General features: G+C 70.6%; 49 protein-coding genes and 2 riboswitches (2 of these 51 running past the window's edge). Of the genes, 27 read left to right on the top strand and 22 right to left on the bottom strand.

The annotated features are described in order from the left end of the window. From JKJ07_RS24265 to JKJ07_RS24235, 7 genes are all read left to right on the top strand, one after another. Positions 1-1323 carry the 3' portion of a DUF5941 domain-containing protein gene (locus JKJ07_RS24265; RefSeq protein WP_202993981.1) on the top strand. The gene continues 504 nt to the left of window position 1, outside the view, so the window shows 1323 of its 1827 coding nt (coding positions 505-1827); the start codon falls outside the window, past its left edge; its stop codon occupies positions 1321-1323. Further along, the gene (locus JKJ07_RS24260; protein ID WP_202993980.1) at positions 1320-3473 is read left to right on the top strand and encodes a bifunctional glycosyltransferase/CDP-glycerol:glycerophosphate glycerophosphotransferase; all 2154 of its coding nucleotides are present in this window, start codon (positions 1320-1322) and stop codon (positions 3471-3473) included. The genes JKJ07_RS24265 and JKJ07_RS24260 overlap by 4 nt, the downstream gene beginning before the upstream one ends. Before the next feature lie 133 nt (positions 3474-3606). Continuing rightward, entirely contained in the window at positions 3607-4908 is a 1302-nt protein-coding gene (locus JKJ07_RS24255; RefSeq protein WP_202993979.1) for an ABC transporter ATP-binding protein, read from the top strand. A 134-nt stretch (positions 4909-5042) separates the two neighbouring features. Further along, a complete protein-coding gene (locus tag JKJ07_RS24250; RefSeq protein WP_202993978.1) occupies positions 5043-5909 on the top strand; it encodes a hypothetical protein in 867 nt (288 codons plus the stop codon). Positions 5910-5977: 68 nt separating this feature from the next. Then, entirely contained in the window at positions 5978-6475 is a 498-nt protein-coding gene (locus tag JKJ07_RS50050) for an ATP-binding protein (protein WP_202993977.1), read from the top strand. A 103-nt stretch (positions 6476-6578) separates the two neighbouring features. Then, positions 6579-7319, top strand: a complete 741-nt coding sequence (locus JKJ07_RS24240) for an HAD family hydrolase (RefSeq protein WP_202993976.1) — start codon at positions 6579-6581, stop codon at positions 7317-7319. A 61-nt stretch (positions 7320-7380) separates the two neighbouring features. Then, complete coding sequence (locus JKJ07_RS24235; RefSeq protein WP_202993975.1) at positions 7381-9744, top strand: glycoside hydrolase family 65 protein; 2364 nt, start codon at positions 7381-7383, stop codon at positions 9742-9744. A gap of 58 nt (positions 9745-9802) precedes the next feature. Here JKJ07_RS24235 and JKJ07_RS24230 read toward each other — a convergent pair whose 3' ends face one another. Next, positions 9803-10831: a coiled-coil domain-containing protein gene (locus tag JKJ07_RS24230; protein WP_202993974.1), complete on the bottom strand. Its 1029-nt coding sequence runs from the start codon at positions 10829-10831 to the stop codon at positions 9803-9805. Positions 10832-10834: 3 nt separating this feature from the next. Further along, positions 10835-10967, bottom strand: a riboswitch (cyclic di-AMP (ydaO/yuaA leader). A gap of 211 nt (positions 10968-11178) precedes the next feature. Next, a riboswitch (cyclic di-AMP (ydaO/yuaA leader) is annotated at positions 11179-11315 on the top strand. Positions 11316-11318: 3 nt separating this feature from the next. Between JKJ07_RS24230 and JKJ07_RS24225 the strand changes: the two genes are divergently transcribed. Continuing rightward, a complete protein-coding gene (locus JKJ07_RS24225; RefSeq protein ID WP_202993973.1) occupies positions 11319-12371 on the top strand; it encodes a coiled-coil domain-containing protein in 1053 nt (350 codons plus the stop codon). 24 nt (positions 12372-12395) lie between these two features. Here the strand turns inward: JKJ07_RS24225 and JKJ07_RS24220 are convergent, their stop codons facing one another. Together JKJ07_RS24220 and JKJ07_RS24215 are read right to left on the bottom strand one after the other, a co-directional pair. Further along, positions 12396-13172, bottom strand: coding sequence for an ABC transporter ATP-binding protein (locus JKJ07_RS24220; protein ID WP_202993972.1), 777 nt, complete (start codon positions 13170-13172; stop codon positions 12396-12398). Continuing rightward, complete coding sequence (locus JKJ07_RS24215) at positions 13165-14061, bottom strand: ABC transporter permease (RefSeq protein ID WP_202993971.1); 897 nt, start codon at positions 14059-14061, stop codon at positions 13165-13167. Before JKJ07_RS24215 ends, JKJ07_RS24220 begins: the two co-directional genes overlap by 8 nt. Before the next feature lie 179 nt (positions 14062-14240). Between JKJ07_RS24215 and JKJ07_RS24210 the strand changes: the two genes are divergently transcribed. Then, positions 14241-14843 (top strand): TetR/AcrR family transcriptional regulator, encoded by a 603-nt coding sequence (locus tag JKJ07_RS24210; RefSeq protein ID WP_307834380.1) that lies wholly within the window; start codon positions 14241-14243, stop codon positions 14841-14843. A gap of 90 nt (positions 14844-14933) precedes the next feature. Further along, positions 14934-15245, top strand: coding sequence for an Atu4866 domain-containing protein (locus JKJ07_RS24205; RefSeq protein WP_202993969.1), 312 nt, complete (start codon positions 14934-14936; stop codon positions 15243-15245). Between the two features lie 6 nt (positions 15246-15251). Here the strand turns inward: JKJ07_RS24205 and JKJ07_RS24200 are convergent, their stop codons facing one another. Then, positions 15252-16490: an MFS transporter gene (locus JKJ07_RS24200; protein WP_202993968.1), complete on the bottom strand. Its 1239-nt coding sequence runs from the start codon at positions 16488-16490 to the stop codon at positions 15252-15254. A 73-nt stretch (positions 16491-16563) separates the two neighbouring features. Here JKJ07_RS24200 and JKJ07_RS24195 point away from each other — a divergent pair, with 73 nt between their 5' ends. Further along, positions 16564-17565, top strand: coding sequence for a LacI family DNA-binding transcriptional regulator (locus tag JKJ07_RS24195; protein WP_202993967.1), 1002 nt, complete (start codon positions 16564-16566; stop codon positions 17563-17565). Positions 17566-17596: 31 nt separating this feature from the next. After that, on the top strand, positions 17597-18145 hold the full coding sequence (locus JKJ07_RS24190) for a hypothetical protein (RefSeq protein WP_202993966.1): 549 nt from the start codon (positions 17597-17599) through the stop codon (positions 18143-18145). On the opposite strand, the gene JKJ07_RS24185 is transcribed toward JKJ07_RS24190, so the two are convergent. Both JKJ07_RS24185 and JKJ07_RS24180 read right to left on the bottom strand, forming a co-directional pair. Further along, on the bottom strand, positions 18142-19698 hold the full coding sequence (locus JKJ07_RS24185) for a GGDEF domain-containing protein (protein ID WP_202993965.1): 1557 nt from the start codon (positions 19696-19698) through the stop codon (positions 18142-18144). The genes JKJ07_RS24190 and JKJ07_RS24185 overlap by 4 nt on opposite strands. A 54-nt stretch (positions 19699-19752) precedes the next feature. Further along, positions 19753-20439, bottom strand: coding sequence for a TetR/AcrR family transcriptional regulator (locus JKJ07_RS24180; RefSeq protein ID WP_202993964.1), 687 nt, complete (start codon positions 20437-20439; stop codon positions 19753-19755). A 94-nt stretch (positions 20440-20533) separates the two neighbouring features. Between JKJ07_RS24180 and JKJ07_RS24175 the strand changes: the two genes are divergently transcribed. After that, complete coding sequence (locus tag JKJ07_RS24175) at positions 20534-22195, top strand: MFS transporter (RefSeq protein ID WP_202993963.1); 1662 nt, start codon at positions 20534-20536, stop codon at positions 22193-22195. Here the strand turns inward: JKJ07_RS24175 and JKJ07_RS24170 are convergent. From JKJ07_RS24170 to JKJ07_RS24160, 3 genes are all read right to left on the bottom strand, one after another. Further along, positions 22192-22602, bottom strand: coding sequence for a rhodanese-like domain-containing protein (locus tag JKJ07_RS24170; protein ID WP_202993962.1), 411 nt, complete (start codon positions 22600-22602; stop codon positions 22192-22194). The genes JKJ07_RS24175 and JKJ07_RS24170 overlap by 4 nt on opposite strands. After that, positions 22596-23069, bottom strand: a complete 474-nt coding sequence (locus tag JKJ07_RS24165) for a cysteine dioxygenase (protein WP_307834379.1) — start codon at positions 23067-23069, stop codon at positions 22596-22598. Before JKJ07_RS24165 ends, JKJ07_RS24170 begins: the two co-directional genes overlap by 7 nt. A 389-nt stretch (positions 23070-23458) precedes the next feature. After that, positions 23459-24037, bottom strand: coding sequence for a CorA family divalent cation transporter (locus JKJ07_RS24160; protein WP_202993960.1), 579 nt, complete (start codon positions 24035-24037; stop codon positions 23459-23461). Positions 24038-24312: 275 nt separating this feature from the next. Between JKJ07_RS24160 and JKJ07_RS24155 the strand changes: the two genes are divergently transcribed. From JKJ07_RS24155 to JKJ07_RS24145, 3 genes are all read left to right on the top strand, one after another. Then, positions 24313-25416, top strand: a complete 1104-nt coding sequence (locus tag JKJ07_RS24155; RefSeq protein WP_307834378.1) for a neprosin family prolyl endopeptidase — start codon at positions 24313-24315, stop codon at positions 25414-25416. A 186-nt stretch (positions 25417-25602) separates the two neighbouring features. Then, positions 25603-26124 (top strand): sigma-70 family RNA polymerase sigma factor, encoded by a 522-nt coding sequence (locus JKJ07_RS24150; RefSeq protein ID WP_202993959.1) that lies wholly within the window; start codon positions 25603-25605, stop codon positions 26122-26124. After that, complete coding sequence (locus JKJ07_RS24145) at positions 26121-26831, top strand: anti-sigma factor family protein (RefSeq protein WP_202993958.1); 711 nt, start codon at positions 26121-26123, stop codon at positions 26829-26831. The genes JKJ07_RS24150 and JKJ07_RS24145 overlap by 4 nt, the downstream gene beginning before the upstream one ends. Here JKJ07_RS24145 and JKJ07_RS24140 read toward each other — a convergent pair whose 3' ends face one another. The 6 genes from JKJ07_RS24140 to JKJ07_RS24115 all read right to left on the bottom strand — a co-directional run bounded on the left by JKJ07_RS24140 (position 26832) and on the right by JKJ07_RS24115 (position 37805). Then, complete coding sequence (locus JKJ07_RS24140; RefSeq protein ID WP_202994049.1) at positions 26832-27845, bottom strand: ABC transporter permease; 1014 nt, start codon at positions 27843-27845, stop codon at positions 26832-26834. A gap of 2 nt (positions 27846-27847) precedes the next feature. After that, positions 27848-28816, bottom strand: coding sequence for an ABC transporter permease (locus JKJ07_RS24135; protein ID WP_202993957.1), 969 nt, complete (start codon positions 28814-28816; stop codon positions 27848-27850). Continuing rightward, the gene (locus JKJ07_RS24130) at positions 28806-30329 is read right to left on the bottom strand and encodes a sugar ABC transporter ATP-binding protein (protein WP_202993956.1); all 1524 of its coding nucleotides are present in this window, start codon (positions 30327-30329) and stop codon (positions 28806-28808) included. The genes JKJ07_RS24135 and JKJ07_RS24130 overlap by 11 nt, the downstream gene beginning before the upstream one ends. Before the next feature lie 64 nt (positions 30330-30393). Continuing rightward, positions 30394-33135 (bottom strand): AbfB domain-containing protein, encoded by a 2742-nt coding sequence (locus tag JKJ07_RS24125; protein ID WP_202993955.1) that lies wholly within the window; start codon positions 33133-33135, stop codon positions 30394-30396. A 154-nt stretch (positions 33136-33289) separates the two neighbouring features. Continuing rightward, positions 33290-34378, bottom strand: a complete 1089-nt coding sequence (locus tag JKJ07_RS24120; RefSeq protein ID WP_202993954.1) for an ABC transporter substrate-binding protein — start codon at positions 34376-34378, stop codon at positions 33290-33292. Between the two features lie 160 nt (positions 34379-34538). Then, positions 34539-37805 (bottom strand): ATP-binding protein, encoded by a 3267-nt coding sequence (locus JKJ07_RS24115; RefSeq protein WP_202993953.1) that lies wholly within the window; start codon positions 37803-37805, stop codon positions 34539-34541. Positions 37806-38029: 224 nt separating this feature from the next. Between JKJ07_RS24115 and JKJ07_RS24110 the strand changes: the two genes are divergently transcribed. Both JKJ07_RS24110 and JKJ07_RS24105 read left to right on the top strand, forming a co-directional pair. After that, a complete protein-coding gene (locus tag JKJ07_RS24110; protein ID WP_202993952.1) occupies positions 38030-38653 on the top strand; it encodes a helix-turn-helix transcriptional regulator in 624 nt (207 codons plus the stop codon). 16 nt (positions 38654-38669) lie between these two features. Continuing rightward, positions 38670-39698 carry a S66 peptidase family protein gene (locus JKJ07_RS24105; RefSeq protein ID WP_202993951.1) on the top strand — a complete coding sequence of 343 codons (1029 nt, stop codon included), beginning with the start codon at positions 38670-38672 and terminating at the stop codon, positions 39696-39698. Here the strand turns inward: JKJ07_RS24105 and JKJ07_RS24100 are convergent. Continuing rightward, positions 39682-41166 (bottom strand): DHA2 family efflux MFS transporter permease subunit, encoded by a 1485-nt coding sequence (locus JKJ07_RS24100; RefSeq protein WP_202993950.1) that lies wholly within the window; start codon positions 41164-41166, stop codon positions 39682-39684. The two genes, JKJ07_RS24105 and JKJ07_RS24100, sit on opposite strands and share 17 nt — an antisense overlap. Before the next feature lie 450 nt (positions 41167-41616). Here JKJ07_RS24100 and JKJ07_RS24095 point away from each other — a divergent pair, with 450 nt between their 5' ends. Further along, positions 41617-42630, top strand: a complete 1014-nt coding sequence (locus tag JKJ07_RS24095; protein WP_202994048.1) for an NADPH:quinone reductase — start codon at positions 41617-41619, stop codon at positions 42628-42630. Here JKJ07_RS24095 and JKJ07_RS24090 read toward each other — a convergent pair. From JKJ07_RS24090 to pseB, 6 genes are read right to left on the bottom strand one after another with little or no spacing between them, the layout of a single operon-like run. Continuing rightward, the gene (locus tag JKJ07_RS24090; protein WP_202993949.1) at positions 42608-43615 is read right to left on the bottom strand and encodes a PseG/SpsG family protein; all 1008 of its coding nucleotides are present in this window, start codon (positions 43613-43615) and stop codon (positions 42608-42610) included. The genes JKJ07_RS24095 and JKJ07_RS24090 overlap by 23 nt on opposite strands. Before the next feature lie 2 nt (positions 43616-43617). Continuing rightward, on the bottom strand, positions 43618-44343 hold the full coding sequence (locus tag JKJ07_RS24085; RefSeq protein ID WP_202993948.1) for a cytidylyltransferase domain-containing protein: 726 nt from the start codon (positions 44341-44343) through the stop codon (positions 43618-43620). Next, positions 44340-45830: a class I SAM-dependent methyltransferase gene (locus tag JKJ07_RS24080; protein WP_202993947.1), complete on the bottom strand. Its 1491-nt coding sequence runs from the start codon at positions 45828-45830 to the stop codon at positions 44340-44342. The genes JKJ07_RS24085 and JKJ07_RS24080 overlap by 4 nt, the downstream gene beginning before the upstream one ends. Continuing rightward, a complete protein-coding gene (locus JKJ07_RS24075) occupies positions 45827-46678 on the bottom strand; it encodes a hypothetical protein (RefSeq protein WP_202993946.1) in 852 nt (283 codons plus the stop codon). The genes JKJ07_RS24080 and JKJ07_RS24075 overlap by 4 nt, the downstream gene beginning before the upstream one ends. 3 nt (positions 46679-46681) lie before the next feature. Then, positions 46682-47806: a DegT/DnrJ/EryC1/StrS family aminotransferase gene (locus tag JKJ07_RS24070; protein WP_202993945.1), complete on the bottom strand. Its 1125-nt coding sequence runs from the start codon at positions 47804-47806 to the stop codon at positions 46682-46684. Beyond that, positions 47806-48837, bottom strand: a complete 1032-nt coding sequence (pseB, locus tag JKJ07_RS24065; RefSeq protein ID WP_202993944.1) for a UDP-N-acetylglucosamine 4,6-dehydratase (inverting) — start codon at positions 48835-48837, stop codon at positions 47806-47808. The genes JKJ07_RS24070 and pseB overlap by 1 nt, the downstream gene beginning before the upstream one ends. A 142-nt stretch (positions 48838-48979) precedes the next feature. Between pseB and JKJ07_RS24060 the strand changes: the two genes are divergently transcribed. From JKJ07_RS24060 to JKJ07_RS24025, 8 genes are all read left to right on the top strand, one after another. Continuing rightward, positions 48980-49225, top strand: coding sequence for an acyl carrier protein (locus tag JKJ07_RS24060; protein ID WP_202993943.1), 246 nt, complete (start codon positions 48980-48982; stop codon positions 49223-49225). Next, positions 49218-49955: an SDR family NAD(P)-dependent oxidoreductase gene (locus JKJ07_RS24055; RefSeq protein ID WP_202993942.1), complete on the top strand. Its 738-nt coding sequence runs from the start codon at positions 49218-49220 to the stop codon at positions 49953-49955. Before JKJ07_RS24060 ends, JKJ07_RS24055 begins: the two co-directional genes overlap by 8 nt. After that, positions 49952-51181 (top strand): AMP-binding protein, encoded by a 1230-nt coding sequence (locus JKJ07_RS24050; protein ID WP_307834377.1) that lies wholly within the window; start codon positions 49952-49954, stop codon positions 51179-51181. Before JKJ07_RS24055 ends, JKJ07_RS24050 begins: the two co-directional genes overlap by 4 nt. Next, positions 51178-52215: a LuxE/PaaK family acyltransferase gene (locus JKJ07_RS24045; RefSeq protein ID WP_202993941.1), complete on the top strand. Its 1038-nt coding sequence runs from the start codon at positions 51178-51180 to the stop codon at positions 52213-52215. Before JKJ07_RS24050 ends, JKJ07_RS24045 begins: the two co-directional genes overlap by 4 nt. Continuing rightward, complete coding sequence (locus JKJ07_RS24040) at positions 52212-53399, top strand: acyl-CoA reductase (RefSeq protein ID WP_202993940.1); 1188 nt, start codon at positions 52212-52214, stop codon at positions 53397-53399. Before JKJ07_RS24045 ends, JKJ07_RS24040 begins: the two co-directional genes overlap by 4 nt. Positions 53400-53404: 5 nt before the next feature. Beyond that, on the top strand, positions 53405-55747 hold the full coding sequence (locus tag JKJ07_RS24035; protein ID WP_202993939.1) for a hypothetical protein: 2343 nt from the start codon (positions 53405-53407) through the stop codon (positions 55745-55747). A gap of 65 nt (positions 55748-55812) precedes the next feature. Next, complete coding sequence (locus tag JKJ07_RS24030) at positions 55813-57132, top strand: sensor histidine kinase (protein WP_202993938.1); 1320 nt, start codon at positions 55813-55815, stop codon at positions 57130-57132. A gap of 27 nt (positions 57133-57159) precedes the next feature. After that, positions 57160-57671 carry the 5' portion of a response regulator gene (locus tag JKJ07_RS24025; RefSeq protein ID WP_184953986.1) on the top strand. The gene runs 133 nt beyond the window's last position, so the window shows 512 of its 645 coding nt (coding positions 1-512); its start codon is at positions 57160-57162; the stop codon falls past the right edge of the window.

The following is a 57671-nucleotide window of genomic DNA, read 5'->3' as shown; positions in this document are numbered from 1 at the left end:
GAGCAGGTTGCCGCGGTCGACGAGGACAAGGCGCGGCTGCGCATGGCCGTCAAGGAGAAGGACGACTTCTTCACCACGTACGCCGTGAGCACCTGGTCGCCGCTGGTCACGAAGGCCTCGGCCCGGCTCGGCCTGACCCCGAGCGGCGTCACGGCGATCTCGGTGCTGTTCGCGGTGGCCGCCGCGCTCGCGTTCTGGCAGGCCTCGCGGCCCGCGATGATCGCCGGCGGCATCCTGCTCTACCTGGGGTTCGTGCTCGACTGCGTGGACGGTCAGCTGGCCCGATACACCCGGCGGTTCGGGGCGTTCGGCGGCTGGCTCGACACGATGGCCGACCGCGCGAAGGAGTACGCGGCGTACGCCGGGCTGGCCGCGGGCGCCGAGCGGATCGGGCTGCCCTACGCGTGGCCGCTGGCCATCACCGCGATCGTGCTGCAGACCGTGCGGCACATGACCGACGCCTGGTACGGCGCGCTGCACGACGAGGCCGCCGCCCGTCCCCGCCCGCAGGCCGCCGGGGGAGTGGGCGCCCGGCTGAGCGCGGCGTCGACGCGGGTGCAGGGCGACACCGGCTCGGTGGCGTACTGGCTCAAGCGGATCGTGGTGTTCCCGATCGGCGAGCGCTGGGCGCTGATGGCGGTGCTGGCGATCTTCACGAACGGGCGGATCGCGCTGGCCGCCATGGTCGTCTGCGGCCTGTTCGCGATGGCCTACACGCTGGCCCTGCGCTCGCTGCGGGCGATCAGCATGCGGGTCGGCGTGCTCGACAAGGTGGACACCATGCGGTTCCGCGACGACGGGCTGCTCGTCCGGGCCGCCCTGCCCGCCCCGCTGGCCTTCGCCGCGCTCGCCGCCGTCGCCTCGTTGGCGCTCGTGATCGCGCTGCTCGCCGGGTGGATCGATCCGCCCGCCAAGGTCGCGCTGGTCGTGACCACGCTGATCGTGCTGGCCGCGGGGCTGTCCGCCCGGTCTCGGCACGGCGGCCCGCTCGACTGGCTGATCCCGGCCGCCCTGCGCGCCGCCGAGTTCCTGATCATCGCGGCGGCCGGGCTGTCCGGCTCGGTGCCGCCGCCCGTGGTCTACGCCCTGATCTTCGCGCTCACCCTGCACCACTACGACCTGGTCGCCCGCATGGAGAAGGCTGCGCCCGAGGGCCGTCCCCGGCGGGCCGTGCTCGGCTGGGAGGGCCGGGTGCTCGTGGTGGCGGCCGGGGCCGTGGCCGGCGTGCCGACCTGGGTGATGGCGGGTCTGGCGGTGTTCGTCGCGGGCACGTTCCTGGTCAACGCGATCGCCGACTGGCGGACAGGTGGCTCCCGCTCGTGACGTTCCTGAGCATCGTTCTGCCGGTCTACAAGGTGCAGGGCTACCTGCGGCAGTGTCTCGACTCGCTGCTGAGCCAGTCGTTCACCGACTTCGAGGTGGTCGCCGTCGACGACCGCTCGCCCGACTACAGCGGCGCGATCCTCGCCGAGTACGCCGCGCGCGACCCCCGCGTACGGGTGGTCACCGCCCCCGAAAACCTCGGCCTGGGCCGCGCCCGCAACCTCGGCCTCGAGCACGCCACCGGCGAGTACGTCTGGTTCGTGGACTCCGACGACTGGCTCTCGCCCGGTTCCCTGGCCGCGGTGGCCGCCCGGCTCCGCTCGACCGCGGCCGACCTGCTGATCGTCGGCTGGGACAGGGTGCACTGGGACGGCCGGGTGCAGGCCGGCACGGCGCGCAAGGCGCTGGCCGAGGCGCCCGAGGTGTTCTCGGTCGAGCAGTGGCCACGGGTGCTCAACATCCTGCACGTGGCCTGGAACAAGGTCGTCCGGCGCGAGTTCCTGCTGCGTCTCGGGTTCGTCTTCGAGGCCGGGTGGTACGAGGACGTCTCGTTCTCCTTCCCCGTCATGCTGGCCGCCCCCAAGATCAGCACCCTCTCGCGTACGTGTGTGCACTATCGGCAGCGCCGCACCGGCGCGATCACCCGGACCGTGGGCGACCGGCACTTCGAGGTCTTCGACCACTGGGACCACGCGATGGCCCTCGCCGCGAAGTACGCCTCGCCCGGCGACGAGGTGCGTGGCCTGCTCTTCCGCCGGATGATCTGGCACTTCCTGCGGGTGCTGCGGCACGACGCCCGGGTGCCCCGCGATTCCCGGGCGCGCTTCTTCGGGCGGATGCACGAGATGTACGGGAAGTATCTGCCGCCCGCGGGTTATCCGGCGCCCGGCGGCGGCGAGGGCGTGCGCTACCGGATGGTGGCCCGCGGCTCGTACGGCTCGATGCGGATGTTCGACTTCGCCATCGGCAGGGCGCGCCGGGCCAAGCGGCTCGTCCGGCGGGTCGGCGGCTTTGTCAAGCGCCGGGCCCGTCAGGCCGTGGGTCACCTCTACTACCGCGCCCAGCTGCGCCTGCCGGTCGACCAGTCGCTCGCGCTCTACGCCGCGTACTGGTATCGCGGGGTCGGCTGCAACCCGGCCGCGATCGCCGAGAAGGCCGCCGAGCTGGTCCCCGGCGTGCGCCACGTGTGGGTGGTCGGCCCGGCCCGCGCCCGGTCGCTGCCGCCCGGAACGGATCACGTCGTGGCGGGCACCCTGCCCTACTACCGCGCGCTGGCCCGGGCCCGCTATCTGATCAACAACGTCAACTGGCCGAACCGGATGGTCAAGCGGCGCGGCACCACGCACGTCATGACCCACCACGGCACCCCGCTCAAGAAGATGGGCGCCGACCAGGTCGACCACCCCGCGGGCGTACGGGATCAGGATTTTCCGGGCCAGATGCGGCGCGCCGACCGCTGGGACTTCAGCCTGACGGCCAACGCGCACACCACGATCGCCTGGGAGTCGGCCTATCCCACCTCGTACGAGACGCTCGAGGTGGGCTATCCGCGCAACGACCGGATGGCCCGGGCGACCGCCGCCGACACCGCCGCGGCCCGCGAGCAGCTCGGCATCCCGGCCGGGCGACGGGTCGTGCTCTACATGCCGACCCATCGCGAGTGGCTGCCCGCCGGGCACCAGGTGCTCGACGTCGAGCGGCTGGCCCAGGCGCTCGGGCCGGAGACGACGCTGCTGGTCCGCAAGCACTACTTCTCGGCCGACACCGAGCTGCCCAGCGGCGGCACCGTCGTCGACGTCTCCGAGCATCCGGTCGTCGAGGACCTCTATCTGGCCGCCGACGTGCTGCTGACCGACTACTCATCGGCGATGTTCGATTTTGCGGTGCTTGATCGCCCGATCGTCGTGTTCGCGCCGGATTGGCCGGTCTATCGCGATGTGAGAGGCACGTACTTCGATCTGCTGGCCGAGCCGCCGGGCGCGGTGGCAACAGATTTCGTCACGCTGGCCGACGTGTTGCGCAGTGGTGCGTACGCCGGCGGGGCGGCTCAGGTCGCCCGTGCGGCGTTCCGGGAGCGCTTCTGCTATCTCGACGACGGTCGGGCCGCCGAGCGCGTCGTGCGGCGAATCTTCCTCGACGAAAAGGCGTAACCAAGCGCTTACACAGCGCAAATGGCCTGTTCACCCGATGGCGTGACATCGATACTCCTCGTCAAATTAGGCCGATCGCCGGCCGTCGTGGGACCGGGATCACATTGATGTTGCCCGGCAGGGGAGGTAGGCGGTGTCGACCGTCTCGCTCAAGGACGTTACGAAGGTGTGGCCCGACGGCACGATCGCCGTCAACAACGTCAGCCTCGACGTCGACGACGGTGAGTTCCTGGTCCTGCTCGGGCCGTCCGGCTGCGGGAAGTCCACGATCCTCCGCATGATCGCCGGGCTCGAGGATCCGACCGAGGGCGACATCCTCCTCAACGGCGACCCGGTTCTCGAGCTCGCGCCCCGCGACCGCAGCATCGCCATGGTCTTCCAGGACTTCGCGCTCTACCCGCACATGACGGTCGGCGACAACATCGGCTTCCCGCTCAAGCTGTCCGGGGTCGAGCCGGCGCCGCGGGGCGAGCGGGTCGGCGACGTGGCGGCCGCGCTGGGAATAGGGGATGTGCTCCGGCGCAAGCCGAGTCAGCTCTCCGGCGGCCAGCGGCAGCGGGTGGCGATGGGCCGCGCGATCGTGCGGCGGCCCGGCCTGTTCCTGATGGACGAGCCGCTCTCCAACCTGGACAGCGGGCTGCGGGCCGAGCTGCGGGCCGAGATCTCCAGCCTGACCCGCGAGCTGGGCGTGACCACGATGTACGTCACGCACGACCAGGCCGAGGCGCTGACCATGGCCGACCGGGTCGCGATCATGCGCAAGGGCGTCCTGCAGGACGTGGGCACCCCGACCGAGGTGTACGGGCGGCCGGCCACCCTCTATGTCGCGGCGTTCCTGGGCGCGCCCCGGATGAACCTGCTCGAGGCGGCCGTCTACGTGCACCTCGAGCGCTACATCGAGCTCAACTTCGGCGAGCAGTCGCTCTATCTGCCCTGGAACGACATCCGGGCCCGCGCGGTGGCGCACTATCACGGCGAGCGGATCGTGGTCGGGATGCGGGCCGAGGCGCTCACGCCGGTCGCGCCCGACCAGCCGGGCGACATCCTGCGCGGCCGCATCCGCTATCTCGAGCACCACGGTCACGAGTCGCTGGCCTATCTCGACATCGGCGCCACGGCGATCGTCGTCGACGAGATGGGGGCCCGCGCGAGGGACGACGAGGAGCCCACCGGCGGCGCGCTCAAGAAGTTCGGCGGGGCCCTGCAGCGCCTGACCGGCCGCGGCCCCAGCACCGCGGTCAAGACGCGTGAACCCGACCAGCAGAGCGTGCTCAACGACCCGGGGCGCCACCACCGCCGCCCGGCCGAGCTGGGCGTACGGCTGGCGCCGTACCCGCCGGTGTCGCCCGGGCACCCGCTCTCGGTCGCGGTCAAGATGGACGCCCTGCACTTCTTCGACGAGCGCGGCGACCGGATCGACGTCGGCTGGCGCTGACCCGCGGTTCACTCTCGGAAGGCCCGGGCGAAAGCGCGGGCCTTTCCCCGTTTGCGTCCATGGCGTAGCGTTCCGCCCACACGTCGGTGCGATGGCGTATCGACGATACGGACCCGACCTCTGGGGGTAGGAACGTGGCGAACGCGTCCGGGCTTCTGGTAATCGAGCGCATCCTGCGCGACAGACAGGGCATCTGGCAGCAGATCGTGGAGGATCGCGAGCTGCCCAAGCTCACCGGTCAGATGCTGGTCAGCTCGGTGGTGGCGCTGGCCGTCTACGGCGCGGTGCTGGGTTCCTTTCACAGCGTGCTGATGGCGCTGACCTCGGCGGGCAAGCTGCCGCTGCTGTTCCTGGCCACGCTGACCATCTGCCTGCCCACCCTCTACCTGTTCAACCTGGTCTTCGGCGCCCGGTTGTCGATCCGGCAGTCGTTGTCGCTCGTGATGGTCGCGCTGACCGTGACCTCCATGCTGGCGCTGGCGTTCGCCCCGATCAGCCTGTTCTTCCTGATCACGGCGCCCGACTACGCGTTCTTCAAGCTGCTCAACGTGGTCATCCTGGCCCTCTCGGCGCTGGTCGGCCTGCGGTTCCTGACCGGCGGCATGCGGGTGCTCAACGAGCACGGCCTGCTCGCCCCGAAGGTCGCCACCCCCGCCGCCGCGCCGGCCGCCGTTCCCGCTGCCGAGCCGGTCAAGGCCCTGGTCACCGCCGGAGCGCCGGCTGAGGCCAACGGTGCCGCCCCCGCCCCCGCGCCGGCGCAGATCCCGCCCGCGTACGGGCCGCACCCGATGCGGCCGCAGCCGCGCCCGCCGGCCCAGCCGACGCCGCCCAGCATGACCCTGCTCTACATCTGGATCCTGCTCTTCGGCTTTGTGGGCACCCAGCTGGCCTGGACGCTGCGCCCGTTCTTCGGCAGCCCGAACATGGAATTCAGCCTGTATCGGGAGATCGACGGCAACTTCTACGCGGAGATCTTCCGGACGATCGCCGACCTCTTCTGACGGCCGGCCGACCTTTATCGTGGACGCGTGGTGCCACTGAGGTGGCACACCGCGTAGGCTGCACCACGGTGGAGGACAGAGTGCGACAGGGTGTGCGACCGGCTCCGGGCGCGGAGCCGGTGGAGGCTGGCGTCTCCCCGACGGTCCTTGCCGAGCCGGTGCCCACGGCCGCCGGGCGCCTGCTCGACCGCCGTTTCGGGCGCGACGACATCACCCTGGTGCGGCACGAGGTGTCGGCCCGGCTCACCGCGGCCGGCCTGGGCGGCGACCGGCTGGCCGGCTTCATCCTCGCGGTCAACGAGGTCGTCACCAACGTCGTGCTGCACGCCGGTGGCGGCGGGCGGGTGCTGCTCTGGCTCGCCGGCGGCTCGGCCTGGTGCTCGGTGACCGACTCCGGCCCCGGCATCCCCGCGCGTTACCTGACAACTCCAGAGATTCCCGAGGCGTACGAGGTGGGTGGCCGCGGCATCTGGCTCGCCCACCAGCTCTGCGACGAGGTCACCGTGGCCACGGGCCCGATCGGTACCACGATCGGGTTGCGGATCTTGATCGCCACGCCGGTCTGACACAGGCCCGCAACAGCACATTGAACTGCTGGTAAACGCGCCGTCGAAATGTGAAGCTGCCCTTCCGGACTCATGGGTGTCCGGGTGCGGCTACATTGGGCCCGTGCTCGGACTACCTCCTCAAGTAACCGCATGCCTCTTCGATCTTGACGGCGTGCTCACGCAGACCGCCCTTGTGCACAATGCTGCGTGGAAGCAGACGTTCGACACCTTCCTCCAGGCGTGGTCGGCGCAGCACGGGCAAGCGTTCGTGCCGTTCGACTCCGGCGCCGACTATCACGATTACGTCGACGGCCGCCCACGCGCCGATGGTGTTCGCACCTTCCTGGCCTCTCGGCAGATCACCCTCCCCGAGGGCACCCCGGACGACGGTCCCGACCAGCAGACCGTGAACGGCATCGGCAACCGCAAGAACCTCCTCGTCCTGCAGAAGATCAAAGAGGGCGCCGTCCAGGTCTACGACGGATCGGTCGACTACCTCAAGGCCGCCAAGGAGGCCGGCCTGCGCCGGGCCGTCGTGTCGGCCAGCGCCAACTGCAAGGACGTGCTGGAGGCGGCGGGCATCGCCGACCTCATCGAGGTGCGCGTGGACGGTGTGACCGCCCGCGAGCAGAATCTGCCGGGCAAGCCCGCCCCCGACACCTTCCTCTACGCCGCCGCGCAGCTCGGGCTCCCGCCGGAGAGCTGCGCCGTCTATGAGGACGCCCAGGCCGGGGTGGCCGCGGGCCGGGCCGGCAAGTTCGGCATCGTCGTCGGGGTCGACCGTGTGGGTCAGACTCAAGCACTTCTCGACAACGGTGCCGATATCGTCGTGCAGGACTTGGCCGAACTCCTGACGCGCTGAGCACGTATCAGCGTTTATATCTTCAAGACTTTTCCCTTGCTCATTTTCGAGAGGCACCACCGTGATCCGTGAACGGGCTTATCCCGTCGACCCGTGGCACATCCGGGAGACCCGGCTCGACCTGGACCTGCTGGCCCAGTCCGAGTCGGTCTTCGCGCTGGCCAACGGACACATCGGGATACGCGGAAACCTGGACGAGGGCGAGCCGCACGGCCTGCCGGGCACCTACCTGAACTCGTTCTACGAGCTCCGCCCGCTGCCGTACGCGGAGGCCGGCTACGGCTTCCCCGAGTCCGGCCAGACCATGGTCAACGTGACCAACGCCAAGCTCATGCGGCTGCTGGTCGACGACGAGCCGTTCGACGTGCGCTACGGCGAGCTGCGGTCCCACGAGCGGGTCCTCGACCTGCGGGCCGGCACGCTCGAGCGGACGGTCGAATGGGTCTCCCCGTCGGGGCAGGCGATTCGTGTCCGCACCGTGCGGATGGTCTCGTTCACCCAGCGCTCCGTCGTGGCTTTCCTGTACGAGGTCGAGCCGCTCGACGGCCCGTCCCGGCTGATCCTGCAGTCCGAGCTGGTCGCCAACGAGCAGCTCCCGCCGATGAGCAAGGATCCGCGGGTCGCCGCCGTGCTCGACCACCCGCTGCAGTCCGAGGAGGTGCTCGAGCAGCGCACCGGTGGCCTGCTGGTGCACCGCACCAAGGCCAGCGACCTGCGCATGGCCGCGGCCATGGAGCACCTGATCGACGCGCCCGGCAAGCACGCGGTGACCACCGAGGGCCACCCCGACTGGCTGCGCACCACCGTGGCCTGCAAGCTCGAGCCGGGTCAGAAGCTGCGCGTGGTCAAGCTGGCGGCCTACGGCTGGTCCAGCCACCGCTCGCTGCCCGCCGTGCGCGACCAGGTCGGCGCGGCGCTGGCCAGCGCCCGGCTCGACGGCTGGGAGGGCCTGATCGAGGCCCAGCGCGAATATCTGGACGCCTTCTGGGACCACTCCGACGTCAGGGTCGAGGGCGACCCCGAGGTGCAGCAGGCCGTGCGCTTCGGCCTCTTCCACACGCTCCAGGCCGGCGCCCGGGCCGAGCAGCGGCCGATCGGTTCCAAGGGCCTCAGCGGCCCCGGCTACGACGGCCACACGTTCTGGGACGCCGAGACTTTCGTGCTGCCGGCGCTGACCTACACCCAGCCCTCCGCGGCGGCCGACGTGCTGCGCTGGCGCCACTCGACGCTGGACCTGGCGCGGGAGCGGGCTCAGACGCTCGGCCTGCAGGGGGCGGCGTTCCCGTGGCGCACGATCCGCGGGCAGGAGTGCTCGGCGTACTGGCCGGCCGGCACCGCGGGCTTCCACATCGGCGCCGACATCGCCGACGCCGTCCGCCGCTACGTGCAGGCCACCGGCGACTACGACTTCGAGCGCGAGGTCGGCCTGGAGCTGCTGGTCGAGACCGCGCGGCTGTGGCGCTCGCTGGGCCACCACGACCGGCACGGCCGCTTCCACATCGACGGCGTCACCGGCCCCGACGAGTACACCGCCGTGGTCAACGACAACATCTACACCAACCTGCTGGCCCAGCAGAACTTCCTGGCCGCCGCCGACGCGGCCAAGCGCCACCCCGACCTGGCCCGCAAGCTGGGCGTGGACGACGAGGAGACGGCGGGCTGGCGGGACGCGGCGGCCGCGGTGCACATCCCGTACGACCGGGAGCTCGGCGTGCACCAGCAGTCCGAGGGCTTCACCCGGCTGCAGGAGTGGGACTTCGAGAACACCCCGCCCGAGGCCTACCCGCTGCTGCTCAACTACCCGTATTTCGACCTGTACCGCAAGCAGGTGGTCAAGCAGGCCGACCTGGTCATGGCGATGTACATCCGCGGTGACGCGTTCACGCCGGAGGAGAAGGCGCGCAACTTCGCCTACTACGACGCCCGTACGGTCCGCGACTCGTCGCTCTCGGCCTGCGTCCAGGCGGTGCTGGCGGCCGAGGTGGGTCATCTCGAGCTGGCCCACGACTATCTGGGCGAGGCCGCCCTGATGGACCTGCACGACCTGCACCAGAACTCGCGGGACGGCCTGCACATCGCCTCGCTGGCCGGCACGTGGATCTCGCTGGTGGCCGGTCTGGGCGGCATGCGCGACTTCAACGGCCAGCTGTCGTTCGCGCCGCGCCTGCCCAGCCGCATCAACAACCTGGAGTTCTCGCTGCTCTGGCGCGGGCTGCGGCTGCGGGTCAACGTGACCGCCGACGAGGTGACCTACTCGCTGCGCAACGGTGGCGGCTCGGCCCGTCTGGTCGTCAACCACCACGGCAAGGACGTCGAGGTCACCCAGGTCAAGCCGGTGACCGTGCCGATCCCGCCGGCGCACCCGGTCGGCCCGGCCCCGAGCCAGCCCGAGGGCCGCGCCCCGGTGCGGCGCATGACCAGCTGACCCAGTGCACAAAGAAGGGCCCCGGGGTTCGCCCCGGGGCCCTTCTTCATGTCTGTCGTCAGAGCATCGACACGTGCACGTGGTCGGTGTGGTCGCTCGGACCGCTGTACGACTTCCAGCCGCTGGCCGGGAACCAGATCTGCTTATACCAAATGACGTAATAGATGCCGAGCTTGTCGGCATTACGCACGAGGAACGCCATCAGGTTGTTGCCGTACGTGCGGGTGTCGGCATTGTGGGCCGGTGCGAAGCCGCTTTTCTGCAGCGACCAGTCGCAGGCCCGGCCCTTCGGGTGCTCGAACGGCCCACCGTTGCGGTGACAGCCGACGAAACGATTGAAGCCGGCCTTCTTCACCTCTTTGTACATGTGCATTGTGCGGGCGGTCACACAGCCGCTCGTGGTCTCGTCCTGCACGTTGCAGCCCTCGGGCGAGAAACCGCCGTCGGAATTGCGCGGCGCGGGCGCGGCGGGCGGCGACTTGGCCAGGACGATGCCGTGCGTGAGGCTCTGACCGCCGACCAGCGCGAGCGCGTCGTTGGCCGCCTTCTTCTGCTTGGTCATCGCCACCAGGTTGGTCTTGCGCTTCTTGACCTCGGCGTCGAGCGCGGCCTTCTTGGTGTTGACCTCGTTGATGGCCTTGTTGAGCTCGGCCAGCTTGCGGTCCTGCATGGCGTTGATCTCTTCGAGCGAGACCGCCTTGGCCAGGAAGTCGTCCGAGTTCTGGCTGCCCAGCAGGAAGCTGGCCGCCCCCATGTGGCCCGTCCGATACTGCTGGCCGGCGATCGCGTTGACCTCGGGGAGCAGCGCGAGCCGCTTGCCCTCGGCGAGTCGGATCTCCGTGGCCAGCCGCTTTTGCTCGGCTGTGGATTTCGTCACGGCGGCCTGGGCCGCGACGAACCGCCGGTTCGAGGACTCGATCACGTCGTCGAGTGTGGCGTTCTTGCCCACCGTGTCACCCGCGCTGCCCTCGCTCGGGGCGTCGTCGCCGGGCTCGGCCAGCGCCGGCGAGGAGGGCACGGCCAGGAAAGACAGGGCCACGATCGGCGCCAGGGCAAGCATCAGCCACCGGCGGGGTCGTACGGTCAAAGCAGTTCCTTCCGGTAAACCGCCGACCGGGTTAGCTGACGGGTTCGGGACGGAAGCGATCCCTACCGCTTGCGCGGATGCACCCCACTGACCTGGTTCCCCGGCTCGCCTCGCGGCGATTGGGCGGTGGTCTGCCGGCACCTCGGGGGCGGCGCCACGGCGGCAGAACCGGCGGCCAGTTTACCCGAGAGTTCGCGTTACTTCAGGTCCGGAGAAATGGCAATTTCGTAGTCGCCCGAACACATTCCGTAATTGCCGTGACGGCGTGTCGCCGGTGAATTGCAGCGAGTGCGACAACTGTCGATCTCGTGATGAAGTCGGTATGGTCGGGTCGGTCTCCACCCCCAAGGAGACCGCCGCCTAATCGTCCGTCCGGGCGAGCCGGGGAACCAATCTTTCCGGGGTGAATCCGCGACCCAGCGGTAGGGATTACTTCCGTCCCGAACCCGTCAGCTAACTCGGTCGGCGGCCGACGGAAGGAACAGGTGTGCGGCACAAGACTGTCCGGCGACGAACGGCGGCCCTGCTGGCCCTGCTCGTCGCGTTCTCCGGGCTGACCCTGGCGGTGGCCGGACCGGCCGCCGCGGCGCCGGGTGACAACGGCGACGACGGCGAGGGCGCCCCCAAGTCCCTGATCCAGCAACTCGAGGCCGCCTCCAAGGGCTATGTGGAGGCCAAGGAAGCCCTGGCCCGGTCCAAGACCCGCCAGGCCCAGCTCGCCGCGAGGCTCAAGGAGCTCGACGCCGACCTGGCGCCCCGGCAGGCGGCCATCGACGAGATCATCCAGAAGTCGTACCGGACCGGCCGGCTCGGCCCGATGACCGCGCTGCTCGGCGCCGAGTCGGGCAGCGGTTTCCTCGACCGGGCCGAGACGCTCGAGACCGTCGCGGTGCAGGAGAACCAGGTGGTGGCCGATCTCAAGGCGACCCGGGACGGTCAGCGGAAGGCCAAGCTGGCCATCGACGCCGAGGTGCGCCAGCAGCAGGGCCACGTCAACACGATGGCCAAGCGCAAGGTGCAGGCCGAAAATGCGCTCAAGGCGGCCAACACCGGCGGCTCGGACAAGACCGGCGAGGACGCCGACGAGCCGTCCGACGGCGGGTCCAGCGACAAGGCCACCCCGGCGCCGCGTAACAAGGACGGCTCGCTGCCCGACGAGAACTGCTCCGAGAACGACCCCACCACCAGCGGCTGCCTGACACCGCGGACGCTGCACGCGCTCAAGCAGGCCCAGGCGGACGGCTTCACCCGCTACGTGGCGTGCTTCCGCGAGCAGAACAGCGGCGAGCACCCCAAGGGGCAGGCGTGCGACTTCGCGGCCGAGAAGAAGGGGTTCGGCGGCGTCGCGTCGGGTGGTGACAAGACGTACGGGACCAACCTGGCCAACTACTTCATCAACAACTCGGACCGGCTGGGCGTGCTCTACGTCATCTGGTTCAAGCGCATCTGGCTGCCGTCGAGCGGCTGGAAGGCGTACTCGAGGGGCAATGGCGACCCCTCGAGCGACCACACGAACCACGTGCACCTGTCAGTACGCTAATTCTGCGGGCAGTACGAGACCTACCTACTTGTTGACGTAGGTCTCGTACTCCTTCATCACGTCGTCGGTCGGGCCGTCGGCCCGGATCACGCCGGACTCGAGCCAGATGGTGCGCTCGCACGTGTCGCGGATCGACTGCTCGCTGTGGCTCACCAGGAAGACCGTGCCGGCCTCCTTGCGCAGGTCACGAACCCGCTGCTCGCTGCGCTTGCGGAACTTCGCGTCGCCGGTGGCCAGCGCCTCGTCGATCAGCAGCACGTCGTGCTTCTTGGCCGCGGCGATCGAGAAACGCAGCCGGGCCGCCATGCCCGAGGAGTACGTCTTCATCGGCAGCGAGCTGAAGTCGCCCCGGTCGTTGATGCCGGAGAACTCGATGATGCCGGCCGCTTCCTTCTTGACCTCCTCGGGCGACATGCCCATGGCCAGGCAGCCCAGCTCGACGTTGCGCTCGCCGGAGAGCTCGTTCATGAGCACCGCGTTCACGCCCAGCAGCGACGGCTGGCCGGCCGCGTAGATGCCGCCGCCCCGCTCGACCGGGAGCAGCCCGGCGATCGCCCGCAGCAGCGTCGACTTGCCCGAGCCGTTGGTGCCGATCAGGCCGATCGCCTCGCCCTTGTAGGCCACGAAGCTGACGCCCTTGACCGCGTGCACCTCGCGCACGGCGGCGCTCTTCTTACCCGTGACGATGCGCTTGAAGCTGGCCAGCGGCGTGTTCGCCCCCGGCGCGACCGAGCCGTAGATGCGGTAGATGATGTGCGCGTTGTCCGCGACGACGGTGGGTTCCCGCTCGATGTCAGCCACGACCGTAGCCCTTCTCTCCGCGCCAGAAGTAGACGTAACCCCCGAAGCTGACCAGCGCCGTCCAGATCACCGCCTGGATCCACAGGAGGCCGGCCGGCTGGGCCAGCTCGACGTTCTCCATCAGCGCGTGCCGGACCAGCTCGATGAAGATCAGCAGCGGGTTGGCCTCGACCAGGGCGAGCTGCCAGCCGTGCAGGCGCTCGGCGAAGAAGGTCACCGGGTAGAGCACGGCCGAGCCGTACATCCAGATTCGCAGGATGTAGGGGATCAGCTGCCGGATGTCGGTGACCTTGGAGATCAGGCGCGACGTGAAGAGGGCCAGCCCGGCGTTGAAGAGGGTCTGCAGCAGCAGGGCCGGGAGCAGCAACAACCACTCGACGGTGATCGGCTCGCCGGTGAGCAGCACGATCGCGATGAGCACGGCGATCGAGGCGACCATGTTGCGCACCTCGACCAGCGTGACCGCGATCGGCAGGCTGGCCCGGGGGAAGTGCAGCGCCCGGATCAGTGCCATGTTGGCCGTGATCGACTGGGAGCCCGCCTGAACCACCGTCTGGGTGAACCCGAAGATGAAGACACCGGCGCAGAGGTACGCGATGAAGTTGTCGACGTTCTGCTTGGTGTTGATCAGGACGCCGAAGATCACGTAGTAGACGCCGGCGTTGATCAGCGGGGTCAGCAGCTGCCAGACCACGCCCAGCTTGGTGCTGCCGAGCGACGCCCCCACCTTCGCGTTGGCGAAGGCGGCTATGAAATGCCGATACGACCAGAGGTGCCTGGTGTATTCCGGCAGGCTGGGCAGGCGCCCCGCCTTGGTCAAGCCGTTCCGGCGGGCCAGCTCGGTGAGCGATGGCCCGGTATCGGAGTCGGCAACCGCCGTCTGAGCCATGGGGTGGTGCTCCGATCTCGTCGGCCCGTGCGGACTGTCGGGCCCTGGTTCTTTAGGCGAGAACACTCAATCAGCATGTCAAGTCTCGGCCGATGGAACGGCTTCGTATCGACGTGCCGCGAAGATTATCCGACCAAAGGGCGGAACGCAACCGTAACGTCCTGGCGTATAGTGACTACGTGGCGACAGCAAAGCGTGCCCCAGCCGGAGCGGCGGTGCTCCGAACCGACATCACCGTAGCGATCCGTGACGCGGTGATGTATGAGCTGGCCGAGGTGGGTTACGGCCGGCTCTCCATCGAGGCCGTGGCTCGCCGCGCCGGTGTCGGCAAGACCGCGATCTACCGCCGCTGGAGCAACAAGCTCGAGATGGTGCTCGAGATCGTCTCGGACGTGGCCGGCCGCAGCGTGCCCCTGCCCGACACCGGCAGCTTCGCCGGCGATCTGCAGCTGATCATGATGATCGTCAGCCGGGCGTTGCAACACCGGATCGCGTCGCAGATCATTCCCGACCTGATGGCCGAGGCCGCCCGCAACCCGCAGATCGCCGACACGCTCCAGACGGCCCTGCGCACCCACCAGCAGGCCGTCGGTGAGAAGCTGGTCGGCCAGGCCGTGGCCCGGGGCGAACTGCCCGCGGGGACCGATCCGGACGTGGCGGTCGATCTGATCCTGGGCCCGCTCTATTGGCGGCTGGCCGTCTCGCGCTCCAAGCCCGACCCCGCATACCTCGAGAAGCTGATGACGGCGGTCACGGCCGCCCTCAAGAGCGCCGGGGACTGAAAGCAACCGGCTCGCACCGGGCGGCGCGGTCGGGTCAACGGCACACCTGCCGAAGGTAGGGGCGCTGAATCCCCGACCTCCGGAGCTGCCATGCGCTACGAGCACGTCGACACCACCGTTCTGGACGCCGATGCGCTCGTCGCGCTCGCCGTGAGCCCCGCGCCAGCGGTCAAGGCTCCGGTCGGCGCCTGGTCGAGCGCGGATGGCGCGGTGCGTCTGGAAATCAGGACCGACGGAACGTACGCGGGAAAGGTGCTCGGTCGCAAGCGCCCGGCCCGGGGCACCTATGCCCTCGAGGACGGCCGGCTGACCCTCAGCGACGTCTCCGGCCTGCACACGGCCGTGCACGTGGGCGACGACGTGCTGGAGATGGCCGGCCACCGCCTCGGGCGCGCCTCCTAGCCGGAGTCAGGCGGCGGCGGGCTCCAGGCGGGTGGCGTCGCCGGGCAGCGGGGCGCGGCGGTCCAGGCGGAAGCTCAGCACGGCCAGCAGCAGCCCCGTGCCGGCCAGCAGGACGCCGATCCAGGCGGCCGAGAGGTAACCCCAGCCGGCCGCGATCGTGATGCCGCCCAGGGCCGCTCCGGCGCTGTTGGCGATGTTGGAGGCGGACTGGTTGACGGCCGCGCCCATCAGCTGGGCGCCGGGCGCGACGGCGATCAGGCGGGCCTGCAGGGCCGGGCCGATGAAGAGGGCGGCCGCGCCGACCAGGAAGGCGGCCGCGAACAGGCCGACCGGGTTGCGGGCGACCACGCCGAACAGGGCGACGGTGGCGATCATGGCGGCGAACCCGAGCAGGATGCTGCGGCGCAGGTTGCGGTCGGCCGCGATGCCGCCCAGGGCGTTGCCGACCGTCATGCCGACGCCCATCACGGCGAGCACCCAGGGCACGTACGACTCCGGCAGGCCCGTCACGTGCGTGGTGACCGGGGCGATGTAGCTGTTCACGGCGAAGAAGCCGCCGAAGCCGATCGCGGCCACGGCGGCCGCCAGCCAGACCTGGGGCGAGCGGAAGGCGCCGAGCTCGGCCCGCGGCGAGCCGCCCGCCGCGGCCGCCACCTCGGGCACCGTGAACAGCACGAACAGCAGGGTGAGGGCGAAGACGCCGGCCACGGCCAGATACGCGATCCGCCAGCCCGCCGCCTGGCCCAGGCTGGTGATCAGCGGGACGCCGAAGACGTTGGCCGCGGTCAGGCCGCTCAGCACGACCGCGAAGCCGCGGGCCTGGCTGCCGGGGCCGAGCATCGACGACGCGAGCAGCCCGGCCGCCCCGAAATAGGCCCCGTGGGCCAGCGCGGCGACGAAGCGGCCGGTCAGCACCAGGCCGAACGTGGGGGCCAGGGCCGAGGCGACCGTGCCCACGAGGAACAGCGCCAGCAGGCCGAGCACGAGCCGGCGGCGGGGCATCCGGGCGGTCAGGGCGGCGATCGTGGGCGCGCCGACGACCACGCCCAGGGCGTAGCTCGTGATCATCCAGCCGGCCGTGGCCATGGCGTCCGGCGCGGACCTGGCGTACGCCGCCGGCAGCAGGTCGCGGGCGAGATCCGGGAGCAGGCCCATGGCGACGAACTCGGTCAGGCCGAGGCCGAAGCCGCCCAGGGCGAGGGCGAGCAGGGCCGCCCAGCGGCGACCGGCGGTGAGGTTCTCCACGCGGCCGACTCTAGAACGTTCTAGTTGCCGCAGTAGTAGAACGTTCTAGTCGTCACAGGTAAATTCTTCGGACATGACGGTGGGGGATCGGCGCACGACGCTGGCCGACGTCGCGGCCGCGGCGGGCGTCTCGGTGGCGCTGGTCTCGATCGTGATGCGGGACGCGCCCGGCGCCAGCGCCGCGACCCGCGAGCGGGTGCTCGAGGTGGCCCGCCGGCTCGACTATCAGCCCGACAGCCGGGCCCGGTTGCTGCGCAGCGGCCAGAGCCGGCTGCTCGGCGTCGTCTTCGGCGTGCAGCATCCGTTCCACGACGACCTGCTGACCGGGCTCTACGACGCGGCCGAGCGGATCGGCTACGAGCTGACCCTGAGCGCGGTCACCCCGCGGCGCGACGAGCGTACGGCGATCTCGGGTCTGCTGCAGGACAGGTGCGCCGCGCTGGTGCTGCTCGGGCCGCAGATCCCGGCGGCCGAGCTGGCCACGCTGGCCGGGCGGCTTCCGGTGGTGGCCATGATGCGCGCCGTGCGGCAGCGGCAGGTCGACGTGGTGCGCACCGACGACGCCCGCGGCATGCACCTGGCCGTCGACCACCTGGTCGCGCTCGGCCACCGGAACATCGCGCACGTCGACGGGGGTCGCTGGCTGGCCTCGGCCGAACGGCGGCAGGGCTATCGCGACGCCATGCGGCGGCACGGCCTGGAGGCGTACGCGAAGGTCGTGAACGGCGGTTTCGGCGAGGAGGACGGGGCGCGCGCGGCGCGGGAACTGCTGGACGACCCCCCGACCGCGGTGACCGTCTTCAACGACCTCGGCTCGACCGGGCTGCTCGACGTGCTGCGCCGGCACGGGCGCGCGGTGCCGGGCGACATCAGCGTCGTGGGTTACGACGACAGCAGCTTCAGCCGGCTCGCGCACATCGACCTGACCACCGTCGCGCAGGACATCGAGACGATGGCGACCCTGGCCGTGGCCCGGGCCGTGGAGCGCATCGACGGCACCCGGGTCGCCCACCGCGAGATGGTGATCCCGCCCCGCTTGGTCGTCCGGGGCACGACGGGCCCCGCGCCGGCCTAAGCGCGTCCCCTTTCGCGCCGAAGGGAAGAATATGCGCCGCGGACTGGCCCTCGTGATGCTGCCGTTCCTGTTGAGCGCCTGCGGGAGCGGCTCGACGCCGTCGGGGAGCGCCAGCCCGACCGATGCCGGCGGCCCGGCGTGGGTGAACGTCCAGCCCGGCCAGGCGACGGCCGTCCCGTCGAGCAAATACACCGGTACGCCCCGGGCCGGCCTGCCGTCCGTGTCGTTCCTGCCCACCAGCTCGGCCTGCGCGGTCGCCTGGGACGAGGACATCGACCAGGTCATGATCCCGATGGTCGTGACGGTGGGTCAGGGCTCGCTGAAGGTGCTGTGGCCCAACCGCTACGGCAATCGCTATCGCGTCGCCGCCGTACCGCAGGAACTGGTCAGCGGCGCGCAGCCCGAGCCCGACTGGCAGACCGTCACCACGGGCGCCGAGTGCACGGCCGGCGCGACGATCAGCGGGCTCAAGTCCGGAGCCGCGTACGTGGTCTGGCTCGACGCCCCGGACACGCCGCGTGGCCTCGACGGGGGCCGTGGCCTCTACAGCGGCCGCTCAAAAATCGTGAAGCCGAACTAAAAAGCGATCGTGTTGCGGCCGCTCCACTTGGCCGCGTAGAGGCGGTCGTCGGCCTCGCGGAACAGCGTCTCGCCCGACATGCCCTCGCCCAGCTCGGCCAGGCCGACGCTCACGGTCAGCCGTACGCCGGGAAGGATGTCGGTGCGGGCCACGGCGGCGCGGATGCGCTCGGCCACCTCGCGGCCCACGGCCAGGTCGCCCTGCAGGAAGACGGTGAACTCGTCGCCCGCGTAGCGCACCGGCACGTCGTCGGGGCGGCAGTGCGCGCGCAGGATCCGGGCCACCTCGCACAGCGCCCGGTCACCGGTGGCATGGGAGTACGCGTCGTTGATGGCCTTGAAGTGGTCGACGTCGACGATCAGCAGCACCAGCGGGGTAGTCATCCGGCCCCGGTCGATCCGCCGCATCAGCAGGTCGAAGCGGCGCCGGTTGTCGAGACCGGTGAGCGGGTCACGCAGCACCTCGCGCTCGGCCCGGGCCCGGGCGGCCTCCGACTCCTCGCGCTGGCGGGCCTGGCGGAGCATGGCCAGCCGCTGCTCGCGCAGCCGCCACAGCTCGCGCGTCTGCCCCTCGACCGCCTCGAACATGTCGCGCGCGGCCTGGCCGTCGTCGGTGGCCAGCGCGGTCAGGGCCAGCTCGAACCGGATGATCGGCTTATCGTCGGGGCTGGGACCGAACCCGCACAGCTCGCGCGCGGCCACGAACTCCGTACGGGCCTCGGCCGGCGCGCCCTGGGCCCGCAGGCTGATGCCGAGGGCGAGGTGGGCCATCCGGGCGTACCGATGGTTTTCGGCCTGGCGCAGCGGCATCACCGCCTCGCGGGCCAGCTTCTCGGCCGGGATCACGTCGCCCAGCTTGGCCAGGGCCAGGGCCAGCATCGCGACGGCGACCACGTCGTCGGGGCGCTGCTCGACCTGCTGCCGGGTGATCTCGGCGCTGCTGCGCAGCCGGGTCGCGGCCTCGTCGGGCCGGCCCACGTGGGCCAGCCGCAGGCCCCAGTGCAGCAGGGTGCTCGCGTGCACGAGGCCGAAGCCGGCGTGGGTGACGGTCAGCCGGTCATACGTGGCCGCGGCGATCTCGTACATCTCGGCCGCCGACGCCGCCTCGGCGAACGAGCACAACGCCGAGATCCGCCGCTCGCCGTCGGTGTAGGGCAGGTCGAGCAGCACGGCCGCGCGGGCCAGGCGGCCCATGCCGGGAAAGTAGCGTCCCCCCAGGACGTCGAGCTGGGCCAGGTCGCAGAGCGTCTTGGCCTCGCCGAGCACCGAGCCCGCGGCCCGGTGCAGCCGGAGCAGCCGCTCGCCCAGCTCGACCGCCTCGGCCAGCCGTCCCATGTAGAGGTTGGCATACATCTGGCCCTGCACCAGGAACAACACCGTGCGGTCGTCACCCACGGCGTGCGCGATGGCGAGATAGGCGTCGGCGGCCTCGAGCGCCTCGTGACCGTGGCCGGTGTTGGCCAGGCGGTGCACCCGGCGCGCCAGCAGGTGCAGCGGCCCGAACACGGTGACCGGCACCGGCAGCCGCGCCCCTGTCGCGATCTCGCCGTCCATGGTCCCAGTATCAACATCGGACGGTCGATCACCTACCCGGGATATCGATGGATCTCAGGACTCGGATGCCGCGTACTTGTCCAAACCGTCCACCAGCAACTCCAGGCCGAGCTCGAAGCGAGCCTCCGGACCGCCTCCGACCAGCACATCCGCGTGCTCGACGAGGTTCGGATAGACGTCGGCCGGAATCTCGCGCAGATAAGCCAGATATTGTTGGCTGTTACTCTCCGGCTGCCGCCGCCAGATCGAATATTCATAAGCGTCGGCGGTGATGTAGAGAAAGATCCGGTCGAGGGCCCACGAGCCGATCCGCGGCGGGACTCCGCCGGCCAGCACCATGCCGAGCATCGCGTCCGAGATGCGCAGCGCGTTGGGGCCGCTCGGGATCGTGGCCAGCGCGGCCCGGGCCAGGTCGTTGTGCGCGATCATGGCAGCGTGCCCGGCCCGGGCCAGCTGCTTGATCTGTTCCTTCCACCGCGGCGGGTCGAGCTCGGGGATGTCGACCAGGCCGCACATCTCGTCGAACATCAGCTGCAGCAGCTCGTCCTTGTTCGCCACGTGGGCGTAGAAGCTGGCCGGCCCGGTGTCGAACTCGGCCGCGAGCCGCCGCATGCTCACCGCGTCGATGCCCTCGGCCTGCACGAGGCGCAGCGCCGTACGCACGATCTCCTCCCTGGTCAGCGGGGTCTTGGTCGGGCGGGCACGGCGTCGGCGGCCGGGCGGCCAGTTCAGCTCAGTCATCGTCGGCGAATTTACTTTGACGCGAACGGCGTTCGCTAGTAGAACGGTGTTCGTAGACGACGAACGGTGTTCGTCGGTTCTTTTGGGAGTCGAGATGACTGCAACGGTCGCGCCCTCAGCGACACAGCGGACGCCGTACCGCTGGCGCTGGGTCGCGCTCTTCGTGATCCTGACCGTCGAGGTGATGGACCTCCTCGACGCGCTCGTCACCAACATCGCCGGGCCGGCCATCCGGTCCGAGCTCGGCGGGTCCATCAGCCTGATCCAGTGGCTCGGCGCGGCGTACACGCTGGCCATGGCGATCGGCCTGCTCACCGGGGGGCGCCTGGGCGACATCTTCGGCCGGCGCCGCCTGTTCCTGATCGGCGCGACCGGCTTCACGCTCGCCTCGCTGGCCTGCGGCCTGGCCCAGACACCCGGTCAGCTGATCGCGGGCCGGGCCGTCCAGGGCCTGTTCGGCGCGGTCATGCTGCCGCAGGGCCTGGGCATGATCAAGCAGATGTTCACGCCGGCCGAGCAGGCCAAGGCGTTCGGCGCGTTCGGCCCGGTGATGGGCCTGTCGTCGGTCGGCGGCCCGATCCTGGCCGGCTGGCTGGTCGACGCCGACTTCTTCGGCTCGGGCTGGCGCATGATCTTCTTCATCAACCTGCCGCTCGGCCTGTTCGCCGTGCTCGGCGCGCTGAAGTTCCTGCCCGAGTTCAAGAGCGCGCGGGCGCCCCGACTCGACTGGCTGGGCGTGGTGCTGGCCGCGGTCGGCGCCTTCCTGCTGCTCTTCCCGCTGGTGCAGGGGCGCGAGCTGGACTGGCCGGTGTGGTGCTTCGTGCTCCTGGCGGCCGGGCTGGTGATCTTCGGTTTGTTCGCGGTCTACGAGGGCCGCCGGGACCGCCGCGGGCTCGACCCGCTGGTCACCCCGAGCCTGTTCCGCAAGCGCGCGTTCAGTGGCGGGCTCGCGGTCGGCATGGTCTTCTTCGCCGCGCTCATCGGCACGGGCCTGGTCTTCACCTTCTATCTGCAGATCGGCCTGGGCTATTCGCCGCTCAAGGCCGGCCTGACGACGCTGCCGCAGGCGCTCGGCACGGTCGCCGGGTTCGTCGCCGCCGGCTCCGGGCTCAGCGAGCGGTTCGGCCGCAAGCTGCTGCTCACCGGCACGGGCGTGATGATGGCCGGCACGGCGGGCTTCATGCTCACCGTGTGGCAGGCCGGCTCGGCGATCACCCCGTGGCGGCTGGCCCCGGCCCTCGTGCTGATCGGCGCGGGCATGGGCCTGGCGATGGCGCCGTTCTTCAACATCGTGCTGGCCGGCGTCGACGACGAGGAGACCGGCTCGGCCTCCGGGGCGCTCACCTCGGTGCAGCAGCTCGGCGGCGCGTTCGGCATCGCGGTGCTCGGCACGATCTTCTTCGCGCTGCTGCCCGGCCAGGTGGCGTCGCACGTCGACGACTCGGCGGCCGAGCTGCGGGCGGTGCTGACGACGGCCGGGGTGCCGGTCGATCGGCAGCCCGAGGCCGGGCTGGGCCTGCGGGACTGCCTGCGCGACCGGGTGGCCGAGGACGACCCCGACGTGACGCCGCCCAGCTGCCAGGCGTCACCCGCGGCCCAGCCCCAGATCCAGACGTACGCGGGGGAGCAGGTGCGCGCCGGCTTCCAGGACGCGACGATCCTGACCGCCGGGGTGTCGTTCCTGCTGCTGGCCCTGGCCTTCGGGCTGTCGTTCCTGCTGCCGCGACGGGCCCGGCCCGAGTCGGACTCTCGCTAGGCCGAACCCGAGATTGTCGGCAGGCCCGCGTCGCGCCAGGCCGCGAAGCCTCCAACGAGGTCGGTGGCGCGGGTCAGGCCCAGGTCCTGCAGGGCGGCCGCGGCCAGGCTGCTCGTGTAGCCCTCCTGGCAGGTCACGATCACCTCGAGCGCGTAACTGCCCGCGAAGGACAGCCGGGCGTCGCTGCGCGGGTCGAGGCGCCACTCCAGCACGTTGCGCTCGATGATCACGGCGCCCGGGATCTCGCCGAACTCGGCCCGCTGGGCGGCCGGGCGGATGTCGACCAGGATCGCCCCGCGGGCCACGGCGGCCGCCGTCTCGAGCGGGCCCAGCCGGGTCAGCCGGGTGCGCGCGTTGGCCAGGATCGCGTCGATGCCCAGCGAGCCGGGCGGGGCCACGGTCACCATTGCGCACCGGCCCGTTCGACCGTGAGCACCTCGAGGCTCGCGGCGCCGATGCGGTATTTGGTCATCGTGGTGAGGGCCGGACCGTACACGTGCACGCTGACCGCGGGCAGCGGCGACCGGTTGGTCATGCGGTGCACGTGGTGCGTGCCGAACCGGCGGCCGGCGCCCTCGCCCAGCTCACGTGACGTGACCCGGGGCGCGTGGCCCTCGGCGACGGCGACTGTGTCCTCGGTCAGCGTGCCGCTGAACACGTGGAACGCGCCGGCCGAGCCGCCGTGGTCGTGCCACTCGGTGCCCTGGCCCGGCAGCCAGGTCAGCAGCCACACCTCGTGGTCGTCGGCGACGTGCAGGCGGTGATACCAGCGGTCGACCGGGTTGAACCGGGGCGCGACCGGCCACTCGTCGGGCGCGGCGGCGAAGCGGTTGGCGAGGGCGAGGTGGTCGATACGGGTGTCGACGGCGGTCACGGGAGCTCCTCCGTTTGCATACATTGCCTATCAGTCCTATAGGTTTACCGCCACAATGCTGTCCAGGGTAGCGGACGTCGCAAGGTCAGGGGCGGGAAGTCAGCCGATCAGGGGTCACGCGCGCCCCTCAGGGGTGCGGAATCGCAGGTCAGCTGGGACAGCAGGCGCTGGCGCAGCGCGCCAGATCGATCGCCAGGTCGGCGATGAGAGGAATGCCCATCCGCTGCATGGTCAACATGGTGGCCCGTCGTTCGCGTGATCGTCAAACGTCTTCCGTCATGTGGGAGGACATTCACCACCAGCCTCGGCGTTTGGCCCAGGTGAGCAGGAGGGCCGACATCACGGTCATGACGGCCAGGATGGCAAGCAGCGGTCCAGTCCTGGTGGAGTCAGAGCTCCTCCAGGAACTCCTCCGGGTTGCCCATGTGCCCGCCGGTGACCCGCTGCTCGAGCTGCCACACGTCGGAGGTCAGCTCCTCGATGAAGCTCTCCAGCCGATGGCTCAGCGCCGACGTGATCGCATGGGACAGCTCGAACGGCGAGCCCGGGCGGAATCGTCCACCCTCGAGCCGCCGGCGGACGATCTCGGTCTCGCGCAGGGCGGCTTCTATCGGCACATTCGGATTGATCGGACCGTGCACGGTGACGACATATTTATCGCCGGTCAACTGATCAAGTTCGAGATAGTGGACATGCCCGGAGGGGCCCCGCTCCGGACCGTGCAAGATCAGGAGTTGTTGATGCGGATATATCCGGACACGTGGCACGCGATTGCGTTGCATACAGTCACGGACCGCCAGAGGGTGGCAATCTAACACGTCCGTCAGCATTGCCACGGCCTCGTCACTGCATTCCGGAATGTCCACCCAGACCAGGGTTTCCGGGCGTTCCAGGAGAGTGGCCACATCGGCCACGGGGTGTCTCTCGACGGTGTCGCCAGTGAGCGCCAGCACCGTGATCGCGGCCATGTCTCCACGGTAGACCTGAAAGAAGCTCGCGGCGGTTAGCCTCTTTCCTAACAGTTGGCGAATGACGCCCTCCGGAGTCGTCTCGACACGCTCCGTCAACGAAATTCACCAAGGGGTCACCGGATCGGCTCAGCGCCTCAGCCGTTAAGGCGGAAATCGAACTGAGCAGGCGCTATGGAATCGAGAAAGCTATATGGTGACGTCGCCGCCGAGAACCGGTGCCGGAGGCCACCTCGCCCGCTCCCTCCGAACCCCCGATCAACGAGGACGGACAAGTGTTGAAGTCACGCCGCGGTCTGCTGGCCGCCGGCCTTGCGATCGCCGTGGTCGGCGCCATCGGCGTCGCCTCCACGGTCAACGCGGGTGCCGACCAGATCGAGAGCGCGCCCGAGGCCAGTGCCTCGGCCGGCGCCCCCGACGCGGCCGGTGCTGACGCTCCCAACGCGACCGATGCGCCTTCCCCCACCGTCAAGGAACCACCCAAGCTGCCCTGGGGCGACCGCCCCAAGACGCTCAAGCGCGGTAAGCCCGGCGCCTCCAGCAACTCACTGAAGGCCCAGGGCCTGTCCGCCGCGCCGGCCGACGCGAGCGGGTCGGTGATCCCGGTGCCGGAAGAGGGCCCCAAGGGCCGCATCACCAAGAGCGGGCCCCTGCGGTCCGAGATGACCGACGCCGTGCCGCCGAAGCCCCTGGGCCTCAAGGCGGCCGAGAGCAAGGTCAACTACATGTACAACGTCGGCTCGCAGAGTGCCGACACCGCCGGCGTCTACAGCAACATCACGATCGGCAAGCCCGAACTCGACCGCGACGACTATCACACGCTGGCCGAGATCGCGCTGCAGTCGGCCGACGGCAAGCAGATCGTCGAGGTCGGCTGGACGGTCGACCGCCTGGTCAACGGCGACGACGACCCGCACCTGTTCGTCTTCCACTGGATCAACGGCGAGGCGCAGTGCTACAACGGCTGCGGCTGGGTGCAGGCCGACGGCGCGATCAAGCCGGGGGCGACGCTGACGTACGGCGTCACCAAGAAGTTCGGCATCCAGTATTACGACAAGGGCTGGTGGGTCGCCTACGACACCGAGTGGATCGGCTACTTCCCCGAGGAGATCTGGAACAAGCAGGGCGTGAAGTTCAACCGCTCCGGCCTGGTTCAGGTCTTCGGCGAGGTCGCCGCCGCCGCGAGCAAGACCGCCACCTGCACCGACATGGGCAACGGCACGCTGTCGTCCAAGGAGAACGCGGCCCGCGTCTCGAGCGTCTCGTTCATCGAGGGCCCGACGGTCGACATGTTCATCCGCAGCACGGCCGAGAAGACATATCCGATCGCACCGATCTCAGCACGCTCTTTCCGGTACGGGGGTCCGGGAGACTGCTGACCGCTCGGCGCGGCACCTGACGCGATGCCCGGTCCCGGCGAGGGGGACCGGGCATCGTCTTTTATTGTGCCGAAGGCATGCCAGCCGGCCGGCCGCGAGCAAACCTCCGGCGTGCCGGATCGAACCGAGTTCACCGCCACGGTGTAGAACGTGGTGGCGAACCGGAGTTCGAGAAGGCGGGCGTGGATGAGGCGACGGGTGAGCCCCGACGAGGAGCTGATGACCGCGCTCTACACGGAGCACTACGCGGTTCTGCTCAGCTTCGTCCTGCGCTATGTGCATGATTGGCATCGGGCCGAGGATCTCGTGCAGGAGACCCTGCTGCGGGCCTGGAAGCACATCGACCACCTCGACCCCGATCCCGGCCGGATCCGCTCCTACCTGCTGACCATCGCGCGCAACGTGGTCACCAACGCGTGGCGGGCCGAGCAGCGCCGGCCGCACCTGGTGGCCGACGAGGCCGCGGTCAACGCGATGCCGTCGGCCGACAACGTCGACGAGATGGTCGAGGGCTGGCTGGTCGCCGAGGCGCTGGAACGGTTGTCGGCCGATCACCAGGCGGTGGTCAAGGCCATGTATTACGAGGGCAAGAGCGTGGCCGACGCGGCCCGCCAGCTGTCGGTGCCCGAGGGCACGATCAAGTCCCGGGCCTATTACGCGGTGCGGGCGCTGCGCACGGTGTTCGAGGAGATGGGGGTGCTGCGGTGAGCACCGACCACGACGAGCTGCACCGGCTGCTCGGTGGCTATCTGCTCGGCGGCCTCGACGAGGCGGACACCGAGCGGCTCGACGCCCACCTGCGCGACTGCGACCGCTGCCGCGACGAGCTCGACCGCCTGGCCGCCGTGCCCGAGCTGCTGCGCCGCCTGCCCGACGCGCATCGGGAGGAGCCGGGTGTCTCGGCCGCGCCGATCAGCATGTCGGCCCGCCCGAGCCAAGACAAGATCGACGGTCTGCTGCGCCGCATGCGGGCCGAGCGGTCCCGGCAGAGCCGCGTGGCCGGGTTCCGCTGGCTGGCCGCCGCGGCCGTGGTGCTGGTGGCGGTGGCGATCGGGTTCGGGGTGATGCGGGGCAACCGGGAGGACCGGCCGCCGCAGGTGCTGCCGAGCCCCGAGCTGGTGACCGCGCGGTTCCTGCCGGCCGAGGGCAGCGGCATGGCGGGCCAGGCGGTGCTCACCCCCAAGACGTGGGGTGTCTCGGTGGCGCTCGACGTCAGCAAGCTGCGCGGCGCGGGCCCCTTCCACTGCCAGGTCCGGAATGCTTCCGGCCAGGTCGAGCAGGCGATGGTGTGGGGGCCCACGCCGAGCGGCAACGCCAAGGTGATCGGGGCGAGCTCGATCCAGCTGCGCGACGTCAGCCGGATCGAGGTCCAGGATCACGACGGGCACGTGCTGGGCACGGCCGATCTCCAATGACTAGGTGACTCTTCGGAGCCGTACGAGGTAGGTCTGGGCCACGACGACCAGGGCCAGGAAGGCGCCGCTGATCACCTGCTGCCAGTTGCTGTTGACGTTGCCGACCTGGTTGATCAGGTTTTGGATCACGCCCAGCAGCAGCACGCCCGCGATGGTGCCGGCGATCGTGCCCGCGCCACCGGTGAGCAGGGTCCCGCCGATCACGACGGCGGCGATCGCGTCCAGCTCCATGCCGACGCCCAGCACGGTCACGCCCGAGCCGAGCTTGGCCGCGTTGATCGCCCCGGCCAGCCCCGCGAGCAGGCCCGACAGGACATAGACCCACACCTTCGTACGGCGGACCGGCACCCCCATCAGGCTGGCCGCGTCCTCGCTGCCGCCGACGGCGTAGATCGACGTGCCGAACCGGCTGCGGGCCAGCACGACCATGCCGATCACGACCAGCGCCGCGACGAGCCACACCTGGTAGCCGATGTCGAGGAACGAGCCGTTGCCGAGCTTGCGGAACGCGTCGTTCTGCACCAGATAGGTGTTGGAGCCCTCGGAGCTGATCGCCCGCATGAGCCCGCGCGCGCCGAGCAGTGCCGCGAGCGTCACGATGAAGGGCGCCATCCGGGTGTACGCGATGAGCAACCCGTTGGCCAGGCCGATCGCCCCGCACACGGCCAGGGGCAGCAGGAACGCGGCGAGGATGCCGTATTGCGAGGCCCAGGCCGCGAGCACGCCGCCGAGCACGTAGAGCGAGCCGACCGACAGGTCGATGCCGCCCGTGATGATCACGAAGGTCATGCCGAGCGCGATCAGCATCGGCGGCGCGGCCGCGACCAGGATCGTCGCCGCGTTGTCGAAGCTGCGGAAGTTGGGGAAGGTCGCGAGCGCGATCAGCACCACGACGACGAGCACGGCCAGGGCGCCCTGCCGCTGCACGGTGCCGACGATGCGGTCGGTGCGCTCGGCCTTGCGGACGTCCTCGGCGACGATCGCCGGGGTCTCCGGGCCCGAGACGTTGGTCATGGTCACCGGGTCTTCCTCTCTCGGGCCACGTAGACCGCGATCAGGATGATCACGGCCTGCACCATCTCGGTGGTGGAGGGCTGCAGGTTGTGCTTGATCATCGTGGCGATCACGAGCTGCATGAGCAGGGCGCCGGCCACGGTGCCCAGGACGCGCACCTTGCCGCCGGTGAGCGGGGTGCCGCCGACCACGACGGCGGTGATCGCGGACAGCTCGATCAGCAGGCCGACCGAGGACGCGTCGCTGGACTGGATGCGGGCCACCGAGAGCAGGCCGGCGATCGAGGCGAGCACCGCGCAGACCACGTAGACGGTGATCAGCACCCGCTTGACCGGCAGGCCGGCGAGCTCGGCGGCGGGCCGGTTGCCGCCGATGGCCAGCAGCCGCCGGCCGAAGACCGTGCGGCGCACCACGAACCCGACGATCAGCACCATCAGCGCCGCGATCCAGACCAGCACCGGGATGCCGATCAGGTCACCCGAGCCCAGGTAGAGAAAGTCGGCGTTGCGGATGTCGACCAGCTTGCCCTCGCTGATCACGACGGCGAGGCCGCGCCCGCCCACGAACAGGGCGAGGGTCGCGACGATCGGTTGCAGGCCGACCCGGGCCACCAGGATGCCGTTGATGAAGCCGACCGCCACCCCGGCCAGCAGCGCGACCAGGATCGCGGCGACCACCCCGTAGCCGAGATAGAGCGGGATGAAGGCGGCGGCGAGGGCCATCACCGAGCCGACCGAGAGGTCGATGCCCTCGGTGCCGATGACCAGGGCCATGCCGAGCGCCACGATCACGATCGGCGCCACCTGGATCAGCTGGATGCGCAGGTTGCTCCAGGTCGCGAAGTACGGGGTGAAGAAGATGTTGTAGACGACCAGCAGCACGATGGCCGCGTAGACGCCGTACTTGGGCAGCCAGGCGCGTAGCCGAGCGGAGTCGACGACGGGCCGGGCGGCCACCGTTTCAGTGCTCACGGGGGGCCTCCGTTGCGATGGTCGACATCAGGTCCTCGGTGGTGACCTCGGCGCCGGTCAGGGTGCCGACCACGACGCCGTCGCGCAGCACCACCACCCGGTCCGAGCCCTCGACCAGCTCCTCGGCGTCCGACGAGACCAGCACGACGCCGAGACCCTCGGCGGCCAGCTCGTCGATCAGCGACTGCACCTCGGCCTTGGCGCCGACGTCGATGCCGCGCGTCGGCTCGTCGAGCAGCAGCACCTTGGGGTCGGTGGCGAGCAGCCGGGCCAGCAGCACCTTCTGCTGGTTGCCGCCGGAGAGGTCGCCCACGGCCTGGTCGGGGCTGGACGCCTTGATCCGCAGCCGCTTCATGTACTTGTCGACGATCTCGTCGATCTTCGCGTCGGAGACGAACCCGCCGCGGGAGACGCGGGGCAGCACGGCCAGGGCGATGTTCTCGCGGACGGAGAGGCCGGGCACGATGCCCTCGGCCTTGCGATCCTCGGGCTGCACGGCGACACCCGCGTGCACCGCCCGTACGGGGGTGGGCTTCTTCAGCTCCTTGCCGTCGACCTCGATCGTGCCGCTGTCCAGGTGGTAGGCGCCGCCGATGGCCTTGACGGTCTCGCTGCGGCCGGCCCCGAGCAGCCCGCCCAGCCCGACCACCTCGCCGGGACGCACGTCGAAGCTCACGTCGTGCAGCTTGTGCCGGCTGTTCAGCTCGCGCACCCGCAGCACCGGCGCGGCCTGCTCGTCGCCCGTGGCCGCCCCGGAGAACGCGGTCGCGCCCTCGCGCCGGACCTCGGCCATGTCGCGGCCCAGCATGAGCGAGACGAGCTTGATCCGCTCGAGGTCGGCCAGCTTGCCGGTGTGCACGAGCTTGCCGTCGCGCAGGATCGTGACCGCGTCGCAGATCTCGTAGAGCTCGTCGAGCCGATGGCTGACATAGACGATGCCGATGCCCTTGGCGTGCAGGTCACGGATGACACCGAACAGGGTCTGCACCTCGCGCGGCTCGAGCGACGAGGTGGGCTCGTCCATGATGACGACCTTGGCGTCGATCATGACGGCCCGGGCCAGGGCGACCATCTGCTGCGCGCCGAGCGCCAGGGTGCCCAGCTGGCGGCGGACGTCGGTGGTGACGCCATAGCCGGCCAGCACCTCGCGGGCCTCGCGGTCCATCCGGCCCCGGTCGATCAGGCCGAACTTGTTGCGCGGCTCGCGGCCGAGGAAGAGATTCTGCGCCACGCTCATCAGCGGGACGAGGTTGACCTCCTGATAGATGGTCGAGATGCCGGCCCGCTGGGCGTCCATCGGGGTGCCGAACTGCACCGGCTGATCCTGGTATTTCAGCTCGCCGCCGTCCGGCTTGTAGACGCCGGTGAGCACCTTGATCAAAGTGGACTTGCCGGCGCCGTTCTCGCCGACGAGCGCGTGCACCTCGCCCGGTTGCAGTGTGAAGGAGACCGAGTCGAGGGCGCGTACGCCCGGAAATATCTTGGAGACGTCGACGACTTCCAGCAACGCCATGCAGTGGCTCCTCATTCGGTGCCGGGCCGGATGGTCAGGGAACCACCCGGCCCGGCGGTTCTGGCTACCCCAGTGGGGCCGCGTTGTTCCAAGTCACGTCGGCGTTGTAGCTGCCGGCGCTGTCCCATGTGTTGCCACCGCCGTTGGTGGCGATGTAAACCGCTTCGCCGTAGTGGCGCCAGTAGTAACCGGGATAGTTGAGAGATTCGAGCGAGACGTTGCCCGACCCGCCGTTGAGGCCGGGCTGGGCGCAGAACGTGGCGTCCTGCTGGAACGTCGCGCTCCCGTCGTTGGTCGCCTTCTGCAGCCGGTAGTTGGCGTGCCGGAGGAACTGACCGGGATAGTTGACCGACTCGAACGTGTAGCAGCTGTTGTCGGCCAGACCGGTGCGGACGATCCAGGTCGCGTCCTGCCGGTCGACCTGGGCGCTCGACGCCGAGATGACGTCGGTGCGGGCCAGGTTGTCACGGTGCCGCAGATAGCGGTTGTCGTAGCCGGCCGTGGTGACCCGGAACGACCGGCTCTGCCCGACGGCCAGGTCGGCGCCGCTGCGCCACAGGGGAGAGCCGACCGCCCAGGTGGCGTCGTCGTTGAACGAGCCGCCGGTGCTCGCCTCGACCCACACCTGCTCGCCGCGGTGCCGCAGGTAGCGGCCGGGGAAATTGGCCGACTCGAGCGAGGTGCCGCCGCCGGAGAGACCCGGGCGGGCGCAGAACGTCGCGTCGCCGGTGAAGGATCCGCCGTTGTTGGCCTCGCGATAGACCCGGGAGTCGCGGTGCCGCAGATACTGACCCGGGAAGTTGCGCGACTCGAAGGAGTAGCAGGACGCGTTGGACAGGCCGGGCCGCACGTAATACGTGGCGTCCTGCCGGTCGGTCGTCGAGCTCGCCGTCGTGATCACGTCGGTGCGGGCCGCGCCGTCCGCGTGCCGCAGGTAGCGGTTGGTGTAGCCGGGCGTCGTGACGCGCAGCGAGGCGGGCCGGTTGAGCGAGAGCGTGGTGCCGTTGGCCGCGCCCAGCACCCGGGTGTTGACCTCGCGGACCCGGGCGAAGTCCATCTTGCGGATCTGCCGGTCGTACGTGAAGAAGCCGTTGAGCTCCTCCTCCACGTCCGTCGGTTCGGTGTAGACGGAGCCGGACAGCCCGTTGCCGTTGATCAGGTCGACCATCCGGCCCGTGATCTGCACATAGCGGCTGGTCAGCGCGTTCGAGTCGGGCAGCCACTCGTACGCGAACTTGCCCGTGGTCGGCCACTCGTGCCCGGCCGTGCGCAGGCCCAGGCCGCCGTACTCGCCGTTGACCACGAACCGGGTCGCTGTCGGCGGGCGGGTGATGCCCGGTCCGACGTACATGTGGTCGTCGATGACGTCGCCGTTGCCCGGGTCGGGGTCGGAGTCGCAGCAGTTGGAGCCGGAGTTGTGGTTCACCATCCGGGTCGCGTCCCAGCTCTTGACCTCCTCGGCGATGCGGCCGGCGTCGTATTCGCCCCAGCCCTCGTTGAACGGCACCCACTGCACGATCGACGTGATGCCCTTGTGCTCGTCGATCATCTCCTTGAGCTCTTTCTCGAACCGCGTACGCCCCACGGCCGACGGCTCCCGGCCGCTGGCCAGCGCGGGCATGTCCTGCCAGACCATCAGGCCCAGCCGGTCGGCGTGGTAGAACCAGCGGTCGCTCTCGACCTTGATGTGCTTGCGCACCATGTTGAAGCCGAGCGCCTTCTGCTGCTCCAGGTCGAAGCGCAGCGCGGCGTCGGTGGGCGCGGTCGAGATGCCGTCGGGCCAGTAGCCCTGGTCGAGCGTGCCCAGCTGAAAGACGAACTTGCCGTTGAGCGTCGGGCGCAGCACGCCGCCCAGCATCGCCTTGCCCAGCGAGCGCATGCCGAAGTAGCCGCCGACGGCGTCACCGCTGGCCAGGGTGACGCGCAGGTCGTACAGGAAGGGGTCGTCGGGGGTCCACAGGCGGGCGTTGGGCACCGGGATCCGGAACGACGAGCCGACCGTGCCGGTGGCCGAGCCGACGACCGTGCCGCCCGACAGCACCTGTGCGGTGACCTGCTGACCGCTCGCGTTGGCGGCCTGCACGACCAGGTCGAGACCGCCGGCCGACACGTTCGGGGTGGTGTCGAGCCGGGTGACGCGGGCCGGGTTGGTCGGCTCCAGCCACACGGTCTGCCAGATCCCCGAGTACGGCGTGTACCAGATGCCGCCGCGGCTCAGGCGCTGCTTGCCGACCGGGATGTCCTGGCCGTTCGTGGGGTCCCAGACGCCGACGATGATCTCGTTGCTGCCACTGCGCAGAGCGCTCGTGATGTCGTACGAGAATTTGTCGTAGCCGCCCTCGTGGGTGCCGAGCAGCGTGCCGTTCACCCACACCTTGGACTGCCAGTCGACGGCGCCAAAGTTGAGCTGCACGTTCTTGCCCGACCAACCGGCCGGAACGGTGAACGAGCGCTTGTAGTACGAGTAGTCCTGCCGCCGCATGATCCCGGAGAGCGCGCTCTCGATCGGGTACGGCACGAGGATCTCCTCGCCGAGGGTCTGACCCGTCGGCGGGGTGTTGATGTTCGACGCCCCGGCGAACTGCCAGATGCCGTTGAGGCTCTGCCAGTCGGTGCGGGTCAGCTGGGGGCGGGGGTATTCGGGGAGCGGGTTGGTCGTGCTGACCTGATTGGTCCACGGGGTGGTCAGCGGGGGCGTCTTCGGGACGAACGCTGCTGCGGGCGAGGCGAACGCCACGACCGCGCCGGCGCTGGCCGTGAGGGCCGCGACGGCGAGGGCGAGGAGCCTCCGGGGATGTGCAGTCACGTTCTCTCTCCTTCGAAAGAGTGAGCCGTGCGGGGACGCACACATACTGACGTGATCGCACACGAGCCAGCAATAGACGAACGTCAATGTTTCTTAACTGCGCGGAAACGACCGCGGTACGGCGAGGATCGCCCGCCGCACCGCGGTCGTCTGCTCAGTAGGCGGCGCTGATGTCCGTCTTGGCGTTGTCCGTGCCGTATTGCCGGTCCTGGATGATGATGTCCTGACCGACCGGCTCGCCACCGAAGAACTTGGTCGCGGTCTCGAACGCGAGGGGGCCGAAACGCGGGTTCGACTCGATCACCGCGGACGCCCAGCCATCCACAATGGCCTGCACAGCGCCCTTGGTGCCGTCGATCGACACCACCTTCACGTCACCGGCCTTCTTGGCGGCACCCTTGAGGGCGGTGATGGCGCCGAGGGCCATCTCGTCGTTCTCCCCGTAGATGCCGTTGATGTCCGGGTTGGACTGCAGTAGTTGCTCGGTGACTTTCTGCCCTTCCTCGCGCGAGAAGTTGCCCGTCTGTTCGAAGACGACCTGGATGTCCGGCGCGACCTTGGCGATCTGGTCCTTGAAACCGCTCGTCCGCAGCGTGGTCACGTTGTTGCCGGGCGAGCCGAGCAGGATCGCGACCTTGCCCTTGTTGCCCATCGCCTTGGCCATCTCGTCGGCCGCGCGCTTGCCCTGCTCGGCGAAGTCCGACCCGATGAAGGTCAGGTAGTCCTTGCAGGCGGCAGCGTTGATCTTGCGGTCGATCGTGATGATCGGCACCTTCTTGGCCGACGCCTTGGCGAAGACAGAGTCCCAGCCGTCCGAGTTGAGCGGGGCGATGACCAGCAGCTGGACGCCCGAGTCGATCATCTGCTCGACGTCGCTGATCTGCTTGTTGAACTGCGAGTTCGCGTTCGTCGTGGTCAGGTTGGTGATCCCGAGCTTGGCCGCCTCGTCCTTGATGGACTGCGTCTCGGCGATGCGGAACGGGTTCGCCTCCTTCTCCGACTGCGAGAAGCCGACCTTCGCCGTCTTCAGGTCGATCTTGGTGCCGCCGTACTGGTCCAGGGTGCACGTCGGGCCGTCGGCGGCGGCCGACTGCACGACCTGGGCGCCGGCCGAGGGGGCCGCCGCACCCGACGACGCCGTGCCGTCGTCCTCGGACTTCGCGCACGCGCTGGCACTGAGGAAGAGAAGGGCCGCACCGAAAATCGCGGCCGCCGGCCGCCAACGGCCGGGGGAAACGCTCATGACCGAGCTCCTTAGTGGTGGATGTGACACCGGGGAGTAACCACCTGGAAACACATTCACGCACTATCGAACTTTTTCTGTCAAGGCATGGGCGCAGACCCGCGCAATAACGAACGTGTATCAAAACCGTCGATGCGCGGATCTGGCGCTCCGAACAGGATCAAACCACGGATGTCGATGTGCGCGCGACGTCCCACCGCGCCGACATCGAGGCGAACAGGCGCCGGGCCTCGTCGGGGCGTTCCCCGCTGAGCAGCGCGGCGTCCTCGAGCGCGGCGGCCAGCTCGAGCACCCGGCCGACCTTGCGGTAGTGCGCGGCGGCGGCCAGGGCCGGGGCCGGATCGCCGAGCAGCAGCGCCTGGCAGCGCAGGTTGGCCGCGTACGCCCGGGCCGGCCGCACCTCGCGGGCGGCCTCGGCGGCGCAGATCGCGGCGGCCCGCTCGGCGATGTCGGGGCGGTGGTGGCGCTGGGCCAGCCGCAGCACGTCGGGCAGCCACTGGTGGCGCAGCATCATCGGCGCGTACGCCGGTTGCAGCAGCGGGCCGAGCAGGTCGAGCGCCTCGGCCGGCCGATCCTGCTGCTCGGCCGCGAGCGCCCGCGCGACCAGCAGGAAGTCGCAGTTCTCGCGCTCGGCCTCGCTGGCCGGCACGGCGTCGGCCGCGCCCAGGTGCGCCGCGGCCAGGTCGGGGGCGTCGCGGTGCAGGGCGATCAGGGCGGCCACGCCGTGCAGCAGCATGGTCACCGCGCCCGGCTCGCGCCGGCCGTGGAAGGTGATGCCCGGACCGTCCTCGGTGACCGCACCGACCTCGGCCAGCGCCTCGTCCCAGCGGCCGAGCCAGTAGTCCTGAACCGCGGCCGCCACCTGCAGGCCGGGCGGCGCGGTGCGCAGCGTCTCCTGGGCCTCGTCGAGCCGGTCGAGATTTTGCAGCGAGAACAGCCGGTTGTCGAGCAGGTCGACATAGGTGTCGGCCAGCCCCGGGCGGTCCCGCACCACGTCGAGCGCCCGGTCCACATGCTCCAGCGCGCGCTCGTGATCGCGCCGGATCGAGCTGGTCAGCCAGATCGTCTGCAGGGCGAACGCGGTCTCGTAGGGCTGACCGGCCGCCTGCGCCTCGTCGTGCACCGCCCGCGCCCGCCGCTCGGCCGCGTCCAGGTCGTCGAGGTCGCCGCGGCGGATGTTGGCCAGCAGCACCCGGTGCCGGGTCCGCCAGATCGCCGGCACCCGCTCGTCGTCGGCGGCGTCGCGCAGCATCGCCTCGGCCTCGGCCGTCTCGCCCCGGCGGTGGCGCATCGTGGCCAGCAGCTGCCGCATCTCGGCGCGATCGGCCGGGTCGGCGGCCAGGCTCATCGCCTCCTCGGCCTGGTTCTTCGGCGAGCGGCCCTGCCGATACTCGAGCCGCACCAGGGCGACCAGCAGCACGCCGCGCTCCTCGGCCGAGGGCAGCTCGGTGGCGAGCGTCCGGCGGATCAGATCCCCGGCGATCTGCGGCGCCCGGCGCACCACGGCCGCGTGATGGGTGACCAGCCAGTTCAGCACCCACGAGTCGACCACCGGGGCCGAGGCGTTGAGCTGCTCGGCGACCCGGGTGAGCGGGCTGCCGCCGGCCGCGAGCACCTCGGCGGCGTGCCGGTGCAGGCCCGCGCGCAGGGCCGGCGGCACGCTGGCGACCAGCGCCTGCCGCAGGAACGGATGCCGGAAGGCCAGGTCGGTGCCGCTGTCGACCAGCACGGCGGCGGCCAGCGCCTCCTCCAGCGCGCCGACCAGGTCGAGCGCCGAGCGCCCGGTCACCGCCACGACCTCGCTGACCGAGAACTCCGACCCGAGCAGCGCGGCCAGCCGCAGCACCTCGCGGGTCTCGGGGGACAGCACGTCGAGCGCCGCGTGCACCGCGTCGAGCAGGGTCTGGGGCGGGTCGACGGTCACCTCGGGACCGATGTCGGCCCGCCCGCCGCTGATCTCGACCGCGTCGCGCTGCCGCAGCGCCGCCACCAGCTCGCGGGCGAAGAGCGGGTTGCCCCCGGACCGGGCGGCCAGCGCGCGCAGGTTGTCGCCGGGCGGGGCCCCGACCAGGGCGGTCACCATGCGGTCGAGGTCGGCCGGGGCGAGCGGGCCCAGGTCGAGTGGCATCCGCTGGCGGGCCAGGACCTTGCGGCGCAGGTCGGCCTGGTGCGCGTCGGGCCGGGCCGCCGCGACCAGCAGCAGCGGCAGCTTGCCGACCAGGCCGAGCAGGCGTTCCCAGACCCGTACGGTGGCGCTGTCGGCCCACTGCATGTCGTCCACCACCAGCACCAGCGGGGAGGCGGCGCAGGCCGAGCGCACGGCCGCGACGATCTGGTCGTCGACCGGCTCGGCCCCGGTGCCCAGGCCTAGGGCCCGCGACAGCACCTGCAGCGGCACGCGCGAGCCGAGCTGGTCGGCCGCACCCCAGGCGACCCGGCAGCCGAAGCGGGCCGCGTCGGCGAACGCGTGGGTGAGCAGCTCGGTCTTGCCGATGCCGGGCTCGCCCGAGATCCACACCGCGTTCCCGGCCCCGGCCGCGACCGCGCGCACGAGGCCGCGAAGGTGATCGATCTCGGCCACCCGGCCCACCCAGGAGCGGCCGCCCAGGCCGTCCCGCAGCGCCTTGGCGATCGGGGTCGGCACCACCGTGCGGTGCTCCTGGCCGGGGCGGCGGGTATTCGAGTCGCGATCGGCGCCCCCCGACAGCAGCTGCCGCTGCAGCGAGCGCAGCGCCGGGCCCGGCTCGATGCCCAGCTCGGCCACGAGTGTGCGGCGGGCCGTGCGGAACACCTCGAGCGCCTCGCCGTGCCGCCCGGCCCGGTGCAGCGAGCGCATCAGCAACTCGTGCAGCGGCTCGTGCAGCGGGTGATCGCGGACCAGCGCGGTCAGCTCGGCGACCAGGCCGTCGTCGCCGCCGGCCTCGAGCCGCAGCCGGGCCCGCTGCTCGGCCGCGGCCAGCCGGAGCTCGGCCAGCCGCTGCCGGTCGAGCTCGAGGAACGGGCCGGCCAGGGTCGCGTACGCGTCGCCGCGCCACAGCGCCAGCGCCTCGTCGAGCCGGGCCACGGCGCCGGTCGCGTCCCCGCCGGCGAGCAGCTCGGCCGCCGTGGCCCGCAACCGCTGGAACCGGGCCGAGTCGAGGTCGTCGGCGTCGACCCGCAGCTGATAACCGCCGGAGCCGGTGCTCAGGTTGGCCGGGTCGAGCGCGCGGCGCAGGCCCGAGACGTACGTGTAGATGCTGCCCACGGCGGTGGCCGGCGCCGAGTCGCCCCAGATCGCGGTGATCAGCTCGTCGCGGCCCACGACCCGGCCCGCGTGCGCGGCGAGCACCGCGAACACCGCCCGCTGCCGCGCCGGGCCGAGCTCGATCTCGTGCTCGGCGATCCAGGCGCGCACCGGCCCCAGCACGCTGACGCGCACGTTCGCCACGTGTCCTCCCGGGTCGTTGGTGTCAACTTGAAGGGAGACGGGCCGGGTGTCAATGGATAACACAAACCGCACGGACGGGCACTCCTCGGCCGTCGTCCTTCCGCACCGCTGCCGGCCTCTGCTGAACTGGTTCATCGGCCACCGGCGGGCGATGAAGAATCCGTGAAGGTTCCCTGAAGGCCCGTTTCCGACACTGGCTTCCCTGACGTAAGTGGGGAGGCACCATGGAACAGACCCGGGTCGCCGTGCAGGCGACGGACCCGCTCAGTCACGCCGGTCTCGCCGCGTTGCTCCAGTTCCGCGGTGACCTCACGGTGTTGCGCAATTCCCAGCGCGCGGAGGCCGACGTGCTGGTGGTCGCGGCCGAGCGGCTCACCACCGAGGTGGTGGCCACCCTGCGCCGCTCGAACACGGAGACCACCGCGCCGGTCGTGCTGGTGGTGTCCGAGATCGACGAGGGGGATCTGCTGACCGCGGTCGAGTGCCGCGTGGTCGCGATCCTGCCCCGCGGGGCCGTCTCGGCCGACCGGCTGGCGCACAGCGTGAAGGCTGCCGCCTGCGGGGGTGGGGTGCTGCCGCCCAACCTCGTCGGCGAGCTGCTCAAGCACGTCGAGCGGATGCAGCGCGACGTGCTCACCCCGAACGGGCTGAACGCCTCGGGGCTGACCCCGCGCGAGATCGACGTGCTGCGGCTGATGGCCGACGGCTTCGACACCAACGAGATCGCGGGCAAGCTCTGCTACTCGGAGCGAACCGTCAAGAACGTCATCTACGGGGTCACCCACCGGCTCAAACTGCGCAACCGGTCCCACGCTGTGGCATATGCGCTTCGAGCGGGGATGATCTAGGAGTTGGATCGGGGGCATGGACGCTCCCACCAAATTGAAGCCCGGCGATCGCGTCGCCGTCGTCTCGCCCTCGTGGGCCGGCCCCGGGGTCTATCCCGCCACCCACGAGCGGGCCCTGCGCCGCATCCGCGACGAGCTCGGCCTCGAGCCGGTCGAGTTCCCCACCACCCGTACGCCGGGGGCGCCCGCCGCCGACCGGGCCGCCGACCTGATGGCCGCGTTCGCCGATCCCACGATCCGGGCCGTGTTCGCGGCGATCGGCGGCGCCGACCAGATCACCGTGCTGCCGCATCTCGACCCCGCGCCGTTTCAGGCCGACCCCAAGCCCTACTTCGGCTACTCCGACAACACCAACCTGCTCAACTGGCTGTGGTCGCACGGCGTGGCCGGCTATCACGGCGGCTCGACGATGGTGCACCTCACGCGTCGCCTCGACCCCGCACACCTGACCTCGCTGCGGGCCGCGCTCTTCGAGACCGTGGACCTGCCGATCACCCCGTTGCCCGAGTTCAGCGAGGAGGAGTCGGACTGGGCCGACCCGGCGTCGCTGGACACCCCGCTGGCGGCGGTGCCCAGCCCCGGCTGGAGCTGGCACCGGCCCGACACGGTCGTGACCGCGCCGACGTGGGGCGGCAACCTCGAGATCTTGCACTGGAACCTGGCCGCCGGCCGGTGGATCCTGCCCAACGAGCGCTACGCCGGCTCGATCCTGCTGCTCGAGACGTCGGAGGAGATGCCGCCGGCCGAGGAGGTGTTCCGCATGCTGCGCAACGCGGGCGAGCGCGGCCTGCTCGAACAGTTCCCGGCCGTGCTGGTGGCGACGGCCAAGGCGGCCCTGTTCGGCGAGCCCGCGTCGGCCGAGGAGCGCGCCGAATACCGCGACGACCAGCGTGCGGCCGTGCTCAAGGCGATGGCGGCCTACAACCCGGCCGCGATGGTCGTCTTCGGGATCGATTTCGGACACACGACGCCGCAGTGGATCCTCCCGTACGGGGGTCGCATGACGATCGACGGGCCGAACCGGACGATCACGGCGCACTTCTGACCGACTCGCGGGACTGCACCGGCGGCGCGCACGGGTCGCAGAACGAGCGCGCCGGGGTGTGGGCCTGCAGCCGGCTCGGCACCAGCAGATAGGCCAGCACGGCGCCCGCCACCATCAGGCCCGCGCAGATCAGCATCGTGTTCCGATACACCGGGTGCAGCTGGCCCGCGTCGGTCAGGCTGCCGCCGCCCAGCCCGGCCGCCAGGGGCAGCACCGCCACCGAGAGCAGGCCGGCCGCCCGGGCCACGGCGTTGTTGACCCCCGAGGCGATTCCCGCGTACGAGTCCTCGAGCGCCCCCAGCGCGGTGGCGGTCAGCGGCGCCACGAGCGTCGACAGGCCCAGCCCGAAGATCAGTACCGCGGGCAGCACGTCGGTCCAGTAGTTCGCTCCGGCGCCGATGCGCGACATCAGGACCAGGGCGACGGCGCAGATCAGCGGGCCCACGGTCATCAGGATCCGCGGCCCGGTGCGCTGCGAGAGGGCGCCCGCGCGGGCCGACAGCACCAGCATCATCGCGGTGGTCGGCAGCAGCGCGATCCCGCTGGTCAGCGGCGTGAAACCGGAGACGACCTGCAGGTTGACCACGAACAGGAAGAACACCCCGCCGTTGGCCGCGTAGACCAGGAACGTGACCAGGTTGGCCCCGCTGAACGCCTTGTTGCCGAAGATCCGCATGGGCAGCATCGGATGCGGCGACCGCCGCTCGATCAGCACGAACGCGACCATCGCGCCGACCCCGATCGCCAGCGACACCAGCACCATCGGGTCGCCGGGCCCGTGTTCCGGCCAGGCGGTGAAGCCGTACGTCAGCCCGGCCAGCCCGGCCGCGCCGGTCAGCACGCCGAGATAGTCGATCCGCCGGGCCGCCGCCGGGTTGCGCGACTCGGGCACATGCTTGGCCGCGACCAGCAGCACGAGCACGGCGATCGGCACGTTGATCAGGAAGATGTACCGCCAGTCGCCGACCTCGACCAGCCAGCCGCCGAGGAACGGGCCGGCCGCGCCGCCGATGCCGCCCAGCCCCGACCACGCGCCGATCGCCTTCGACCTGTCCTCGGCCGCGAAGGAGGCCTCGAGGATGGCCAGCGCGCCCGGGGTGAGCAGGGCGCCCCCGATGCCCTGCAGCACCCGGGCGGCGATCAGCATCTCGATGTTCGGCGCGATGCCGCACAGCAGCGAGGCGACCGCGAACCAGCCGATCCCGAGCATGAAGACGCGCTTGCGGCCGTAGCGGTCGCCGAGCGAGCCGCCCAGCAGGACCAGCGAGGCCAGGCTGAGCGCGTAGCCGTTGACCGTCCACTGCAGGCCGGCGGCGTCCGAGCCCAGGTCACGGCCGATCGCGGGTAGCGCGATGTTGACGACCGTGGAGTCGATGAAGGCCAGGCTGGAGCCGAGCACGGTGGCCAGCAACACCCATCGCCCCGCGGGCGTGCTGTACCGCACCGGCGCCCCGGCAGTGAGATCCATGCGGCGACCCTAACGCCGTACGGGGGCTCGGGGGATCAGTCATCTTGCTGTCCTTGACCCACATCACTGCGCACATGCGCTTGAGCGAACCGGCTCACCTCGGTGGCCGAGCAGGAGGTCGGCGCGCTCGTCGGAACGAATCGCCGGCTACCTCGGTACCCCGGCCGCTGATATGGCGGCAGCCCCGGACGGGTGGGGGCTTGTGGGAGGCTGCGCTCGCCGCGCCCGGCCGGGTGGATTCGGCTTTTGGGCGTCACCACTCACGCAGGTCGCCTGGGTGGGGTGAGCGTTCTGGGCGCGGCAGCGCCCTGCTCGGCCCGCCCAGGTCCCGGCGGGAGCGACGGTCTGCAACCCCCCACCCCGCTACGACACCCGGCTCTTGAGGTTGATCTTCGGTGGTGAGGGCGTCGAGCTTCTCCCGCACGGAAACGTGAAAGGGTGGGATGCATGATGCGTGCAGCCGTTTTCAGCGAGCCAGGTCCCGCGTCCGTTCTGCAGATCGTCGAGCGGGATCTGCCGCCCGCCGGGCCCGATGAGGTGCGGGTGCGGATTGTTTTGTCCGCGGTCAACCCGACTGACACCGGCACCCGGGCCGGTAAGGGAGTGCCGGACGGGGTGAAACCGCCGCGGGTGCCGAATCAGGACGGCGCGGGCGTGGTCGATGCGATCGGGGACGGTGTGCAGGGGCTGGAGCCCGGCGATCACGTGTGGGTGTGGGACGCGGGTTATGGCCGTGAGAACGGGACCGCGCAGGAGTATGTCGTGCTGCCCCGCCGGCAGGTGGTGCGGATGAACGAGGGTGTGCCGTTCGAGGTGGGGGCCGATCTGGGGATTCCGGCGCTGACCGCGCACCGCTGTCTCACGTTGGCCAGCGACGGGCCGGCCCGGCTCGAGCCCGGCGCCCTCGACGGCCGTACGGTGCTGGTGGCCGGGGGTGCGGGCGCGGTCGGCAACGCCGCCATCCAGCTGGCCAAGTGGGCCGGCGCGACAGTGCTGACCACCGTCTCGTCGAAGGAGAAGGCCGACCTGGCCACGGCCGCGGGGGCCGACGCGGTGATCAATTATCGCGAGGAGGACGTGGCGGCGCGCATCCGGGAGCTGAGCGAGACCGGGCCGAGCATCGTGGTCGAGGTCAACACCGAGAATCTCGCGCTCGACCTCGACGTGATCGCCCCCAACGGCAACATCGCCATCTACGTCGCCGGCAAGGTGGCCATCTCCAGCTTCAAGGCCATGCTCAAGAACGTCAGCCTCGACTTCGTGCTGACCTACACGACCTCGGAGGAGGAGAAGGACAACGCGGTCGCCGCCGTCGCCGAGGCCGTCAACGCCGGCGCCTTCCGGGTGGGGGAGGACGCCGGGCTGCCGATTCTGCGCTACCCGTTCGAGCGGATCGCCGACGCCCACGAGGCCGTCGAGCAGAACGCCGTGGGCAAGGTCGTCATCGAGGTGACGCAGCCTTAGCCAGCAGCGCGTCGGCCACGCGCTCGACTCCGCGGCCGTCCACCGCCGACCAGGCCCGCTGGGCCAGCTCGGTGCGGGCGGCCGCGTCGGTCAGCAGCCGTTCCAGCGTGTCGACGGCGTCCACGCCCAGGTGACCGAGCCGGCCGAGACCCGCGCCGAAACCGCGGGCGATCGTCCGGTCGTACCCGAGGATCTGGTTGTCGACCACCCAGACCAGCGCCGCGGGCAGGCCGAGGCAGAGCAGCTCCCACGTCGACGTGCCGCTCGCGCTGACCGCGAGGTCGGCCTCGGCCAGCAGCTTCGGCAGGTCGTCGGTGGGCGGGATGATGTCGAAGCGCTGTCCCTCGGCCGGCACGACGGCGTGCAGCTCGTCGCGCAGGCTCTCGTTGGCCCCGATGATCGTGGCGTCGAACCGCGCCCCGGTCTGGGCCAGCAGCACGGCGATCTCGGGCGCGGCCCGATAGGCGTCGGTCCCGCCGAAGAAGGCCACGACCTTGGGCGTACGGGCGTCGGTGTGCACCGGCGGCGTGGTGGGCCGCAGCGAGCGCACCGAACCGCGCAACAACGCGTAGTCGAGCCCGGCCAGGCCGAGCGCGCCGTCGACCTCGACGACCGAGTCCAGATTCTGGTCGACGTAGATGTCGGCCGTCTGCCCGCGGAAGTCGCCGTCGACGATGGCCAGCACGGGCTTGCCGGTCGCGCGGACCGCGATCGAGTGCTCCGGCGGCAGCGTGTACGAGTCGATGACCAGCGCGTCGAGCTCGGCGACGGCCGCCACCAGCCCTTCCGGGTCGGCGGGCGGCGGTGACCAGGGCAGGCCGCGCCGGGTGAGCTGCGACTCGGCCCACTCCACGCCGCCGAGGTCGCTCAGGAAGCGCACCCCGGCGCCGCGGGAGACCAGCTCCTCGGCCAGCGCGACACAACGGACGAGATGCCCGACGCCGGTGCGGGCACCGGCGTCGCAGCGAATACCGACAACTGTCACCGTTACGCCTGGACCAGGGCCTTCTGCAGGACGTGGGCGTTGAGCTCGATCAGGTCGGGCCGGCCGGCCAGCCAGTTGGCCAGCTCGCGCACCGAGATCGGCTCGTCGCCGAAGTGGCCGACGATCGCCTCGATGAGCTTCCAGTCGTCCTCGGTGTCGAGCGTCAGCCGCAGGTGCGACAGGTCGGGCTGCATGGTCAGCCCGATCACGTCGAAGTCGTCGGCGTGCGTGTAGATGTACGACGTCACGTGCGTGCGGTGGTGCTCGGTGGCCAGCGCGTCCACGGCCCGCAGCACCGGCGTGCGCACGACCTCGACATCGAGCCCGCGAGGCAGCGTACGGGTGATGGAAGTGGTCATGTAGTCGACGCCGGACGCGGTGAACACGCGGTGGGCCAGCGCGACCAGGTGCGGGTCGAGCAGCGGGCAGTCGGCGGTGAACCGCATGACTACGTCGCTCTCGTGCTGGTCGAGCACGCTCAGGAACCGGGTCAGCACGTCGTCGACCGGGCCCCGGATGCAGGGGATGCCGATCTCGGCGCACTCGGCCACGACCGCGTCGTCGGCCGGCTCGATCGTGGTCGCGACGACCAGGGTGTCCAGCACGCCGCTCTGCTGGGCGGCGCGGACCACACGCTCGAGGACACTGCGGCCACCGAGCTTGCGCAGCACCTTGCCGGGAAGGCGCGAAGAGCCCATCCGGGCCTGGATGATGCCGAGGGTTGTCATTTAAGTCCTTTTCGAAGGCGATTCCGTGCCTTGCGGGCCACCCCGAAGCCGATCTTCGCGACCCGGAAGCTCACCGTGCCACTGAAGAGGGCGACCTGTTTACGAAGCTTGTTAAGTTCCTTGTCCCGCTTGTTGAGCTCGCGTTCGTACCACTGGGCGCGGGAGGTGGCGTCGGCGATCTGCCGGCGCAGCGCGCGCAGCTGCTCCTCGTGCTCGCGGCGGGAGTCGGGCAGGGGGATCTCGTCCTCCGCCGGGACGGGCGGGACGTCGTCGGGCAGGCCCGCGGCGCCGTGCAGGACCGAGGTGAGGGTCGGCAGGTCGGTGGCGGCGGGCCAGGGGTGTGCGTAGCCCCCACCGAGGAGCGTCTGGGCGAACCGGCGGATCACGTCGGTCTGCGGGGGAATGCTGGGGTCGAGCACTGCGAAGGCGTCGTGGTGGACTACGACGTTGTCGGCGGTCGTCTCGGGCAACGCGGCGGCCCAGCCGGTGAGCAGGCGCCGCAGGACGGGCAGGTCGTGGCGGAGGGCCGCGCCGAGCAGCAGCTCCTCGAGCAGGCGGCCGGTCGGCAGGGGGCCGGCCTCGCCCTCGCCGGTCAGCGGCCGGCGGGCCCAGGCGCCGTCGGGGCCGGGCGCGATCTCGACGATCGGGCCGTCGCCGGCCAGCACGGGCGGCAGGGCCAGGGCGGCCGCGGGCCGGGGCGCGCGGTGGGCGACGACCAGCCAGGCGGCCGCGAACTCGGGGCCCAGGCCGCCTCGGACCGCGGCCGCGGCGAGCCGGCGGGGGTCGCTGAGGACTGCCTTCTCCACGTACGCGGAACCGACCGCGCTCGCGGCCACGGCGGCCAGCACGTCGGCCGGGCCGTCCTGCAGCGCGTTGGGCGTGGCGATCAGCGTGGGTGCCTCGGGCACCGGCCAGGCCGAGCCCAGCCAGTCGATCGCGAGACCTTCGGCCGAGAGCTTGCCGGCCAGCCGGGTCGGGTTGCCGGGCTTGGTGTCGAACTCGCCCAGCGGGCGCCACGCGCTGTCGGTCTGGGCCGAGGTGGCGGTGGTGGGGTCGACGAGCCGGTGCACGCCCAGCTCGTTCTCGACGGCCAGCAGCAGGGTGCCGCCGGGGCGCAGGGCGCGCTTGAGGGCCTGCAGGCTCGCGGCCCAGTCGAGCTGCTCGTCCTCGACCGAGCAGAGCCGGTCGAGACCGTCCAGGGCGACCACCACGTCGTACTTCTCAGCGGCGGGCAGCTTGGCCAGCGTGCCGCAGAGGACGGTGCGGCCGCGGGCGTCGAGCTCGATCGCCTCGGGCTCGGAGCGCACCAGGCAGGTGACCGCCGACCGCTCGGCCAGGGCATCGATCAGCTGGTCGGTGTGCGGACCGGCGACCAGCACGTCGGCGCCGGCCGGGAGCTGGTCGGCCAGGTAACCGAAGAGGGCGCCCCCGGCTCGCGGGCGGTCCTCGGTGAATGAGGGCATCTCGCCCCCGATCATCTCCATCATGCGGGCACTGCCTCCGTCTCGGCGGATTGGGCAGTGTAGTACCCCGTCCACCCCAGCATCGCGCGCAGCTCCGCGGGTGACGCCAGGTAACCGTCTCCCAACTCGCTCAGGGCCGAGGCGCGGGCGGCGGCCGCGTCGAGGTGCTTGCCGTGCAACTCGGGCCAGCTGCGCCGGATGCGGTCGGCGGTGGGCCGGTGCTCCTTGTCGAGGTGCATCGGGTCGCCGTAGACCGCGCCCTCGCAGCCCGCCGCGATCCCGTGGAAGATCGCACTGCTCAGCCGGTTGGACGCGACCCGCTTGTGCCTGCGCAGCTCGGCCAGCTGGTTGTCGAGGAAGTCGATGTCGGTGTCGCGCCACTGATAGCCGCGGTAGCCATGGCAGATGACCCGGCCGTATTTCTCGTAGGAGGCGCGTACGGCGTCGTTGCGGAACTCGTGCCAGTAGAGGCAGAAGGTCACCGGGCCGCCGCGCTCGGTCTCCATGATCTCTTCGACCTGGCGCTCGTGGTCGCCCGCGATGTGCTGGCCCTCCCACCCGTGGAAGGGATACCAGATCGTGCCCTCGCGTTTTTCCTCTTCCACCGAGGGGCGCATGGTCAGCAGATAGAGGAACGGGGCGCCGACGACCGTGGCCTGGCGGCGCCCCATCGACCAGGCGCGGCGCCGGGTCTGCTCGGAATAGACGAAGATGGGCCGGCCCGGCACGTAAGGCGTGCCGGCGCCGAGCCCGTCGACCACGTTCCACCCGTGCTGCAGGTAGCCGTTGATCCGGGGCGGATGCTCCCGATCTAGCCCGCAGTACTCGGCCAGGATGTGCGCGTGGCCGTAGAAGTGGTTGGCGTGGTGCACCCGCTAGCTCCCGAGGATGTTACGCAGCGTCTCCACGACGCGGTCCTGATCGGCGTCGGAGAGATCGACGAAGAGCGGCAACGATAGCTGTTCAGCGTAGAAGGTCTCCGCCACGGGGCACATGCCCCGCTGGTAGCCCAGGTCGGCGAAGACGGGGTGCCAATACACCGGGATGTAGTTGACCTGCACGCCGATCCCGGCCTCGCGCATCCGCTCGAAGACTTCACGCCGACGACCGTCCAACACCCGTACGGGATAAAGGTGACGCAGCGGGTCGACGCCCTCACGCTGGATCGGCAGCCGGAGCCCGGGCACGCCGGCCAGCAACTCGTCGTAGCGCGCGGTCAGCTGCTGACGACGGGCCTTGAAGGCGGCCAGCCGCTTGAGCTGCGAGCTGCCCAGGGCGCAGAGCACGTCGGGCAGCCGGTAGTTGTTGCCGAACTCGTGCACTTCCTGGTGCCAGGGGCCCTCGTCGGGGAAACGCATCAGGCTCTTGTCGCGCACCAGGCCGATCGTGCGGAAGGTGCGGGCCCGCTGGAGCAGGTCGGGCCGGATCGACGCCACCGCGCCGCCCTCGGCCGTGGTCAGGTTCTTGGTCGGGAAGAACGAGAACGTCGTGAGGTCGGCCAGCGTGCCCACCGGGCGGCCGTGGAACGTCGTGCCGATCGAGTGGGCGGCGTCGCCGATGAGCACAGCGCCGACGCGCTCCGAGATCTTGCGGAGCGCGTCGTACTCGGCCGGGTGGCCCGCATAGTCGACCGCGGCGATGGCCTTGGTGCGCTCGTTGGCGAGCTCCTCGACCGCGGCCGGGTCGATGTTCGCCGTCTCGTCCTCGACGTCGGCAAATACGATCTTGGCGCCGAGCAGCGCCGCCGAGGATGCCGTGGCCACGAACGTCATCGGAGTGGTGATGACCTCGTCGCCCTGGGTCACGCCGGCCGCCGCGTACGCCGTGTGGAGCGCGGTCGTGCCGTTGGTGACGGTGACCGCCGGGGCGCCGGCGACCGCCTCGATGTCGGCCTCGAACTGCGCGACCCGGGGGCCCGTGGTCAGCCAGTCGCTGCCGAGGGCGGCGACGACCGCCTCGACGTCGGACTGATCGATCGACTGCCGCCCGTACGGCAGCATCAGTTCTCCTCGAGCAGCTTGCGCATGTCCTCGACGGAGAGCCAGAGGTCGTTGTTGTCGGAGCGGTAGTTGAAGCCGTCCGCCACCTCTTCGCCGCCCTCGGGGGTCTCGTAGCCCCAGCTGGCCACGACCGGCTGCACCACGTAACGGTCGGGGAAGCGCAGCGTGCGACGGCTGTCGTCGGAGGCGATCATCTCCTCGTGGAGCTTCTCGCCCGGCCGGACGCCCATCTCGTGGGTGGCCGAGTTCGGCGCGACGGCCTCGACCAGGTCGAGGATGCGCATGCTGGGGATGCGCGGCACGAACAGCTCGCCACCCTGCATGGTGTCGAACGAGTCGACGACGAACTTCACGGCCTGGGGGAGCGTGATCCAGAAGCGGGTCATCCGCTTGTCGGTGATCGGCAGGCTCTTGCCCTCGGCGGCGAGCTTGCGGAACAGCGGGACGACCGAGCCGCGGCTGCCCATGACGTTGCCGTAACGAACCACCGCGAGGCGGGTCGGGTGGGTCGCGGCGTAGTGGTTGCCGGCGATGAAGAGCTTGTCGGCGACGAGCTTGGTCGCGCCGTACAGGTTGATCGGGCTCGACGCCTTGTCGGTGGAGAGCGCGACGACCTTCTTGACGCCCTTGTCGATCGCGGCGTCGATCACGTTCTGGGACCCGTTGATGTTCGTCTCGACGAACTCGGACGGGTTGTACTCCGCGGTGTCGACCTGCTTGAGCGCGGCCGCGTGCACCACGTAGTCGATGTTGTGCATGGCCCGCTCCAGGCGCGCCTTGTCCCGGATGTCGCCGAGGAAGAAGCGCAGCCGCGGGTCGTCGCCGAACATCTGCCGGACCTCGTACTGCTTCAGCTCGTCCCGGGAGAACACGACGATGCGCTGCGGGTCGAGGTGGGTCAGGGCGTAGTTGAGAAACGCCTTCCCGAACGACCCGGTAGCACCGGTGACCAGGATCGATGATCCGCTGAGTACAGACACTTTGATTTTCTCCCGGGGGGTGGGACAGGACGCAGTACGAGCCGGAAGCATAACCAGCCGACCAGCAGATTTCTGAGTCAACCCGAAACGCAAACCTTAGTTCACCCGGTGTTCAGATAGCATTGCTCAACGGTTAACCGAGTGCGACGAGGTTAAGAATCCTCTGTTCACCCAGCCCCTTTGGAGAACCCCTGTGAGTGACCTGCAGAGACTGCGCGAGGCGTTCCGCACCGCACTGGACCTTCCGGCGGATGCGCCCGTGGACGACCTGCAATACCAGGACAACGAGAAGTGGGATTCCCTCGCTCACATGTCCCTGGTGGCGGCCATCGAGGACGAGTTCTCCGTGATGATTGACACAGACGACGTCATCAACATGTCGAGCTTCGCCGAGGCGACCCGCATCCTCGGCAAGTACGGGGTTGACTTCAATGAGTGATCGGGTGGCCCTGGTAACAGGCGCCTCCCGCGGTATCGGTCGTGCCACCGCAACGCGTCTCGCGGAGCGAGGGCACGACCTCGTGCTGCACGGCCATGGCGCCGATGCCGTGGCCGCAGTCGCCGAGGAACTCGCCGGTAAGTATGGCGTGACGGCGGTCAGCGGCCACGGTGACATTGGCGACCCCGCGACGGCCAAGGCGCTCGTGCAGCTCGCCTTCGGCACCTTCAAGCGGCTGGACGCGCTGGTCGTCAACGCCGGCACGCACGCGGCCGGCATGCTCGGCATGACCGACGACGCGACCATCCAGCGCCTGTTCGCGGTGAACTCGGCCGGCGCGGTCTACACCCTGCGCGGCGCGGCCCGCCTGCTGGCCCGGGGTAAAAATCCGGCCGTGGTCCTGGTGTCGTCGATCACCGCCTCGCGCGGCATCGCCGGCCAGGCCGTCTATTCGGCCTCCAAGGCGGCCGTAGCCGCCCTGGCCAAGTCGGCCGCCAAGGAGCTCGGCAAGCAGGGCATCCGGGTCAACGCCGTCGAGCCCGGCTTCATCGCCACCGACATGCTCGACACTCTCGACGAGAAGGGCCGCGAGGAGCGCATCGCCGACACGGCGCTGGGCCGGCTGGGCGAGGCCGACGAGGTCGCCGACGTGATCGCGTTCCTCCTCTCCGAGCAGGCCCGGTTCGTGACCGGCCAGGTGCTCGGGGTCGACGGAGGACTGACGCTGTGAACCTGTTCCACCCCGGTGCCCGCGTGATCGACGCGGCCACCGGCGAGACGCTGACCGAAGACATGATCGAGGCGGCGGCCGCCGCCCTGGCCTCCGAGCCGGGCGGGGTGGTGTTTCACCCGTTCGAGACGACCCTGCCGTCGATCGCCCGTTATCTGGCGGCGTTCCGGTTGGGCCGTCCGATCGTGCTGCTCGACCCCGACGGCGACCACGCCGCGCTGGCCGAGCGCTTCAGCACCACCGAGGTGCACCCCGACCTGGCGCTGCTGCTGACCACCAGCGGCTCGACCGGCAACCCGAAACTCGTGCGGCTGAGCGCCGGCGCCGTGCGGACGAATGCCGAGCAGATCGCGTCGGTCCTCGGCATCACGGGAGAATCGGTGGCCGTCACGACGCTCCCGCTCTTCTACTCGTACGGGATGTCGGTCCTCAACTCGTACCTGCTGACCGGCGCGACGGTCGTCCTCGAGCGCACCGGCATCATGCAGCGCGACTTCTGGACCGCGGTCAACGAGCACGGCGTGACGTCGATGGCGTTCGTGCCCTCGCAGTACGAGATGCTCCGCCGGCTGCGCTTCGACCCGGCGAAATACCCCACGCTGCGCACCCTGACCCAGGCCGGCGGGCGCCTGCGGGCCGAGCTGGTGACCGACTTCGCGCAGCGGATGGCGACGGTCGGCGGCTCGCTCTACGTGATGTACGGCCAGACCGAGGCCGCGCCGCGGATGGCCACCCTGCCCCCGGACCGCCTGGCCGAGAAGGCCGGCTCGGTCGGCCTGGCCCTGCCCGGCGGCGCGTTCGCCATCGAGGACGACGAGGTCGTCTATCGCGGCCCCAACGTGATGATGGGGTACGCCGACACCGCGGCCGATCTCGCGCTCGGCGACGTCCAGGGTGGCGCGCTGCACACCGGTGACCTCGGTCGCATCGACGACGAGGGCTTCCTGTTCATCACCGGCCGGATCAAGCGGATGGGGAAGGTCTTCGGCGTCCGGATCAACCTGGACGACGTGGAGAAGAACTTCCCGGTCACGGCCGTGGCGGGCGACGACAAGCTGGTCGTCTTCGCCGAGGGCATTTCGGACGACGAGGCACGCGGCCTCCGCGCCAAGATCGCCGAGTGGCTCGGGACACATTTCTCCGGCGTCGTAGTGCGTAGTGTTGACGCGCTGCCGTTGCTGCCCAACGGCAAGACGGACTATCGGGCGCTGGAGTCTTCGTTGTGAGTGTCTTCACCCTGCCTCAGGCGGCGAAGGAGGAGGTCCTTCTCAAGGAGCTCTCCGCGCTGACCGAGCATCACCGGGAGAACTGCGAGCCGTACGCGCGGATCCTCGCCGCCTCGGGCTACCAGCCGGCGGCCTCCGTCGCGGGGCTGCCCTGGCTGCCGGTGCGGCTCTTCAAGAACCTGGAGCTCAAGAGCATCCCGGACGACGAGGTGTACAAGGTCCTCACGTCCAGCGGCACCACCGGCGCCGAGGTCAGCAAGATCTACCTCGACAAGGCGGCGGCGGCCGAGCAGACCCGCAAGCTGGGCGCCACCGTGCAGAGCGTGCTCGGCCCCAAGCGGCTGCCGATGATCCTGGTCGACACCAAGGCGATGCTGAAGGACCGCAAGTCGTTCAGCGCCCGCGGCGCCGGCGTGCTCGGCATGTCGAACTTCGGGCGCAACCACGTGTGGGCGCTCGACAACGAGGGCCACGTCGACGTCGAGGCGCTCAAGGGCTTCCTCGAGCAGTACGGCGACGAGCCGTTCCTCATCTTCGGCTTCACCTACCTGGTCTGGCTGCACCTCTACGAGGTCGCCAAGGACAACGGGCTCGACCTCAGCAACGGCATCCTGATCCACTCGGGCGGCTGGAAGAAGCTGGTCGACCAGGCCGTCTCGCCCGAAGAGTTCCGCAACCGGCTGGCCGGGGTCGGGCTCACGAAGGTGCACAACTACTACGGCATGATCGAGCAGATCGGCACGATCTTCCTCGAGGGCCCCACCGGCGGCTCGCTCTACTGCCCCGACTTCGCCGACGTGGTGATCCGTGACCCCGAGACCTGGGCCGAGCAGCCGGTCGGCAAGCCGGGCCTGATCGAGGTGATCAGCACGCTGCCCACCTCGTACCCCGGCCACGTGCTGCTCACCGAGGACCTCGGCGTCGTGCACGGCGTCGACGACGGCGACTGGCCCGGCAAGCGGTTCTCGGTCATGGGCCGGCTCCCGCGGGCCGAGGCGCGCGGCTGCTCCGACACGTACCGGGAGGCGGCGTGATCCAGTATCGCTTCGGCGTCGAGGGCGACCTGACCGCCCCCTCCGACGACCGGCTCACCGTCGGCGACCCCCGGGTCATCGACTTCCTGGGCAAGCTCGCCCGCAAGCTGCTGGCCCCGGCCGTGGCCCGGCGGCACCCCGAGCTGGGCTCGCTCGGCTTCTTCCTGCGCCCGGCCGAGCTGCACCGCACGGTCGAGCACATGCGTCAGGGCGACGCGCTGGTCTTCCCGCGCGGCAACGTCTTCCACATCCCGCCGGCCAACGTCGACACGATCTTCGTGTATTCGTGGGCGCTCTCGGCCCTGGCCGGCAACCACAACGTCGTCCGCATCTCGGAGCGCTCGGCGACCGCGGCCGACACGATCCTGGGCGCGCTCAACGAGGTGCTGGCCGACGCCGACCCGGTGATCGCCCGCACCCAGCGCATGATCACGTACGGGCGGGACGACAAGGTCACCGCCGCGCTCAGCCAGTGGGCCGACCTGCGCGTGATCTGGGGCGGCGACTCGGCCGTGGAGGCGATCCGCAGGCACCCGCTGCGCCCGTCCGCCCGCGACCTGACCTTCCCCGACCGTACGTCGTGGGCGGCGCTCTCGGCCGACGGCTGGCGCGCGGCCGACCCGGCCCGCAAGCGCGCGGCGGTGCTCGGGTTCACCAACGACTCCTACTGGTTCGACCAGGCCGCCTGCTCCTCACCCCGTACGGTCTTCCTCGTGGGGGAGAACACCGACGACGTGCGCGCCGAGTTCATCGACCTGCTGCTGGGCATGGTCGGCGAGCGCGGCTGGGAGATCGACGCCGCGATGGCCGTCGAGAAGCGGGTCAACGCGTACGGGATGGCCGCGACCGGCGCGATCTCGGCCATGGAGTTCCCGGCGAACTCGGTCACCGCGATGTCGCTGATCACCGTGCCCGACGCGCCGCGCCGCTGGATCGGCGCCGGCGCCTTCCCGTTCGCCGAGGTCGGCTCGCTGCTCGACCTCGTGCCCGCGATGAACCGGCAGGACCAGACGTTCAGCCACTTCGGGTTCACCAGCGAGCAGCTGCGGGAGTTCGCGCTGGCCCTGGGCGGGCGCGGCGTCGACCGGATCGTCCCGTTCGGCCAGGCGCTCACCTTCGGCTCGATCTGGGACGGTTACGACCTGCCGCGCGAATTCACCCGGTTGACGACTCTCGTAGAGTGACCGCCGTGCTCGATACCGCCGAGGCGCCGCCCGCACCGCAGCCCTCGGCGGATCCCGGACCGCGTCCGATTCCGGCCCGCCGCCGCCTGCGGTGGCCGCTGGCGATCCTGCCCTGGATCTTCCCGGCCGTCACGCTCGTGCTGGCCCTGCTGAACACGGGCGTCTCGGGCCGGGACATCGCGCTGTACGCGTTCTATTTCGCGGTCGACATCGTGCTGCCCGGCACGCTGGTCTATCGGGCGCTGCGCGGCAGCCGGGGCAACGTGCCCGAGGATCTCGGTCTCGGGGCCGCCACCGGCATGCTGATCATGCTGGCGGGCTGGGCGCTGTGCGCGTTCCTGGGCACCCAGGTGCTGCTGCCGTGGTGGCCGGCGCTGATCATCGCGCCGTTCCTGGCCGTGCCCAAGCTGCACAGACACTGGCGGGTGAGCCGGCCGCGGCCCCTCCCGCTGCGCTGGTCGTGGATCGTCGCCGCCGGTCTGGTGCTGCTGGTCGCCGCGGAATACCCCGCCTTCGCGGCCACGCCGCTGCCACCCGCGGGCGGCACGATCTATCAGGACCTCTGGTATCACCTGGGCCTCGTGCACGAGATGACCCGCTCGATGCCGTTCCAGGTGCCGCAGATGGCCGGCGACTCGCTCACCTACCACTACCTCTCCGATGCCGACATCGCCGCGGCCAGCATGATCACCAAGATCGACCCGGCCGTGGTGCTGCTGCGGCTGTGGATCATGCCGGTGGCCGCGACGGGGCTCCTGGTGCTGGCCGCGCTGACCCGCGCGCTCAGCGGCAAATGGTGGGCGGGCGCGCTGGGCGGGACGGTGGGAATCCTCGGGCTGCCGCTGTTGCTGGGGTCGGCCATCACCGCGCTGGGCATCAACCCGGTCAGCTTCTACAGCCCCTCCCAGACGTACGCGATCCCGCTCCTCGCCCTGCTGCTGATGCTCGCCGTCGACGTGTTGCGGGGCCGCGGCCTGGGCTGGTCCTGGCTGCTGGTCTTCCCGCTGGCCCTGGCCTGCGCCGGCGCCAAGTCGAGTGCGCTGCCGCCGTTCCTGGCCGGGCTGCTCGCCGCGACCGTGCTCGTCGCCTTCCGATACCGCCGACGCCTGCTGCCCACCCTGTCGCTGCTCGGGCTCACGCTGGCGGCCGTGGTGCTCGGCTTCCGGCTCTTCGCCGGCGGCGGGGCCGGCACCCTGGGCTTCCAGCCGCTGGCCATCCTGTATTGGGTGGTGCCCTATCGCTCGACGATCGGCTACCAGGACGTCATCGACAAGAACGTCTTGATCCCGTACGGGGTGGAGCACACGGGCACCGCGGGCCGCGCCTTCATCGCCGGGGTGGTGCTCTGGTGGTTCGTCATGCAGGCGCCGCGCATGCTGGCCCTGGCCGGCATCGCGGCCCGGCCCACCCGCACCGAGCCGGCGATGTGGCTGCTGGCCGGCATGACCGCGGCCGGCGCCGGGGCGACCTTCCTGCTCTGGCATCCGTCGGCCAGCCAGGTCTACTTCTTCATGAGCGCGGCCCCGTTCGGCACGGTCGCGGTCGCCTGGCTGATGGCCGCGACCGCGCGGAGCTGGCGACCGGTGCTGGCCGGGGTGCTGGCCGGCGGCGTCTGGGCGCTGATCGCCCCGCAGATGGTCGCGCCGCGGGTCGACCGGGTGATCCGCTGGGCCCTGGTCCTGGCCGAACCCCTCGTCCGCACGGCGATCGTGGCCGTCTGCGTGGCCGCGATCGCGCTGCTCCTGCGCCGCGTGTTCACGGGCCGCACCCCGTGGCGGGCGCTCCCGGCCGGTTTTCTGGCCGCGGTGCTCGGGGCCGGGCTGATCGGCGGCGCCGAGCGCCAGTTCGACGAGGTCGAGGCCGCCCTCTCCGGCGTTTCCCGGCCCGCCACCGACAACCCCGGCAAGATCCTCGAACCCGAGGAGATGCTGGCCGCGCAGTGGCTGGCCGACAACACGGGCCGGGACGACGTGGTGGCCACCAACGTGCACTGCACGCCGATCGACTGGACCTCCGGCTGCGACTCCCGGGCGTTCTGGGTGACCGGGCTGGGCGGGCGCCGGGCGGTCATTGAGAGCTGGGGCTACACGGACGCGGCGCTGGCTCTGGACGGGGTCAACGGCGAGCGCTACTCGCGGCAACAGGCGCCCGACTACGAGCGTTTCATGCTCAACGAGAAGGTCTTCGCGAACGGGCAGGAGGCCGACATCGCGGAGCTCAAGCGGCTCTACGACGTCAAGTGGCTCTTCGCCGACGACCGGGTGGCCGGGGTCGTGTCGCCCAACCTGGCCCAGGTTGCCAAGGTCCGGTTCACGTCGGGCCCGGTGACGATTTATGAGTTGCGCTGACCTCTACGGTGGGGTTAACCCTACCGTCGATCGGGCGGCGGGCAGGATCGGAACGGAGCGCGCCGATGCCTAGCGTCGACACCATGACGACGTACGCCTCCCCGCCCACCCGCTCCCCGCTGGTTCGCCTCGCGCGCCAGGTCGGCATCGACACCCAATACGTGCTGATCGGCTTCCCGCTCGGCATCATCACCGTCTCGCTGTTCATGACCCTGTTCTTCACCGGTCTGGGCACGCTGATCATCTGGGTCGGGCTGCCGATCCTGCTGGCCACGCTGATGACCGCCCGCGGCTTCGCGACGCTCGAGCGGGCCCGGATCGGCCCGGTCTTCGGCCAGAAGATGCCGCACCCCTATTACAAGAAGGCCCCGGCCGACGCGAGCGCCCTGCGCAAGACGCTGGCGCCGCTGACCGACGGCCAGGCCTGGCTCGACATGCTGCACGGGATGTTCCGGTTCATCCCCAGCACGATCTCGTTCAGCCTCGTCGTCACCTGGTGGTCGGGCGCGATCGGCGGTCTCACCGTGCTGCTGTGGGACTGGTCGATCCCGCGCCCGCCGGACAACCAGGACCTGCCCGAGCTGCTCGGCATGGGCGACGGCACGGCGACCCGGGTGATCTTCTACTTCGCCTGCGGTGTCTTCTTCGCCGGCACGCTCTACCCGGTCGTCCGCGGCGCCGCGCTGCTCGAGGCGCTCTTCGCCCGCGGCCTGCTCAACGGCGTCAACGACCTGCGCGAGCAGGTGGCCGAGGCGAACGCGGCCCGCGAGGTCGCCCAGCAGCAGAAGGCGGCTGCCGTCTCGGCCGAGGCCACCGCGCTGCGCCGGCTCGAGCGCGACATCCACGACGGCCCGCAGCAGCGCCTGGTGCGCCTGGCCATGGATCTGGGCCGCGCCGAGCAGCAGTTCGCCACCGACCCCGACGCCGCCCGGGCCACCGTGGCCGAGGCGCTGACCCAGACCCGCGAGACGCTCGACGAGCTGCGCGCGCTGTCCCGCGGCATCGCCCCGCCGATCCTGGTCGACCGTGGCCTGCAGGCCGCCCTGACCGCGCTGGCCGGCCGCTGCACCATCCCGGTCGACCTCGACGCGCCGGTCGCCGAGCGGCTCGAGCCCGCGCTGGAGTCGACGGCCTACTTCGTGGTGGCCGAGGCGCTGACCAATGTGGCCAAGCACAGCTACGCCAACGAGGTGCAGGTCAGCGTCCGCCGCAACGTCAGCGGCCTGCTGGTCTCGATCGCCGACGACGGCGTGGGCGGGGCCAGCCTGGCCAAGGGGCACGGGCTGGCCGGGCTCGACGACCGGGTGCGGGCGGCCGGCGGCGTGCTCGACGTCGACAGCCCGGCCGGCGGCGGGACGCGGCTCACGGCGGCCCTCCCCGTGTAGATCTCCGGCATCTGACAGCATGAGCCCATGCGGGTGGTTATTGCCGACGATGCGGTGCTGTTGCGTGAGGGACTCGTCAGGCTCGTCGAGGAGAACGGTCACACCGTGGTGGCGGCCGTCGGCGACGGGCCTTCCCTCGTCTCCGCGATCGCCGAGCACAAGCCGGACGTGTCCATCGTGGACGTCCGCATGCCGCCCTCGCACACCGACGAGGGGCTCCGGGCCGCGGTGGAGGCGCGCGGCCTGGTGCCCGGCACCCCGATCCTCGTGCTCTCCCAATACGTCGAGGTCTCGTACGCCGATGACCTGCTGGCCGACCGCCTGGGCGCGGTCGGCTATCTGCTGAAGGACCGGGTGTCGCAGGTCGCCGAGTTCCTCGACGGGCTGCGCCGGGTCGCCGGGGGCGGCACGGTGCTCGACCCCGAGGTGGTCAGCCAGCTGCTCGTCCGCCGGCGCCGCGACGACCCGCTGCGGGCGCTCACACCGCGCGAGCGCGAGGTGCTCGGGCTGATGGCCGAGGGCCTGTCGAACGCGGCGAT

The organism is Paractinoplanes lichenicola, from assembly GCF_016785085.1.
In the GTDB taxonomy this organism is placed as follows: domain Bacteria; phylum Actinomycetota; class Actinomycetes; order Mycobacteriales; family Micromonosporaceae; genus Actinoplanes; species Actinoplanes lichenicola.
The sequence above is the reverse complement of the archived record's forward strand: the minus strand, read 5'-3'. Positions and strand labels throughout refer to the sequence as shown.

Excerpts from the sequence above, each read along its gene's own strand:
- JKJ07_RS24150 (WP_202993959.1), top strand. The coding sequence starts at position 25,603 with ATGAGGCGACGGGTGAGCCCCGACGAGGAGCTGATGACCGCGCTCTAC.
- JKJ07_RS24195 (WP_202993967.1), top strand. The coding sequence starts at position 16,564 with ATGACGGTGGGGGATCGGCGCACGACGCTGGCCGACGTCGCGGCCGCG.
- JKJ07_RS24110 (WP_202993952.1), top strand. The coding sequence starts at position 38,030 with ATGGAACAGACCCGGGTCGCCGTGCAGGCGACGGACCCGCTCAGTCAC.
- JKJ07_RS24100 (WP_202993950.1), bottom strand. The coding sequence starts at position 41,166 with ATGGATCTCACTGCCGGGGCGCCGGTGCGGTACAGCACGCCCGCGGGG.
- JKJ07_RS24030 (WP_202993938.1), top strand. The coding sequence starts at position 55,813 with ATGCCTAGCGTCGACACCATGACGACGTACGCCTCCCCGCCCACCCGC.
- JKJ07_RS24185 (WP_202993965.1), bottom strand. The coding sequence starts at position 19,698 with ATGGACGGCGAGATCGCGACAGGGGCGCGGCTGCCGGTGCCGGTCACC.
- JKJ07_RS24160 (WP_202993960.1), bottom strand. The coding sequence starts at position 24,037 with ATGGCCGCGATCACGGTGCTGGCGCTCACTGGCGACACCGTCGAGAGA.
- JKJ07_RS24055 (WP_202993942.1), top strand. The coding sequence starts at position 49,218 with ATGAGTGATCGGGTGGCCCTGGTAACAGGCGCCTCCCGCGGTATCGGT.
- JKJ07_RS24070 (WP_202993945.1), bottom strand. The coding sequence starts at position 47,806 with ATGCTGCCGTACGGGCGGCAGTCGATCGATCAGTCCGACGTCGAGGCG.
- JKJ07_RS24180 (WP_202993964.1), bottom strand. The coding sequence starts at position 20,439 with ATGACTGAGCTGAACTGGCCGCCCGGCCGCCGACGCCGTGCCCGCCCG.
- JKJ07_RS24105 (WP_202993951.1), top strand. The coding sequence starts at position 38,670 with ATGGACGCTCCCACCAAATTGAAGCCCGGCGATCGCGTCGCCGTCGTC.
- JKJ07_RS24170 (WP_202993962.1), bottom strand. The coding sequence starts at position 22,602 with ATGGTGACCGTGGCCCCGCCCGGCTCGCTGGGCATCGACGCGATCCTG.
- JKJ07_RS24130 (WP_202993956.1), bottom strand. The coding sequence starts at position 30,329 with ATGGCGTTGCTGGAAGTCGTCGACGTCTCCAAGATATTTCCGGGCGTA.
- JKJ07_RS24140 (WP_202994049.1), bottom strand. The coding sequence starts at position 27,845 with ATGACCAACGTCTCGGGCCCGGAGACCCCGGCGATCGTCGCCGAGGAC.
- JKJ07_RS24095 (WP_202994048.1), top strand. The coding sequence starts at position 41,617 with ATGCGTGCAGCCGTTTTCAGCGAGCCAGGTCCCGCGTCCGTTCTGCAG.
- JKJ07_RS24085 (WP_202993948.1), bottom strand. The coding sequence starts at position 44,343 with ATGACAACCCTCGGCATCATCCAGGCCCGGATGGGCTCTTCGCGCCTT.
- JKJ07_RS24190 (WP_202993966.1), top strand. The coding sequence starts at position 17,597 with ATGCGCCGCGGACTGGCCCTCGTGATGCTGCCGTTCCTGTTGAGCGCC.
- JKJ07_RS24205 (WP_202993969.1), top strand. The coding sequence starts at position 14,934 with ATGCGCTACGAGCACGTCGACACCACCGTTCTGGACGCCGATGCGCTC.
- JKJ07_RS24175 (WP_202993963.1), top strand. The coding sequence starts at position 20,534 with ATGACTGCAACGGTCGCGCCCTCAGCGACACAGCGGACGCCGTACCGC.
- JKJ07_RS24120 (WP_202993954.1), bottom strand. The coding sequence starts at position 34,378 with ATGAGCGTTTCCCCCGGCCGTTGGCGGCCGGCGGCCGCGATTTTCGGT.
- JKJ07_RS24080 (WP_202993947.1), bottom strand. The coding sequence starts at position 45,830 with ATGATGGAGATGATCGGGGGCGAGATGCCCTCATTCACCGAGGACCGC.
- pseB (WP_202993944.1), bottom strand. The coding sequence starts at position 48,837 with ATGCTTCCGGCTCGTACTGCGTCCTGTCCCACCCCCCGGGAGAAAATC.
- JKJ07_RS24215 (WP_202993971.1), bottom strand. The coding sequence starts at position 14,061 with ATGGCTCAGACGGCGGTTGCCGACTCCGATACCGGGCCATCGCTCACC.